Source organism: Halopseudomonas pachastrellae (assembly GCF_900114765.1).
In the GTDB taxonomy this organism is placed as follows: Bacteria; Pseudomonadota; Gammaproteobacteria; order Pseudomonadales; family Pseudomonadaceae; genus Halopseudomonas; species Halopseudomonas pachastrellae.
This window is the reverse complement of record NZ_FOUD01000021.1, coordinates 1-57,308: the sequence shown is the minus strand read 5'-3', so window position 1 is coordinate 57,308 and position 57,308 is coordinate 1. Positions and strand designations below refer to the sequence as shown.

Here is a 57,308-nt window from a genome sequence, read left to right as displayed (position 1 = left end):
ACCAGGGCGCGTAGGGCGGCAACGCCAGGGCCAGCAGCCAGGCGGTAACCAAGGCGCTGCCATCACGCAGGAAGAAGCCGATCGGGCGTTTGCGAACCCACAGGATCAGCGCTTCGACAGCCAGAGCGACGGCGCTGGCGTAGAGAATGTTGATCAGGGTGCCAAAGCCGAAGAACCAGGTCAGGGTCAGTACGCCGGGCAGGGTGGCGCCCAGCACCCAAAGCATGATGGTCTGGGTATGGTTGTTTCCCTTGGCGTGGGGTGAGGTCATGCGAACCAGCGCCATCAGTTGGTCTCCTTGCTGGCCATGTAGTCGGCGAAGGCCTTGGCGGCAACGTCGAGTGCGGCGCGGGCAGTGTCGAGGTTCTGTTGCGCGGTGGTGGTATCCGCGCCGGCCTCGCTGGCTTCTTTCAACTCCCGTTCGGCCCGTTTGAAGTCAGCCTTGCAGGTGGCCATGGTGGTCTTCAGGGCGCGCAGCTGCTCATCAACCGGCTTCTTGTCCACGAGTTGGCGCTGCGGCGGCGGAATCGGGCTGCTGTTTTCTGCTTCATGCAGGGCCTTTTCAGCGCTCTGATAGGTCTGTTGCTGAGTTGCCAGTTGGGCCTGCAGGTCGGCATCGTCCGGGTTTTCACCCAGGGCGCGTTCGGTTTTCTTCAGGGCCGCGCGGGCCATGGCCAGGTCCAGCTTGGCCTGCTTGAGCTTCTCATCAACCGGCTTCTTGGCTGTGGCGCTGGCCGGGATGCGGGCGTCGGCGGCCTCGACCTGCTCGCGCAGCTTGGCGATTTCGGCCTGTTGCTCTTCGCTTGGGCTGTCGGCGGCGTTGCGTTCTGCTTTTTTCAGGGCAGCACGCAGCATGGCTGCCTCTATCTTCAGCTTTTTGGCCTCATCGTCGCCGCCGGCCTGGGGCGCGGGTGCAGCGGGTTGGCTGCTGGTATCGCCCTGGGCCTGGTCGAAGGCGTCCTGCGCCTCACGGGCGGCTTGTTCAAGCTGCGGGATCTGCGCCTGCAGGTCGGCGTTATCCGGGTTGGCAACGAGCTGCTTCTGGGCCTTTTTCAGTGCCATCTGCGCGGTGGCTGCGGCGATCTTCAGCTGCTTCTGTTCGGGCGACAGGGCACCTGCCTTTGGCGCTGGAGCATCGCTCGCCGGCGCACTGGCACCGGATTCGCTTTGCTTGGCGGCCTCTGCCTCTTTGGCAGCTTTGATACGCGCCGCCTTTTCGGCGCGGGCTATGCGATCGCGCTCTTTCTGTTCGGCTTCACGCTGCAGGCGCTCCTGACGGTGCTCAAAGCGCTGGCGGGAGTGGTCGGCCTTGTGTTGCTGCAGATCCAGCGCGCGTATCTCGGACTTGGCGGCGCGGTAGTACTGCACCAGCGGGATGCTGCTGGGGCAGACGTAGGAGCAGGCGCCGCACTCGATGCAGTCGAACAGGTGCTGACGCTTGAGCTGATCGTAGTCTTTGCCCAGCGCAAAGAAGTGCAGCTGCTGCGGCAAGAGGCTGGCCGGGCAGGCTTCTGCGCACAGGCCGCAGCGGATGCACGGCTGCGCCGGTGGTGGTGGCGGCAGCTCATCACGGGTGCCGGCGAGCAGGCAGTTGGTGGTCTTGACGATGGGCGCATCCAGGCTCTGCAGGGTAAAGCCCATCATTGGCCCGCCCATGACCAGGCGGAACAGCTTGTCGGGCTGCAGGCCGGCGAAGGCAAGCAGCTCGCGAATCGGCGTGCCGATCAGTGCCTCCACGTTGGTCGGATGGCTCAGGGCTTCGCCGGTCAGGGTGGTGATGCGCTTGATCAGCGGCTGGCCGAGCACAACGGCATCGTGAATCGCCAGCAGTGTGCCGACGTTCTGGCAGACCATGCCAAGGTCGGCGGGCAGGCCGCCGCTGGGCACTTCCTTGCCGGTCAGAATCTGGATCAGCTGCTTTTCACCGCCGGAGGGGTACTTGGTCGGAAAGGCAACAACCTGCATGGCGCGCTCGCCAACCGCAGCGCGCATGGCGGCGATGGCTTCGGGCTTGTTGTCCTCAATGCCGATCAGCACCCGCTCGGGCTGCAGCACATGCATCAAAATTTCGATGCCGGTGATGATCTCGGGCGCGCGGTAGCGCATGGCACTGTCGTCGGCGGTGATATAGGGCTCGCACTCGGTACCGTTTATGATCAGCGTGTGCAGCTTCTGCTCCGGCCGTGCCTTGAGCTTGACCGCGGTCGGGAATCCGGCGCCGCCGAGCCCGCTGATACCGGCCTGGCGGATCAGCTCCAGCAGGGTGACCGGCTCCAGTGCGCGGAAATCGGAAACGGGCTGCAGATCGCACCAGCGGTCCTGGCCGTCAGCCTCGATGTGGATAGCCCACTCCTCAAGACCCGATGCGTGCGGGTAGGGCGCAGGGCCAATGGCCGTGACCGTGCCGGACGTTGGCGCGTGCACGGGGCAACTGACCATGCTGCTGGCCTCGGCGATCATCTGGCCTTTGAGTACCGCGTCGCCAACTGCCACGCAGGGCTCGGCACGACCGCCCAGGTGTTGCTGCAGTGGCACGATCAAGCGGCTAGGAATCGGCACAGACTCAATGCCGTGGCCAAGGGACTGGGCCTTGTTCTCGGCCGGGTGAATGCCACCGGGAATGTCCCAGATGCGGATAGGGGTAGCGGCAGTCATCAGGCGGCTCCCCGGCTGGCGTCAGTGGCGATCAGGGCAGCGTTGGGCAGCGGGAAATCCCACTTCCAGCTTTGCGGCGTTGTGGGTAGCGGCAGCATGTCGATACAGTCGACCGGGCAGGGCTCGACGCACAGGTCACAGCCGGTGCACTCGTCGGTGATGACCGTGTGCATTTGCTTGGCTGCGCCCAGGATGGCGTCAACCGGGCAGGCCTGGATGCATTTGGTGCAGCCGATGCATTCGGCCTCGCGAATGTAGGCAACCATGCGCGGCTTTTCTTCGCCGTGCTCGGCATCCAGCGGCAGCGCTTCAACGTCCAGCAGGTCAGCCAGCGCCTGAATGGTGGATTCACCACCGGGCGGGCATTTATTGATCGGCTCGCCGTTGGCGATGCCTTCGGCGTAGGGGCGGCAGCCGGGGTGGCCGCATTGACCGCACTGGGTTTGCGGCAGCAGGTCGTTGATCTGGTCGACGATGGGGTCGCCATCAACCTTGAAGCGAACGGCGGCAAAGCCGAGTACTGCGCCAAAGATCAGCGCCAGCCCCAGCAGAACGAGTACGGCAGTAATGATCATCGACATGCTTACAACCTTATCAGGCCGGTGAAGCCCATAAAGGCCAGCGACATCAGGCCTGCCGTGATCATGCCGATGGCCGCGCCACGGAACGGTGTGGGTACGTCGGCAATGGCGATACGCTCACGCAGGCCGGCAAACAGGATCAGGATCATCGAGAAGCCAATCGCGGCACCAAGGCCATAGGTGGCGGACTTCATGAAGGTCTGCTCGGCGCGGTTGGTGTTCAGCAGCGCCACACCCAGCACCGCGCAGTTGGTGGTGATCAGCGGCAGAAAGATACCCAGTACCCGGTAGAGCAGCGGGCTGGTTTTGTGCACCACCATCTCGGTGAACTGCACCACAACCGCGATGACCAGAATGAAGGAAATGGTACGCAGGAACTCGAGGTCCAGCGGCACCAGGATGTATTGAAAAGTCAGGTAGCTGAGGATAGACGCCAGCGTCAGCACAAAGGTGGTAGCGGCAGACATGCCAATGGCGGTTTCCAGCTTGCCGGACACGCCCATGAAGGGACACAACCCGAGAAACTGCACCAATACGAAATTGTTGACCAGTATGGTACTGACCAGAATAAGGGCAAATTCAGCCATTGACCCAACCCCATGTGTGGCCGGGCAGCGCGACTCTTGCGGTCGCTGCGCCCGGTCCGGCTAATCAGGGCGGCCCGCGCCGCCCCATCACTGCACTTCTGTCGTTATTTGACGCGCTGGCCCGGCTTGGCACCCTGATCCGGGCTCAGCAGGAAAATATCTTCGCCACCGGGGCCGGCTGCCAGCACCATGCCTTCGGATACGCCGAACTTCATCTTGCGCGGCGCCAGGTTGGCAACGTACAAGGTCAGTCGGCCTTCGAGCTTGCTCGGGTCCGGGTAGGCGCTCTTGATGCCGGAAAAGACGTTACGCTTGGCGTCGCCAATATCCAGGCTCAGGCGCAGCAGCTTGTCGGCACCTTCAACAAATTCACATTTCTCGATCAGCGCGACACGCAGGTCAACGGCGGCAAAGGCATCAAAGTTGATCTCATCGGCCAGCGGCTCCTTGACCAGCTCACCGTTGCCTGTGGGCGCGGTGCTGTTGGCGGCGGCCAGATCTTCCTTGGATGCTTCGACCATGGCGTCGATCTTGGCCGGCTCGATGCGTGCGAGCAGCGGTTTGAAGGCGTTGAGCTGGTGGTTGGCCAGCAGCTGGGTGTGGTCGTTCCAGCGCAGCGGCGCAACGTTCAGAAAGGCCTCGGCGTCGGCGGCCAGCGTTGGCAGCACCGGCTTGAGGAAAATTACCAGCTGACGGAACAGGTTCACGCCCAGTGCGCAGATCGCCTGAACTTCGTCCTGCTTGCCTTCCTGCTTGTTCAGCGCCCAGGGTGCCTTGTCGGCGATCCAGGCATTGGCCTTGTCGGCCAGCGCCATGATTTCACGCATGGCGCGGGAGAAGTCGCGCTTCTCGTAGGCGTCGGCAATGCTCGGGGCTGCGGCGGTGAAGGCGCTGCTAAGCTCCGGCGCCGGGTTGGCCTCGACCATGACGCCGCCGTTGCCCTTGTGAATAAAGCCCGCGCAGCGGCTGGCGATATTGACCACCTTGCCGACCAGGTCGGAGTTGACCTTCTGCACGAAGTCTTCGAGGTTCAGGTCCAGATCTTCCACGCCACGGCCCAGCTTGGCTGCGTAGTAGTAGCGCAGGTACTCGGGGTTGAGGTGATCCAGGTAGGTACGCGCCTTGATGAAGGTGCCGCGTGACTTGGACATCTTCTGGCCGTTGACGGTCAGGTAGCCATGCACGTTGACCGCAGTCGGCTTGCGGAAGCCTGCACCTTCGAGCATGGCCGGCCAGAACAGGGTGTGGAAGTTGACGATATCCTTGCCGATGAAGTGATACAGCTCGGCGCTGGAGTCCGCGTTCCAGAAGGCGTCAAAGCTCAGTTCGGGGCGGCGGCTGCAGAGGTTCTTGAAGCTGGCCATGTAGCCGATAGGCGCGTCCAGCCAGACGTAGAAGTACTTGCCGGGCTCGCCTGGAATCTCAAAGCCGAAGTAGGGCGCATCACGGCTGATGTCCCACTCCTGCAGGCCGCTGTCCAGCCATTCGGCAATCTTGTTGGCCACGGCGTCCTGCAGGGCGCCGCTGCGGGTCCACTGCTGCAGCATGTCGGCAAAATCCTGCAGACGGAAGAAGAAGTGCTTGGAGTCCTTGAGCACCGGTGTGGCGCCGGAAATGGCCGAGCGCGGGTCTTTCAGCTCGGTGGGCTCGTAGGTGGCGCCGCATTTTTCGCAGTTGTCGCCGTACTGATCTTCAGCTGCGCACTTCGGGCAGGTGCCCTTGATGAAACGGTCGGCCAGGAACATGCCCTTTTCCGGGTCAAAGTACTGGGTAACCGAGCGGGTGCTGATGTGACCCGCGTCTTTCAGACGGGTGTAGATCAGCTCGGAGAGCTCACGGTTTTCTTCCGAGTGCGTGGAGTAGAAGTTGTCGAAGTTGACAAGAAAATCGGCAAAATCGCTGGAATGCTCGGCATGCACGTTGGCAATCAGCTGTTCCGAGGTGAGGCCTTCCTTCTCGGCGCGCAGCATGATGGCTGAGCCATGGGCGTCGTCAGCGCAGACATACACGGCCTGATGGCCGCGCAGCTGTTGAAAGCGGACCCAGATATCGGTCTGGATGTACTCCAGCATGTGCCCAAGGTGGATTGAACCGTTGGCATAGGGCAGGGCGCTGGTAACGAGGATCTGGCGAGTCGCGGCTATATCGGACATGGGCTTCCGGGGTACTTTGCGGTTGAACGTGAAAGGGCAGGGATGATAGCAGATGGGGCGCGTTGGGGGGAGGCTTGAACACGCCTGGGCTGGCGGCTGTACCGACATTCGCGGTCACAACTGTACCTTGCCGGGGCTTGGTGCCGGGCGTATAAGAGCCTGCCCAAGGAGCCTTCATGTCTGATCACGCCACTTCAACCGCCACTTTGACTCCCCGTTCCGGCCGCCGCGAATGGCTCGGCCTGGCCGTTCTGGTGCTGCCGACATTGCTGCTCGCGCTGGACATGACAGTGCTGCACCTGGCGGCGCCGCGCCTGAGCGCCGACCTTGAGCCATCCAGTGCAGAGCTGTTGTGGATACTGGATATCTACGGGTTTATGGTCGCGGGCTTTCTCATCACCATGGGCACTCTGGGTGACCGTATTGGTCGCCGGCGCCTGCTGCTGATCGGTGCCTGCGCCTTTGGCCTGGCCTCTTTCGCGGCGGCGTTTGCCAACTCGGCTCTCATGTTGATTTTTACCCGGGCGTTGCTTGGGATAGCCGGCGCAACCCTGATGCCCTCGACCCTGGCGCTGATTCGCAACCTGTTCCACGTCGAGCATGAGCGCACGCTCGCCATCACCATCTGGATGACCGGGTTTATCGTCGGCAGCGCCATTGGCCCGCTGGTTGGTGGTGTGATGCTTGAGCTGTTCTGGTGGGGCTCGGTATTTCTGCTGGCGGTGCCGGTCATGGTATTGCTGTTGCTAGTGGGGCCGTGGCTGTTGCCTGAATCCCGTGACTCGAATGCCGGCAAACTCGATATGGCCAGTGCGCTGTTGTGTATCAGCGCTGTGCTGCTGCTGATTTTCGCGATCAAAGACGGCGCGCGGGATGGCATCAACGCACTCGCGGTGGTCAGCCTGATTGCGGCGCTGGTTACCGGTGCGCTGTTTGTTCGCCGACAGCGGCGCCTGGCCGAACCGATGTTTGACCTGACCCTGTTTAACAAGCCCAGCTTCAGCGTCTCGGTGGCGGCGATGATGCTGTGCATCCTGACGCTTTCCGGCAGCTGGTTGATGATTTTCCAGTTTTTGCAGGGCGTGTCCGGCCTCAGCGCCTTGCATGCCGGGCTGGTGATGGTGCCAGCGGCGCTGTTGCAAACGGCGGCGTCATTGCTGGTGCCGAGATTCTCGCGCTGGCTGGCGCCGACAAAGCTGATCAGCGGTGGACTGGTGCTGGCGGCGGGCGGGCTGGCATTGATGCTGCTCATTCACGCCGACAGCAATCTGGCGCTGATGGTGGCAGCCAGTGTGCTGCTGGGGGTTGGCATCATGCCGATGATGATCTTGGGTACCGATCTGGTGATCGGGTCCGCGCCACCAGAGAAAACCGGCGCCGCCGCCGCCACCTCTGAAACCGCCACCGAACTGGGTATGGCGATGGGTATCGCGGTGATCGGCAGCGTCGGTGCCACCCTGTACCGCAGCAGCATGGAGCAACAGTTAAGCGGCGTGCTCGACAGTCATCAGCTGGCTGTGGCCAGCGATACCATTGGCGGTGCCATGGGCGTGCTGTCGCATCTGCCGCAGGCGCAGCTGCAGCAGGTCCATGCGGCGGTTAACAGCAGCTTTACGCTGGCGCTGCACGCCAACGCTCTGATTGGCGTGGTGATCATGCTGGGCGCAGCCTTGCTGGTGGCGCTCTGCCTGCGGCAGGTGCGCAGCGTCGGTGGTGGGCACTGAGGCAGCGCTCCGGCGGCAAAGACTTGCGCAAAGACCGGTGAAAGCTGCGCTATTTGCGCGTGCTGCAGGTTGAGTAATGCTGGCTTTTTTTCCAGGTATTGTTTCTACTTGATTGTTTTAAAAGAAAAATGGTTTTTTGGCATGGGCCTTGTAACAGCTGGGGACCGGACTTACCCGGCAACCCACGCTAGCAAGGAGCAAGCATGCCAACTCCCGCCTATCTCACCATTGAGGGCACCAAACAGGGCCTGATTACCGCCGGCACCTTCACCGAGGACTCGGTCGGCAACATCTTTCAGGAAGGTCACGAAGATCAGGTACTGGTGCAGGGCTTTGATCATCAGGTGATCATTCCCCGTGACCCGCAATCCGGTCAGCCGACCGGTCAGCGCGTTCACAAGCCGTTAATGATTACCAAGGTATTCGACAAATCCTCTCCGCTGATCTTCAACGCCTTGACCTCGGGCGAGCGGCTGTCACGTTGCCGCCTGGAGTGGTATCGCACCTCGGCCACGGGCACCCAGGAGCACTACTTCACCATTGAGCTGCAGGACGCCATCATCGTGGATGTGCAATCGCACATGCCCAACTGTCAGGACCCGGGCATGGCGCACTTCACCCACCTGGAAGACGTGTACTTTACCTACCGCAAGATTGTCTGGACCCATGAGGTTTCGGGCACCTCCGGCTCCGACGACTGGCGCAGCCCGATTGCCGCCTGATTAGGCGTGCGGCATCCCGGGCACCGCCTGGGATGCTGCAACCGAGACAGGAGTGAAGCTTGTCTAGGCAGCCGCGCGGCTGGCAGTATCTAGCCCCTCGATAACAATAACGCCGGGGCTCTTGATGACCGCTACACCCTATTGCCTGTATGGCGCCTCCCACTCCCTGTATACCGGCAAGGTTCGCTGCTACCTGCGTAACCAGGGCATCGACTATGTAGAAGTGCCCACCTGGCACCCTGATTTTGCCGAGCGCATCCTGCCGCAAATCGGCCGCGGAATCATCCCGGTACTGGAAACGCCTGAAGGGCAGGTAATCCAGGACAGCATCGATATCATCGACCATCTCGAAGCGCAGGGTGTGCGCTGGCCGGTGTATCCATCAACGCCGCTGCAGCGCATTGTTGCGGTCATTATCGAATACTACGGCTGTCAGGCGATGCTCAAGCATGCCATGCATTATCGTTGGTCCTACCGGGCCGAGCAGGAGGCGTTTTTGCGCTGCGCCTTTACGTTAGGTTCTGGCGCTGAGATGGCCGACAAGATCATGGGGCGTATGAGCAGCTACTTGCCACGCCTGGGGGTTAATCAGGCGAGCATTCCCTTGATTGAAAGCTCCTACCACGAGTTGCTCGCCTTGCTCGAAGCACACTTTAGGGAGATGCCGTACCTGCTGGGCTGGCGGCCATCGATTGCCGATTACGGCCTGATCGCGCCGATGTTTGCGCACCTGGGGCGCGACCCGGTTCCGCTGGCAGTCATGCAGCAACGGGCTCCCCGGGTGCACCGTTGGGTTGAGCGCATGACTGCTCCGGGGCTGGATGTTGTCGAATATCCGCAGCACGACCCTGGCTTTGTTGCCGATGACGCGCTACCAGCAACGCTGGAAGCGGTGTTGCAGCACATCGCTGGCGAGATTTTCCCGGAACTGACCGACAAGCTGGCGTTTCTGCAGAGCTGGCTTGATGAGCATCAGCCTGCAGATAGGGCGCCCGTCAGTGAGCGGCCGCAGATACGGCAGGTCGGCATGGTGCAGACCCAGTTTCGCGGTGCTGATATTGAGGTGGGCGTTGAACCCTATCTGCTGTACGTGCTGCAGCGCGCCAGCGCGGTAATGCAGGCACAGCCCGCTGAACGTCAGCAAGCTCTGAGTGCCAGGCTCGCGCGCCTTGGTTTGGCTGATGCCCTGCCTAAGCCAGGCGCCTATCGAGTAGGCCGGCGCGATAACCTGGAGTGCTGGCTCAAGGTGTAATGGCGAAGCTCTGCGGATTGCCGCGCAGCGGCTGCGGTGCTGCATCAGGCTGACGGTAGACCTGAAATGCCTGATCAAACTGCTCGGCAATCTGGCGGGCGTGCGGGTTCTTGCGTGAGAACACGTACACCAGTGGCCACTCATCCAGCTTGTGACAGCGCGTACCGTGCAAGGCGTAGTCGCCCATGGCTTCCTGCATGGGGTGGCCGTAGCTGATCAGATAGTCGGCGCGTCCACGCAGCATTAATTGCATGGCTGCCTGGTTGTTGGGCGCGACGATGGGGGCTCGAGTGTTGCTCGAGAACAAGGCTCTGAGCTGCTCACGGTAGGTGTAGCCGCGTATGGTGATGAGCGAACGGTCCTGCAGGTCGGCCAGAGAATGAACCGCAGGCGAGCTATTGAGCGCAAAGGCGCAGAGTTTGACGCTGATACCGAGCGGCTGGCTTTCCACCGTGAAGCCTTCGAGCGCAGGCACATTGGGTGAGCCGGGCCAGAAGTCGATATCGCCAGTGTTCAGCGTGCGGTAGATACGATTGATCGGATAGTTGACCCACTTGACGCGGTAACCGTTCATAGCCGCCAGTTCGTTGGTCAGGTCGATGATTGTACCCTGCGCCTTGCCGTTTTCATCGGTGTAGGCCATGGGCGGGAAGTGGATATATCCGGCGCGCAGCTCCCGCGATGTCTGTTCCGCACAGACAACAGGCGCAGCCAGCAGGGTGATCGCAGCGCAGAGCGCTGGCCAAAGCCGGCGCTGGCGCAGTAGCCGTCGACGTATCATTTTTATTTTTCTTTATGATTACAGGTTGCTCGCTTAGAGTAGCCCTGCCAGCGACTGGCGTCGAGCGTGGCCACCCATATGGGTGGCCGCTGGCTATTTTGGCGTTACGACCGAATCCAGTATCGGGCTGAGATAGGGCTTGTGGCTGTCGATTTCGCTGCGGGTGAGGCCGTTCATTTCATAGGGAAAGACCAGCCAGTCTTCGGTGGTATGCAGGCAGAAGTCAGGCTGCAGTGCCGTTTTGGCGGCCCCCGCGCGCTTGTACAGGGTGGCGATACGGGTATCGAGCGGCATGTTGCGCTTGAGCTGTGCATTCAGCTTGCCGAGCACCGCCTGCACGCTATGGCCGGTACCAAAGGCATCGTCAACGATCAGCAGACGATCATCCTGGTTGAGGTTGTCCAGCAGGTAGTGGGTGCCGTGTACACGGATTTCAGCCTCTGGAGCTGCGACCATCGCATCATAGTGCTCCATGCCGCGGTAAGAGGTCCGCAGGGCAATATGGTCGGTCTTGACGCCAAGGGTTTGCAGGCATTCCTGCACGTAAATGCCGATAGTGCTGCCGCCGCGCCACAGGCCAACAATGAAATTAGGGCGAAAGCCGCTTTCGAAAATCTGCACGCCGAGCCGGAAGGCGTCTTCGATCAGCTGGTTCTCGTCCAGGAAGCGGCGATTGCGCGGGCGTTGCTGGGATGTGTCTGCTTGGGTCATGGGTTGCCAGGCTACTCCGTCTGGTGTGATCATTGCGTGCTTTGGTAACGCATCTGGAGAAGCTTACGGGCTTATGGCTGAGAAACAATACCTGAGTGCACAAAGCTTGCTGGAAGATGCTTTCAAGCTGGCCGCACAAATACTAAATTCCGACTTTCGCCCGACCTTCATGATCGCGGTGTGGCGGGGCGGTGTACCCATGGGTATCGCCGTGCAGGAATTTCTCGATTACCACGGCGTGCACACCGACAACATAGCCATTCGCACCTCGTCGTACCATGGTATCGACCAGCAGGAAAAGGAAGTGCGGGTACACGGCCTTAACTACCTGGTCAAGCACATCACCCATGAAGACTCGCTGCTGATTGTTGATGATGTGTTCGACACCGGCCGCTCGGTGGAAGCGATCATCCAGGAATTGAAGAACAAGGCCCGCCTGAACACGCCGCACGACATTCGTGTCGCCGTGCCGTACTACAAGCCCAGCCGTAACGAGCTGGACTGGGAGCCGCACTTCTATCTGCACAGCACCGATGCCTGGCTCAAATACCCTCACTCCCTAGAAGGCCTCAGCGCTGAAGAGATCAAGGCCAACCGCCCGGCGCTGTACGAGATCCTCAAGCCGCACTTGGCAGCGCACTGATCATTCCCTCACGCCCTCCGGCGGTGGCCGGGGGGCGTACTCTGCTCCGCAATCTGCCGGCAGGTCGCTCAGGCTTTTGCAAGCGCGGCTCAAGGGGACGCTCTGGCGAGCAATCTGCTATTACTTATGAGCTTGCAGCCACAACGGCGTAACTGCCGGGGTGCATGTCGGCCCCCAAGCGGTCCTGACGGCTGTCCGTAATTGCCATTTTTATAGGGGTTAAGCACTGTGATCGCGCTTTGAGATAAAGCAGGTTGTGCGCCCCAGGATTGGAAACAAATACGCCTTTAGTACTGTATCCGGTGAAATATGGCGGCCGTATGGTGGCGCCGTGTCTTCATCACTACTAGTGAGCGCGCTACCAACCTGCGGGCTCTCAACGCGGCTATCGAGGCGGCGCGGGCCGGCGATCAGGGCTGAGGCTTTGCCGTGGTGGCGGATGAGGTAGGTCACCTGGCGGCGCGTACCAGCAAATCGACCTCACAGATTGCCGAGGTCGTGCAGCGCAATCGCGAGTTGACGCGCAAAGTAACCGAGACCATTGACTCGGTCAGCGTCACGGCAGAGGAAGGCAGCGAGCGCACGCGGCAGGTCAGCTCGATCATGGAAGAGATTCATCAGCGGGCCGAGAACCTGTGCCGAACCACGTCCGGGCTGCTAAACGCCAGGTAACCCGCAGGCCGGCAGCCCTTGTCAGGCTGCCGGCTGTTTTACTGCATCAGTTGCCAGCGCGGCGCAGCGCCTGTGGGGAGAAGTCCCGCGGGGTAAGGTTGGCGTCGAAGTTGTACATCGGCTCGTTGTTATCCAGCCCGTCGACAAAGTAGTTGTTGTCCTGCAGGTGATACAGCGTTTCCAGCGTGCTGCTGAACATGGGCACCTCGTAGTAGCTGATCGGGTGGCTCTCCTGCAGGCCAATCAGCTCGCCGTTCTTGTCTCGCAGGTCAACAGCCAGAATCTGCCAGCTGTCCTCATCCACGTAGAAACGACGCGCGGCGTAGGGATGGTTGTAGCCGGTGCGCAAGGTTGCATCGACCACCCAGACGCGATGACGCTCGTAGCGCAGTAGCTCAGGGTTGAGCGTGCGCGGCAATACGATGCGCTCGTAGGCAATGCCCTTTTGATGAACGGCGTAGCTGTTGTAAGGCACCAGCATTTCCTGCTTGCCGACCAGATCCCACTCATAGCGGTCGGGTGCGCCGTTGAACGAGTCCAGCACATCGGCGGTAGCCAGGTCGCTGGTATCTGGTTGTACCGAGTCATAGGCCAACAGCGGCAGACGACGCACGCGGCGGCTGTCGGGGCTGTAACGCCAGGCGCGGCGAGTGGTCAGCACCTGGTCCAGCGGGTCCTGCACTACCAGAGCGGTGCCGGCCAGTTTGGCAGGCGCAGTCACCACGTACTTGTAATAGAGCAGCGTGTTGTCGAGCCCTGCGGTGGTCATGCCTTCGCGGTTGTAGACGTAGTAGATCGCGCGATCTCGCTTGATCAGGTTGCTGTTGCCGTTGATGACCACGGCCTGATTATTGATGAAGTGATTCTGCTCACCCTTGTAATGCAGAATGTGGTTCCAGATGGCTTCCATGCCTTCCTGCGGGATAGGGAAGGGGATGCCCGCTGCAGCACCGCGAATACCGTTGCCGTTGGCGATCAATTCGGCGCGGGTGGCGTTCTCGCGGGTGGCGCGATAAATGCGTTCAGGCACGGCGGCACTGCGGCGGCTTGGGAAAACGCGCATATGGTAGTCGGCATGACGGGTCAGCAGGTCGGCCAGACCTGCGGGCAGCTGGTCCTGATATTGCGCCAGGTTGCTCGCATCAACGCGGTAGAGTTCCCGGTCCTGAGCGTAGGGGTCTGGGTGATGCATGCCAGGCTGATAGCCCGCAGGCGGGGTAACGCCGCCGGTCCATGCCGGAATACTGCCGTCGGCGTTGGCTGCCTGTTCTGCGCCGAGTGGGGTGAGATCGCGCCCGAGGCGCTCGGCTTGAGCGGCATCGACCTTGGCCTGCGCCTGGGTCGCAGCGAGGGCAAGTGCAACGGTGGCAAACATCCTGTACATGAACTGACTCCTTGCAAGCGGGTCGGAGCGCTACAGCGTCGGACCGGATTGCGGCAGGGATATGAGTGAGCGAAACCCGGATAAACGGGCGCGCGGATTGTATCGCCATTCGGCGAATTGCCGTGAGTCGAGTACAAAAAGTTACGTTAAATGTGCCAATGTGCGACCTTTGTCACACGCATGGGGCTAGTCGCCTGCGCTTCACCAGACTGTCACGGGCGCTGGGTGAGGCTTGCTGGGTGGTACTCTCATTACTCAGATGGAGCCTGACATGACACCTTCTGCATTGACCTTGTCGTTGTTACTCGCCGGGGCGGCGAGCGCCCTGACTCTTCCTGCCTTTGCTGGTGGGCCCGAGCGCGGATATGAGGGCGATGAGCGTCGCGGCGAACATCGCCATGAGCGAGGACACCAACCGGTTCAGCTTGGCCCGCGGCCGCAGTGGCTGGTTGATGACATGGACGACAGCCCCCTCAAACGCCGCCTGCAGCGCTGTGAGGTACAAAAGCCACGTTCTTCGCGCTTCTCCATCGGCCATCGTGGTGCACCGCTGCAGTTTCCGGAACACACCCGTGAGTCCTACGTCGCAGCGGCGCGTATGGGGGCCGGGATCCTGGAGTGTGACGTCGCCTTTACCAAGGATCGGCAACTGGTGTGCCGTCATGCCCAGAACGATCTGCACACCACCACCAATATCGTGACCATCCCTGAGCTCAACGCCAAGTGCACCCAGCCTTTCGTGCCGGCTGACCCGGCGGCCGGCACCCAGGCGCAGGCCGAATGCCGGACCAGTGACATCACTCTGGCCGAATTCAAACAACTGGAAGGCAAGATGGATGCTTTCAACCCGGATGCGACAACCCCTGAACAATATGTACAGGGCACGGCTGATTGGCGCACGGACCTGTACGCCAGCCGCGGCACGCTAATGACCCAACAGGAAAGCATCGACCTGTTCAAAAGCCTTGGCGTTCAGATGACGCCTGAGTTGAAGACGCCGGTAGTAGAGATGCCTTTTGAGGGCGATTACAGCCAGCAGGATTACGCGCGTCAGATGCTGCAGGAATACCTGGATGCAGGGGTCAACCCACGGAAAGTCTGGCCGCAATCCTTTCAGCTGGATGATGTGCTGTTCTGGATTAACGACATGCCGGACTTTGCCGATCAGGCGGTCTTTCTCGATGAATCCCCCATTACTCCGGACACCGCCTCGCTGGCCTATATGGAGTCGCTCCGGGCGCAGGGCGTGAAGGTGCTGGCGCCGGCGATCTGGAAAATGCTGACCCTGAACGGGCGCGGGGACATTGTGCCCTCGGACTACGCCGAGAATGCACGCGCTGCCGGTCTCGACATGATCGCCTGGTCGCTGGAGCGCTCCGGGCCCCTGGCCAACGGCGGTGGCTGGTACTACCAAAGCATCACTGAGGCCATCAACAACGACGGCGACATGTATGAGGTGGTTGATGTGCTGGCCCGTGATGTCGGCGTGATTGGTATTTTTTCCGACTGGCCGGCTACGGTCACCTGGTATGCCAACTGTATGGGAATACGCTGATATATCCGCCCGGTCTTTGCGGCCGGGCACCTTGCCTGTAGTGGCAAAGTCATGGCTATACTGTGTCCTGATTCAAATAGGAGGCAGGGAGTAACTGTGTGACGGTAAGGTCGCTGGGGCTGATCATGGGTTTGATCTGTGCTGTTGCTGCATCAGCAGCTGAGCCTGAGCGCGAGGTTACCTGGCTAAAGAATAACGCGCCGCCGTTCTATCTGATTGATGCGCCGGATGGCGAGACGGGCTTCGGTGATCGTATTCAGAGCATGCTTGAACGCGCATTGCCTCAATACCGCCATCGCACGGTACAAATGCCGCTCAGTCGGCTTGAGCAGAGTTGGGGGCGCTATGCTCCGTTGTGTTTCGCAACCATGATTCATGAGCCTCCTTTAAATCATCACTACCAGTTGTCAGCTCCGTACGTGATGTATCTGCCGCATGGACTGATCACTACCCGCGCTTTCGCTCGTACCCTGCAAATGGAATCTGACGGTGCTGTGTCGCTTAGCACATTGCTGGATCAGCAGGTTGTCAGCCTGGGCCACATAGCCGGGCGTACCTACGGCAGCGCGTTGGATGGCATCTTGAACGCCAATCGAGACCAGTTGGATGTTGTGCAGCGGGTGGGCGCAAACGAAACCACTGGCGCGTTGGCGATGCTCCAGCACCGTCGGTTTGACGTGATCATCGAGTACGGCTTTGTCTTAAACCATATGCCGACAGAGATGGTGAATCAGCCGCCACTGACCTTCGTGCCGATCAGCGAGACACGCGGCCAAGTTATCCTGGGCGCCGTTGGCTGCAGCAATAGTCCGGCAGGTCATGAGGTCCTGGCTGCAATAAATGAGGCTCTGCCGCCGCTGATGCGAAGCGAGGAGTATTTGCGAGCAGTGTCACGCTGGCTGGTGCCAGCAACGATGCAGGCGGAGTACTGGCGCCGGTATGACGAAGCGCTATATCCGCCAGCATTGCAGTAATGAGGCGATGTTGCTCGCGATTCACGATGCAAGTTTTTGCCAATCGCAACGATAAGCGCATTCGATTTCACGCCAGCATCTGAGCGGGTGATTATCTCCCTGTGCCAAACACCACCACAGGGAGTATCACCATGAGCATGATCAAACGCATTATTCGTCGTAAACATCAGGAAGCGAGCGAGCAGCCGATCCAGGCGCACCCTAACTTCTGGATGTACGAGTAATGGCGATCAGGCCTCGCCGGGCTCTTCGAGCTCGGCGAGCGCCTCTGCATTGCTCTTGAACGCTTTGGCAAAAATCTCTCGATTGCGAGCCATATAGATACTGACTTCCTCTGCCAGCTGCTCTCCGAGTTGCGGCACCGCTTTTTGCAGCACCTCACCCAGGCCTTCGGCCAGCTCCAGCATCTTGTCATGACGGTCGGCTTGGGCTTTATCCATGAACAGTTGCTCCGGGTCTCTGCTGCTGCGGTAAACAATTTCAACGGCCATGCGCACCTCTGGCTTGTTGGCTTTGAAGAACGAGCGCTAGAGGCGCTCAGCTGCAGCTATAATACTGTATGAAAATACAGTGTAAACCCCGAGGTATATTAAAGATCATCGTTGGCGAGCGGTGAGAACCTCCCTTAATACACGGTTGACCAGTTTGAACGGGACCGACATGTGGTCTTCGCCGGGTTCGACGTAAAAGCTGGTGCGTAGCCCGTGCGACGAGAGTGGGGCGAGACGCTGCTGCAATGCCTGGCTGTCTTGAATCTCCTGTGGCGAATCTCGTTCGCCAAGCATCAGCGCAAGGCTGGTGTGAGTCAGGTTGAGGTCGCCGCTGTTTGCCTGTTCCACAAATGCTCGTTCTTCTACCAACAGGAAGCGATCGTTCCACCAGATGCTGGGGCTGGCGGCCACCAAGTGATTGAACAGCTCAGGCCGTTGGTACAGCGTATGGATGGCAAACATGCCGCCAAAGGAGTGGCCAAAAAGGCTCTGCTGATCAGCATCGACCGGAAAACGTTCGGCTATCGCTGGCATGAGTTTGTCAGCCAGAAAATTGATTAACTCATCCTGGCCGCCCTGCGGCGGGGTGTTGCGCTCTTCAGGCACGGGGGGCGAAAAGTCCCAGGCCCTGCGTAAAAAGTTCAGGGGCTCTTCGCCGGGGTAGGCGAGCCCAACAACGATGGCGTGGCGATAAGCACGTTGGGCGCGTTTGGCTTCGTGGAAGCTGGCGAAATACGCGTTGGCGTCCAACACGTAGAGTACTGGGTAGCCGCCGGTGTAGGGCACGTCGCCCTCTGGCAGGCTGATCAGAATCCGGTAGGGCTGGCCGCGTTCGCTGTTCATTTGCCACTCTACGGTACCGGTCAAGGTGACCGGCGTCTCGGACGCGAGGCAAACAGATGTAAAGGTGAGGCACAGGGCGCCAAGCAGCGCCTTCGTCCTGGAGCGTAGGTGAAGGAAGGGCATCGTATTCTCCAACTGCCCCCGCTTTCGACGGGGGCAGGTTTAGTTACCAGCGGTAGCTGACGCTGCCGATCAGCGAGCGGCCGGCGCCCCGATAGCAGTAGCTCCCCTCACAGGACAGATACTTTTTGTCGGTGAGGTTCTTGGCGTTGACCGCCAACCGAATGCCATCCAGCGATCCGCGCAGGTCGTAGTGGGCGCCCAGATCTACCAGCGTGTAAGCCTCGTTCTTGCTGGTGTTGGCTGCATCGGCGTAACTGCTGCCGGAGTAGCGCACACCGCCGGAAACCCCGAGGCCTTGCAACATACCCGAGGGCAGGGTGTAGTCGAGCCACAAGCTGGCGAGGTGCTCCGGTGTCAGGATTGGGGTATTGCCTTCGTCGCCGTCGTTGCTTTCGGTGACCTCAGCTCGGTTGTAGCTATAGCTGGCGAGCATCCGCAGATCGTTGGTCAGATCAGACACCGCTTCGAGTTCAAGACCCTGAGAGGTTTCTTCACCGCTCTGTGTGCTGAAGCTCCCGGTGCTGTCGGTCAGGTCGCGGGTCAGGCTGTTGCTCTGGACCAGATGGTAGAGTGAGGCGGTTAGCAAGGTACTGGTGCCCGGTGGCTGGTACTTCACCCCCAGCTCGAACTGTTCACCTTCGGTTGGTTTGAAATCATTACCAAAACGGTCGCTGCCGGTTTGTGGCAGGAACGATTGGGCGTAGCTGAAGTAGGGAGCGATACCGGAGTCAAACAGGTAGAGCACGCCAATTTGACCTGTCGTTTGATCATCGTGGGTCTTGGTTTTGACTCCCGTCAGATTGTTGGTCTTCTCCGTATTGGCCCAGTCCTGCCGTAGACCTGCGGACAGACGCCAGTTGTCGAGTGCGATCTGATCCTGCACGTATACGCCGCTCCGATGGCTGGTGCCGCTCTGGTCTACCAGAACCGTGCTTGGGCGTGGGATGGATTGGCTGTGATCCGGATTGCTCATGTCGATGCTTGGGGCACTGCCCAAAGTGTATTCAACGTCGAAGTCCAGCCAGGCGTAGTCCAGCCCGGTCAGCAAGGTGTGATCCATTGCGCCGGTGCTGAAGCGAGAGGTGAGGCGAGTGTCGGTGGTCACCGTATTCATTTGCTCGTACACGCCGTACGCAGTGCGATCCAGTATCGTGGTACTGCCCGATTGCAGGCTGGAGCCGGTGTACTGATTGGTGGTGTCGGTATGCCCGTAACGGACATTCTGCTGCACGCTGAACGTCTCGTTGAAGCGGTGCTCGAACTCGTAGCCCAGTTGCGCCTGCTCCTGCTCCAGTTTGTCGAAGTCCTCGTCGCCGGGCCAGAAGTCAGTGAGCACGTCACCATTTTGATAGGGCCGCGGTGAGCCTGCGGTTTCGCGGTCTTGATATTGGGCGAGCAGAGTCAGGTCAGTCTGCTCGTTTATACGCCAGGTGAGCGAGGGTGCCAGCAGGGCGATGTCGTTCGGCACTTGTTCAATATCGGTGTCGGCTTCGCGGGCGACGCCAACCAGTCGATAGAGTACGTTGCCTTCTGCGTCCAGCCGGCCGCCGATGTCGAACTGGCCTTGCAGGTGACTGTTGCTGCCGGCCTGTAATTCAACTTGCTGAACCGCGTCTTCACTGGGGCGTTTGCTTACCCGGTTGACCATGCCGCCGGGGCTGATTTGGCCATACAGTACCGATGCTGGGCCTTTGAGGATTTCGATTCGCTCAAGGCTGAATGGCTCGCTGCTGAAGTAGGAGAGCCAGCCGCTGTTGGCCTGACGCAGTCCGTCCAGATAGTCCGCGTTGGTGGTCGCGGCATAGCCCCGAATCCGGACCTGATCAAAGCGAGGGTCAAGCCCGGCAGCGCCAACGCTGACGCCCGCGGTGTAAGCGACTGCTTCTTCGATGCTGACTGGTTTTCGGTCCGATATCTGCTCGGCGGTGACCACGCTCACGCCTTGCGCGGTCTCCAGCAGCGGCGTATCGGTTTTGGTCGCGGTGCGGCTGACGCTGGCGTGGTAGCCAGCAACCGGCGCCACCCCGGTCTGATTTGGCGCAACACCCTCAACGTCAATCGGGGCTAGCAGGGCGCTGCCATCGTCGGTCGCATCGACGATTACGTAGCCTGCGTTACCACGACGGGCGGTGAGCCCAGTACCGCCAAGCAGGCTGTCCAACGCCGCTTCTACGCTAATGGCGCCTTGCAACCCATTGCTGCGCAGCCCTTGCACCAGTTGCGGCGAATAAGACAGCGTAATGCCGCTGGCCTGAGCAAATGCGCTCAGGCTTTGACTCAAGGGGCCGGCAGGAATATTCAGTCCGGAGAGAACGGTGCTGGTGGGCTCCGCCGCACTGGTTGGCAGCGCGAGGCTGGCGCTGGCGATCGCAAGGCACAGTGCTGTTGCGCAGCGAAGGGAAGAGGGGCGTTGTTGCATGGTAAGGGCTCCAGTGCAGGGTTGTTTTACTGGATACCGAACGAGACTCCAAACCCCGACAAAAAAATTTGATGACGGCCGCTCTCTTACGCAGGCACCACACGGACCCACCAGCGGGCGCGACGGATGACGCGCACGGGAAGTATTCCGGTAAGGTCATCGAGCAGCAGCTCTGGCTGGTCGAGCTGGAACACGGCGGATAACCGCAGCGACGCGATCGCAGGATCGCAGCCCAGCAGGCCTTGGCGATAACGTGCCAGCTCGTCAACGAAGTCGCTCAGCGCAATGTTGTCGACTACCAACATGCCTCGGGTCCAGCTGTCCGGGCTAATCGCTGAGTGCACTTCGTGAATGCCTTTTGCGCTCAACAACACCGTTTCCCCAGCGCTGGCACGACGTTGCTGGTTTACCGCAGCTATCTCGACATCACCCTGCAGTACGCTGACCAGGGTGCCGCCTTGCTGCTCGCGGACGCTGAAACGGGCGCCCTCGCTTTGACAGACTCCAAGTGCGCAGTACAACCGCAGTGGCTGGCGACTTTGCAGGCTGTCTATGAGTACCTCTCCGCGACGCAGGTATAGATTGGTCATCCCCTGAAGCTGCTCGACGTCGAGCGCTGAATCGGTGTTGAGCTTTACCCGTGTGCCGTCTGTAAGCAGTTGCTCGGCCTGCTCGCCAGTGGCCGTCGTCATATCCGCTTGCTTACCTAGGTGCTGGCTGGCGAGCCAACTGGCAGGGGTGCCAACCGCGATTGCAACTGCCAGCATCTTGATGGTGCGCCTGCGATCGACATCGCAATGGGCGTCGTGCAGCAACGAGATGCTGACGTCTGCAGAGGGCAGGTGCTGGCGCAATCCTCCGAGTTCCTGTTGCATTCGGCACAAGCGTTGCCAGGCGAGCGCGTGGTCCGGGTGTTCAGCGCACCATTGATCTATGCGTTCGGCCAACTTGCGCGGCTCGGCGGCGGCGCTCAGCTGCAAATGCCAGGCAATGGCGTGTTTTACCGTCTCATCGCCGAGCGGGCGCATGGTCAGCGTTCCTCGTAGCAGGCGCGGTAACACTGCAATAGGGCGGCCGCGACATCACGTTCAATGGTGCGAGTAGACACCTGCAGGCGCGCTGCGATCTCCGGATAACTGAGCCCTGCCAGTTGGTGCAGCAAGAAGGCATTACGGCTACGCGGCTTGAGACCGTCGAGCAAGCGAGCGATGCGTTCAAGACTCTGCATCGTGATCTGCTGTTGCTCTGCCGATGGATAGTACGCCTCAGGGATTTGCGCCAGCGCTTCCAGCCATGCTCGTTCCAGTGCGCTGCGGCGCCAGTGGTCGATGACCAGTCCGCGAGCGATGGTGGACAGCAGGGCGCGGGGTGCCGAGTTCGTAATCGGATCCCGGCGCAGCAGAACCCGCACGAAGGTGTCCTGCGCCAAATCCGCAGCTTGCTGAGGGCAGCCCAGCTTCTGGCGCAGCCAGGTCCGCAGCCAGTTGTTATGGCGAGTGTAGAGCGCTTCAACGCTGACGAACGATGAGGAATCGGGGTATGACATGGCAACCGCTTGCTGAGTGGAACAGTGCGGTGTCAGAAATTAAACGAGAATTATTATCATTGCAACGGATGATTGCATACCACGCCAAAATTCAGCCTGGCATTCGAAACTTGCCTGCCACTCAGGGCTGATGCTGGAAGACTTCTACGCCCTCGGGGATCGGGTACCACTCCTGCTTTTAACTCACCCAGACGTGCCGCGTGGGATTAATGATGCGGGTGTCATCCAGGTTGGATGGTTTGAGTTTGATGATGCCGGGCTGGGCTTTACTGTAATGGTAGATTCGATTGCCACAGGTCGGGCAGAACGCGGCGTCATTGACGTTTCCGCTGTCCGCGACACGACTCCAGCTTGCCAACGGGCCGTTGAAACGGATGTTCTCTTCTTCTACGAACGCGGTGATGCTGAATGCGCTGGTGGAGAGTTTCTGACATTCGCGGCAGTGACAGGCAACAACCGCCTTTGGAGCAGCAAGAAGCTGATAGCTTACGCCGCCACACTGGCAGGAGCCGGAAATGGGGTATTTAACGTCAGCCATGGTCTTATCCTTCAGGCGGATTGGAGGGTCGGTTTTGAGCTGTCGGCATCATGCCTTAATGATCCGGTAGCCTCAGTCAGTGTGCAGATAGCGATTTTTGCGCGCATTGATTGTCACCAACGCAACCCAATACAGCGTCGTTAAACCGGCAGGCAGATAGAACCAGCGTACGTCGTTGATATGCAGCAGAGACAGCACATCAAGCGCCATCGCAATAAGCGTGACCAGATGCAGCGGCCCGGGTACGAACAGGCTGCTGTTGATAATGCGATTTTCCAGCGCGGTGAGGTTGTCGCAATTATTGGCGATGCCGCACGCGGCGAAAAACAGCACCATACAGCCGAACAGCATGAACAAATTGACCAGCAAGGGAATCAGCATAAATGCTCCGTGCGTGCTGAAGGGAAAGGCTAACCATAGGCTACCAGTGCCTTCAGGTTAAGCGCCGAGGTCCTGAAACATGACTCAGACCGCAGCCGGCCACGTTGTGTGCAGCTGTGCTGTTGGGCAGTGCTGCAGGTCAACGAGTGTGCTTTGCGTCGCGACCCTGCCTGCGGAGCTGGTGGTCATCTGCATCAGGTTTTTCAGTGACGACAAGGCCAGCAACAGGAACGCGATGGCGCAAAGGCGATACGTCAGCTTTGTCCAACGCTGACCCGCATTGCGGAATACCCGGTCCACAATGGCTGCGCAGATAACTGACCAGAGCAGGGAAGAGGCCATGAAGCCAGCAAAGAACATCCCGTAATCAGTGAGACTCGGTTCTGCCACGCCAACGGCGCCCATCGCACTGCCGAGCGCAGCCCAGTAAGCGACGTTTTGCGGGTTGGTAATGGACAGCAGCACGCCGGCGCGCAAGGCACGATGCGTATCGGTCGCGCCGTCAGTGGCGCTCACTGTGAATTCTTGGCTGGCCGCGGACCATGAGTCCCAGGATAGCCAGAGCAGATAGGCGACACCGGCTATACCGATGGGCAGTTGCAGCGCCTGCATCTGCAGCAACAGGCCAACACCTGCCAGGCCCAATATGGCTCAGGTTGCATCCCCCACCAAAGAGCCAATCTGAACAGCCAGCGCCGAGCGAAAGCCACCACGAACGCCTTCGCGTACGGTTTCGGCAAAGACGGCGCCGGGCGCTGCGTTGAAGATCAGGCCAAGGGCGGCGGCGGTGAGAAAAAGTGTGAGCATGGAACCCTCCCGGAACAGGAGGGCGCATCATGACATTCGCGGGCGTCGTGCCCAAGGAGGATTTTGCAAAGCAGTATTAACCGGCCGGTGTAGCTGAGGGCAGTCGCGGTGCATACGACTGCCCACCAACGCGCGGTCAGTAGAAATCGTATTTCTGCTCAATCTCGCGCTTGCTGAGGATGTAGGCAGCGCTGTCTATTTCGCCGACGGTGAGCTTGTCGTCGAGCGCTGAGAGTTCGGCATCCATCTCTCTTTTCAGCTTGTGCTTGGTGATGTCGTAGTTGATCGTTTTGGAGCCATCGTAGCCGCTGACCGGGTCCCAAAGAATAGAGAGGGGCCAGAACAGCAGATTGACGAAGCCGTAACCCGGCTCACGGGCGTAAAACGAACCGAAGCCCGGCAGAATCCCCAGAACAGCTCCCGTCGTCGGATTCTTCTCTTCAACCAATACGCCTTGTGCCTGCATGGCGTTGTATTCACGCTCCTGGATGGAGCTGAGACCGGTGGCGCAGCCAGTCATCAGTGATAGTGCGGCGGCAGCTGCCGCAATCTTTCCGTATTTCTTCACGTATGTATCCTTATTGTAGTGCGGCTTCCTTCAAGCCTTATTTCGCCCGACAGGAAGGCATACGTGATGGCACCGTGCCTTCCATGGCGGCGGCGAGATTTTGCGTGTGAGACGTGAGAATGTCCAGCAGGTTGCGCGCTGCCAGGTATTGAAACAGGCGGCGCGCTAGCGCCGCCTGTGGGCCTTAGCGTCGGCCCGTCCCGGTCAGTTGAATGATGTTGTTGGGGAATTCCAGCGATTCGACCTCTGCAGTGAAGTCGCGAGCCACCTTGAGGATGGTGTCGCTGACGTGCGCATATTGCTTGGAGAAGGGCGGCCAGTAGTCGCCTAGTCCGAGCGCGTCATTGATGACCAGCACCTGGCCGTCGCAGTCGGGGCCGGCACCAATGCCGATGGTGGGAATGCTCAGCGCCCGGGTAATCACATCGGCAAGGGCATAGGGGATATGCTCCAGCACGACCATAAACGCGCCTGCGCTCTCAATGCGTTTGGCTTCTTCGAGAATACGCTGGGCGTCGGCGTCGTTGGTGCCGACCTTCTTGAACGATGTCGCGGTCTGCGGCGTCAGGCCGGTGTGGCCGACAACAGGGATGCCATTGGCGACCAGGTGGCGAATGACCTCGTCCTTCGGGCCTTCCAGCTTGATGCTGTTGGCGCCGGCCGCGATCAGGCGTCGGGCGCTGGTCAGGGCGATATGCGGTTCGGCGTCCGTCAGATAGGGTAAGTCGCCAATGATGTGCGTGTTGGGCGCACCTCGGCGAACCGCGCCAATGTGATACTCCATGTGCTCCAGGGTCACATCACGGGTGCTTTCAAACCCCATCTCGACCATACCCACGGTATCGCCGACGAGAATCACCGGAACGCCAGCGGCCTCGATGCCACGGGCGACCGGGCAGGTGTAGGCGGTCAGCATGGTGATTGGCTTTTTGCCTTTGCGGGCAAGAAAATCAGCTTCGTGCAGCGTCATGGTGATGTCTCCCATTTGGGTGGTATCGGGCGCGGGGACATAATGCTGCCGGTACAGCGGGCAGGGCAGCAGGCCGCGCCGAGTGATGGGATACCAGCAAAGGCGAGGGGAGCTCAAGCATCATTTGGCTCAATGATTTATCGTGGCCAGCTTAATATGCCTGCGCTATCCCCACTGACAGGGAGCAACGCGCCATGCCGGTTGAGCCGGCCATGCACTGCGGTCTGGTTGTCGCCGCACGCCTCAGCGCATTTCGAACAACTCCTGATGCACCCGCTGCGCAGGCAAACCCTGCTGAACAAAATCTGCCCGGATAGCCTGCCCGAACGGGGTGGGCCCGCAAAACCAGATGCTCGCCTGCTGCCAGCCGGGCACGGTGCTGCGAATCAGTTCGGGCGTAAGGCGACCGTCGCGCGGGGAGACGCGGATGTGCAGACGAATCCCCGCTGCTGCGGCATCAGCGCTCAACTTGTCGATCGCGGCCTGATCAACCTCGGTCGTGATATGGAAAAAGTCGACATTATGCTCACCACCCTGCTGGGCGAGGTGCTTCATCCGCGCGATAAAGGGTGTGACACCGATGCCTGCGCCAACCCAGATCTGCTGAGGTGTCGGGTCAGAGAAGTCGAAGCGGCCGTAAGGCCCCTCAACCTGCACCTGCATGCCGACCTTGAGCCAATCCTTTAGCTGACGCGTCCAGTCACCCAAGGCTTTGACAACGAAGGTGATCTCCGGGTTGTCGGCAGACCAGGCAGAGGCAATGGTGTAGGGGTGAGCACCTTCGCCCGGCTTGGAGGTGACAAAGGCAAATTGCCCCGGCGCATGGCCGGGCCAGCGAGCGTCCATCGCGATACGGGCTTCGACGACATTTATACCGGGGTAGTGGGTTAGCTCTTCAATCTGGCCTGGATGACGGCGACGGCGCCCAACGCGGCCAAGCAGCACCAGTACCGCCGAGGCGCTGCCTGCCACTACCAATACGGCCATCAGCCAAGCGATGGGTTGGATCCAGTACTCGTACTTGATGAGGATCAGGCTGTGCCAGGCAAGTACCAGATAGGCGATGGCCAGCCAGTTATGGGTTTTGCGGAACCAGCGGTAGGGGACAGCCTTGACCAAGGCTAATACGATCATCGCGGCGGCAGCGTAAAACGCCCATTCGCCCATGGATTCGGCAAGGCCGCGTTGACTGCGAAACCACTGTTCAATGACTGGGAGCACCTGTTCGCTGCCGCCCTGGCGCCGCTCCGGGCGGCTCAGCCAGCCCCAGCCAACCATCCATTTAGTGCCTTGGGCAAACCACCAGGGCAGTGTGCTGACAATCAGCGCACCGATACCCAGCCATTTGTGCAGACGGTACATCTTATCCAGCCCGTCGAGGTGCCCCTCCAGCCAGAGTGGCCGCGTTGCCAGGATCATCGCGGCGCTCATCATTGCCATGGCAATGACCCCCGAGTATTGGACAAATACCGTACGGAAGGCGAAATACGTCAGCGGCTGCGGCAGCAGGGTGTCGGCTGCCAGCCAGGCAGCGGTCACCACCAGAAGCAGCAGCCAAAGTGCAAGCTTGATGCGATTCATGGGAACTCGTTTACATCCTGTAGAGCGCATGGCCCTGAGGGCCTGAGATAGGGCAGTTGATGCTGCGCGATGATCTCACGCAGCAGATCTTGGACGGTTGCACCGACTGCGCGTCAAGCCGCCGCAGCCGCCTCGGAGATGGCAACCCGATTACGCCCGTCTTGCTTGGCTGTGTAGAGCGCCTGATCGGCACGGTCCAATGCAGATTGAATGCTGTCGTGCTCAACGTCGACCAGTGCGACACCGATGCTCAGGGACACATGCGCCGTGTCGCCGTCGCCCATCTGAAAGGCGGTTGTCGCCACTGTCGCACGAATCCGTTCCGCACAGAGCGCCGCCTGCTGCAGATCTGCATCGGGCAAGAGGATAACGAACTCTTCGCCGCCGAAGCGCGCGAGCAGATCGCGACTGCGGCAACAGCTTTTCAGGGTTTGCGCGATACGCACAATGACTCTGTCACCAACCGGATGTCCCCAGGTGTCGTTGACGCGTTTGAAGTGATCGATATCCGCGATCATGACGGCCATGGGGCGCTTTTGCTCACGGCACAAGGCGAGGAGAAACTCCGCCTCGGTAGAGAAGTAACGCCGGTTGTGCAGACTTGTCAGTGGATCAGTGGAGGCCTGCTCCTTCAGCTCCTCCTGCGACGCCCTGATGTCCTCCAGAATCTTGATGCGGTGGGAGATGATAAAGGCCAGCATCAATGCTTCCAGCATGATGCCCAGCCCGGTGCCATGGCTGGCGAGATAGCTGGGCTCGATCAGTCCCTTGTAAAACAGCACTGCCAACGCATTGAAAATAACGAAAAGGGTATGGCCAACCAGAAAATACTTGGCCAGCGGGTGCCCTTTGCGCAGCAGCGATACGCTGACCGACAGGGTAACCGTCATCATGATAAGGGCCATGCTGCTGGCAGGCTTGAGCGCGGCGGATATATCGAACAGCCCCCACACGAACATTGCACACAAGGGGATCAAGACTGCCTGCAGAAAACGATGCTCAATCGGATAGTGCTGACGGGTCTCGAAAATCGCCATCATGAACAGCAGCAGGAATATAGGCATGGTAATCAGCGAGATATTCAGCATGAATAGCTCGTGCCCATAGGCATCGAACAGGCTTGCCACCAGCCCGTAGGACAGGGCAATCCAGACCAGCCCGGAGATCAGGTAGAACGAGTAATAGATGTTCTCGATCTTGCTGGTCGCCAGATACAGCAGCAGGTTATAGAACACCAGTGCGACCATCATGCCGACCAGCAGCGCTATGTCGTTGGCAACCCCAACCAGGGCTTGCCTTGAATGCTCCTGATCAAAAATCTCCAGCGCGAACCATTGGTGCGAGTAGGCGTCACTGCGCACGTACAGTGTGGTGCTGGACTGGGCGGGCAGGGTGATGGGGTAAACCGCACTGCCACGGAACATCAGGCCGCTGGCGTCCACGTCCTCCAGGTCCAGGATGTCGCTGTGCACCAGTTGGCCGTCACGCTCCTGGTAAAACGCGACTGAGCGTACGTGATAGGCATGGGGCAGGTGGACATTGAGCGCCAGCTCCTGGTCAGTTTGATTGTCCAGCGGGATGCGAAACCAGGTGACCCGGGCGTTGGTGCCCAGTGTCGTGGTACTGCTAGTCTCTTTGAAGGATTGCTGGCGTACGTCGTCAAAGCCAAGCGTTTGGCTGTCGTCGATGTAATAGCCGACCTGGAAAGAGGTTAGATTGACCACTGGCGACTGCAGCGCGATGCGCGGTTCGGCCAGGGTCGCACCGCTGAACAAGAGCAGCACAAACATGAATATCGGCAAGGTACGGCTTAGCCCCATTGGTGATCATCCCTGTCTGTCCGGGTAGCCCTTCATGGGCGTTTCACAGACCAGTTTAATGTAGCTGAAAATCTGGACCAAATGTTCAGTTTTTATCGGTATCCTGCCTGTGCGGGATGTCCGGACTGGGCCCCAGCCACGCAAACGCGCGTCGCAAAAAGGCATCGCAGCCCGCCGCGACCAGCATGCCGTGCGCCATGACGATTCGCTCCGGTCGCCAGCAAAGAATCTGCTCCAGGTTGGCCCTGGCTTGCGCACGGTGACGGCGAAAACTGAGGCGCCAATCCAGCGGCATGCCACCCTTGGGCGCAACAATCCCGGCCAGACGCGCCATCACGCGCTTTATCGGTGTGAGCTGCGCCGGATCAAAATTCTCGATCAGGTCAGTGACAATCAGGGTTGCTGAACGGCGATGGAAAAACACGCACTCTGTCATGGCAGGTGAGCCACTGAACAGGCATTGGTCAATCTCTTCGCGCCATGGACCTGCGGTGTCGTCCAGAGTGCCGCGGAAATGCAGGTCGGGGCGTTTGTTCTGCACCTCCTGGGTGCCCCAAAGATCAGCCTCCGGCCAGGCCTGCTGCCAGTCGGCAACAAAGAGGTGGTGCAGATGGTTGGGCGCGATCAGCCAGCGAACATTCCCCAGGGCGTTGACCTGTGTGCGCAGGTCAGCGGTCAGCCTAACCGGGCTATGCACCCAGAGGTCGCAATTTGCCAGACGAATGATGGTCATTCGGGTGCTGTAGGGCAGCGTAAAAAAGAACACAGTGTCGCCGTCTGCCAGCCACAGGTTCGAGCACACTTGCTTCAATGCTCGCCACCACTCTGAGCGTGAATCTCTGGTGTGCAGATCGGCTGGTTTCCGGTAAAGAAGGGGTTGGGCCGGGACTGGCCGGTTAGCTTCCATTGCAGGATCTTGAACAGCAGCTTGCGCACATAGCCCTTGGCGGGTGCAGAGCGCACCAGCTCGCGGGGAATCTCTCCGGTTGCGCCTCCCAAGTTTACCCTGGCACGTATCGGCCCGGTCTTGCCCTCCGCGCCGGGGTCACTGATGAAAGTGTGGATCAGCCCGATCAGGGGCATGCGTGGCGCGAGCGTATTGGCGATGGGCGTGTTGCAGCAGCCCGCGTACCAGCGATACAGCCCCTTTTCACTGAGTCGCAGGCAGCGAACCTGCTCCTGACCACGGTGAATCTGCACTCGTGCTGCCGGCAGCTGGTATATGTCTGTACCGCCATAGGCGTCGAGCGTGGTCTCCGCAACCCCAAGGGCCTGCGCAAAAGCTTGGCAGTCCTTGCAGTAGCACACAACGCGGGTGCCGTGATGAGGGTAAACCTTGATTGCACGGCCGCTGATGGTGCCGCAGCGACAGGCCAGAGCCAGATTGTCCATGTTTATCTCTCCAGCGCCGCTAGCGCAGTAGGTGCCCCCGCAGCGCTATGTCGGGTGGCCCCCGGTTGATTGTCAGCTGATTGCAGCGCCGCGCGGAGCGCTGAGGTACTCGGTAGCCGCAGCAACCTGCATCGGCTTGCTGAACAGGTACCCTTGAAACACGTCGCACTCCATGCCGGTCAGAATCTGCTGCTGTTCTTGCGTTTCTACACCCTCGGCCACGACCCCCAAACCCAGCTTGTGGGCCAATGCAATGATGCCCGCACAGAGGTCCGCTTCGCGCGGATCGCTGGCAATCTGCTGAATGAAGCTGCGGTCCAGCTTGATTTTGTTGACCGGCAAGCGCTTGAGGTAGGCCATTGATGAATAACCGGTACCAAAGTCATCAATCGACAGTGTTACGCCTAAGTCTCGCAGCGCCTGCAGATGCTTGATTGCCTCTTCCGGATCGTTAAGCATCATCGACTCGGTCACCTCCATGTGCAGCATGCCCGGACGTATGCTGTACGCCTTGATCAGCGTAGCAACCCGATCTATCAGCGATGGATGAGATAGCTGCGCCGGCGAGAGATTTACGGCAATCGAGACCAGCATGCCTTCACTGGCCCAGGCCGCCATCTGCCGGCAGGCCTGTTCAATGACCCAGTCGCCCATCTCCACAATCAGCCCCAGCTGCTCGGCGAGCGGAATAAAGCGGTCAGGCGGTATCAGGCCGTGATCCGGCCGGTTCCAACGAATCAGGGCCTCGACACCGGTGATGCGCCCGTCACTGGCGGCGACCTTGGGTTGGTAGTAAAGCTCGAACTGCTGCGCCGTTAATGCGGCACGCAGGTCGTGCTCCAAATCGAGTCGCTCCGTGGCCGCCTTACTAAGCGAGTGGGAATAAAAACTCCAACGATTTCGTCCCTGCTCCTTGGCGTGATACATGGCCGATTCGGCATTGGCGAGCAGGGTCTGCGCCGTGCACCCGTTATCGGAATACAGTCCGATACCCAGGCTGGCGGTAAGATGAAAGGGCTGGTCATTCAGTCGATACGGCTCGTTGAGCAACAGCCTGATACGCTCGGCGAAAACCGCCGCTTCCTCCGGCTCTTTGATTTGCGTGAGCAGCACCACGAAGGTATTGCCGCCGACCCGTGCCAGCTGTCCTTGCAGCCAACTGGCCGTCTCCAGGCGCTGAGCCGCCTGGCGCAGTACGTCATCACCTGCGCTTTGGCCCAGGCTGTTGTTCAGGTACTTGAACTGATCCAGGTTAATAGTGACAAGTGCAGCCTGGTGCTCCGTGTTCGTCGCTATGTACCTGGAAAGCGCCTCTTCGAGCCCGGTGCGATTGAGCAAACCGGTAAGCACGTCCACAGTGCGCGCCTGCTCTGCGTCGCGGCGCAAGGCAAGCAGCTCGGTTATGTCAGACGAAAAACCGATCAGCGCGCGGGGGTGGCCCGGCAGTCGAATAGGCATCTTGATTGACCAAAAGTGGCGCTGCGCACCCGAGCTGTCCACCAGAAGCTCTTCGCACGCGCGGCGCTGCTGAGAATCGAGTACGTCCCGGTCCAGCGTCATAATCCGCCGTGAGACGTCAGGGCCATGCACATCAAGGTCAGTTAAGCCGACAACGTCATCCTGGGTGCGCCCAAAAAGGGATATCACCTGCTGGTTGGCATAGAGGTAGGTGCCGTCGAAGTCTTTCACATAAATGTAAGCATCAACGTTAGCCAGAATGGTGTTGAGCAACTGGTTGTGACGGATCGCGTCCGAGGTGTGGCGAAAGTCGTCACCAAGCTGGGAGGAAATGCCGGTTAAGCCGATGATTTCGTTATGTGGTCCCAGGATCGGCACCTTGATGGTCCAGAACAGACGGGGCTCACTCTCGTGCAGCAACAGAATCTGCTCTTCTTCGTGCAGCTCGGCGCCATGCTCAAGCACTTCGCGGTCGTTGCGAATCAGCGAGTCCGAATGGGCCATATCCATGAAGTCGGCGTCAGTCTTGCCGAGGATATAGTCGAGCGGGCGGCTATAGAGCTCACATATTGCCTTGTTGGCATACAGGTAGGCCCCGTTGCGATCCTTTGCGTAAACATAGGCTCCTACTGAGTCAAACAGGGATCGCAGGGTGGTGCTGGTTGATTCGGTGATACTGCGGTCTACCGCCATTGGCTGTTCCCTACAATTGCCTGGGCCGCGGATTAACTTATGGAATATGACAAAGATCGGCTGCGCGAGCAAAGCCGACTGCAATGATACCGTTTAATTCACGCACTCAATGGGCAGTAAATGTCATTAGATGGTGCGCGCTGGGTGTTTCAGGCAGGCTAATTTTTGATTAGGCACAAGTCGGCGCTGAGGTATGCTGAGAGAAGAACATGATGCTGCTGGCAGGGGGCTATATTGCAGAACAAGGACTGGCAGAATCGCTGCGCCCATGCGCTGGCGACTATTGATCGCAAGGCTTTTATTCTCAGTCACGGACAACGGCGCGTGGCCGGTCGCGGTATCCCTCCGCGCAAGACGGTAGAGCAGATTCTGCAAGCCTGCCGGATCGGTCCCGAATCACGGGTGTTACACCTGGGCTCGGGGTCGGGCTATTTGACCGCGGTATTGGCGGTGCTGGCCAAAGAGGTCATCGCCGTGGAGCGTCTGCAGCCACTGGCCGAATTCTCGCGTACCGCGCTGGCTGCGCAGGGGCTGCACAACGTGACGGTGCGCTGCGGTGATGCTGCAGCGGGCGCCGCCGACCTGGCACCCTTTGACCTGATTGTGGTGTCCACCCCCAAGATCAAGACGCGCGAGCCGCTGTGGGATCAACTGGTCCTGCGCGGGGAGTTTCTGTGCGTCGACATTGGCGAGGCGTCGCGCCAATTGCTGGTCAAGTACATCAACCGGGGCAACAAACGCATTGCGCGCAGCGAGCACGGGTATATCGAGTTTGTTCCGGCTGGCGATGAGATCTACGTTGAGCTGGGCTTTGTCTCGCCAGATATGCTAACGGAGGCCCGCGCCAGAGCAGGCCGCAACCGTACCCTGGTGGTCGATGAAATCGCGCGACTGCAGAACATCGATGCACAAAAGCTGTATCGCGCGCTGGCAGACCAATACGGTTTGCCGCTGCTCAGCGCCAACGAGGTCATGGCGCAGATTGACCCGACGCTGCACGGCAATCTGTCTCGCGCTTATCTGAGTCACGAGCACATCATCCCCATCCATGCCGATAAAACCAGCGTCACCGTCGCCTGCCGGGACCCGAACGCCCCGATGGATGAGGTGCAGCAGTTGTTTCCGGGCCTGAAGATCAACCGTGTACTGGTCACGCCGGTTGATTATCGGCGCATCTGGGGTGCGCTGGAGCGGGGTGAAAAGGGCCTGCAGAGCGCCGACGAGAAAACGAACGCCAAGGCTGCGGATCTGCTGTCGTCTGAAGCGCCGCACAGTGATGCGCGGCTGGTCAACCTGTATGAAGCCTTGCTGCTGGATGCCGTGGCCGATCGCGCCAGTGATATTCACCTGGAGCGCTACGGGGCCAATGTTCGCGTGCGGCTGCGGGTGGATGGCGAACTGCGCGACCTTGATCATTACTACATCACGCCGGCCGAATACGCCGGCCTGATCAACGTCGTTAAGCTGCGTTCCGAGCTGAATATCGCCGAACGTCGCCTGCCCCAGGGCGGCCGCTCGCAGGCCCGCGTGGGTAACACCCGCTATGACCTGCGCGTTCAGGTACAGCCCTCGCTGCATGGCGAGCACGTGGTCATCCGCCTGCTGCCGCAAAACTCGTCGCTGATCAGTATCAAAAAGCTCGGCATGCAGGATCACATTGCCAGCGCCTATCGCCGTTTGCTGCGCAACCCGGCGGGGTTGGTGTTGGTGGTCGGGCCAACGGGCTCTGGCAAAACCACCACGCTGAATGCCGGGCTGCAGCTGCTGGCCGAAGACACCACGCGTAAGGTGATCACGGTCGAAGATCCGATCGAATACTCCATCGACAACATCCAACAGACCCGCGTACGACCCGACATCGGCTTCAGCTTTGCCGATGCCATGCGCTCGTTTGTGCGCCAGGATCCGGATGTGATTCTGGTTGGCGAGATCCGCGATCACGAAACCGCGCAGGAAGCGATCCGTGCTTCCCAGACTGGTCATGTGGTGCTGTCCACCTTGCACTGCAACGATGCGGTTGATGCGGTGCAGCGCCTGTTCGACCTCAACGTTCACCCCAATTCGTTGGCCAGCGAGCTGCTGGCCGTGATCGCCCAGCGCCTGGCCAAGCGCATTTGTGAGCACTGCAAGGTCGAAGACGAGCCCGATCCGGAGATACTCAAAGAGGTATTTCCCAAGGCGCTTCCAAAGGGCTTTCGCTGTTTCCGCGGCAAAGGCTGCGCCCAGTGCAACGGCACCGGCACCAAAGGCCGAGTCGGGGTTATCGAGTATCTGCAGTTCAACGGAGAGCTGCGCAACGCAGTGTCGCGCCATACCCCGGTCGGTGAGCTGCGGGCGTTGGCATTGGATTCGGGCCTGTACACCATGCGCGACAGCGCGTTGGATCATGTCATTCAGGGCAATATCCCGCTCAGCGAGCTGCCGCGGATTCTGCCGCAAGAACGCATGGCGCCGGAGAAACGCGGTCAATGGAAGGCTTGAGGAGCATGGACATGAAAGACAAGGCCATCCAGCGGCCAGCCGCAGAAGATCGCTTTCACGAGCAGTTGGTAAAACTTCAACAGTGGGATGAGGGGCCGGTGCCACCGGGTTGGCTGCTGTCACCCACGGCCATCGAGCACTTTGTGCTGGGTAACGAGGCGCTCGGTATCGAACGCAAGTTTGTCGCGCCGCGTGAGCTGGTCAGCCGGGTCATCGTTTCATTGGCGACCAACCGTGGTGCCATGCTCATCGGCGAGCCCGGTACCGCCAAGTCGTGGTTATCCGAGCTGATTGCCTGTGGTGTGTCAGGGCAATCGCGGCTGACCATTCAGGGCGGAACCATTTCGCACTACCGCCAACTGATCTATGACTGGAACACCAGCCTGCTCGAAAAACTGGGACCATGCCGCGAGGCGCTGATTCCGGGAGCGTTGTTCATCGGGATGGAGCTGGGCAAGCTGGTACGCTTCGAGGAACTGGCCCGCTGCCCGCAGCTGGTACAGGACGCGCTGTTGTCGATTCTGTCCGAGCGTCAACTGCAGATACCTGAACTGCAGGGCGAGGACGGCGTGCTCTATGCCCGCGAAGGCTTCAACGTCATCGCTACGTCCAACTCGCTCGACCGTGGCCTGTTCGACATGAGCGCGGCGCTGAAACGCCGGCTTAACTTTGAAACCATCGAGCCTATCGACGATCTGGATGCCGAACTGGACATTGTGCTGCGCGAATCCAGCCTGTTGGCGCAGCAGTCAGGTGTGGAGATGGCGGCTGATCCGGTGATTCTGGACATGCTGGTGACGGTGTTTCACGAATTGCGTAACGGCCAAACGCTCAGCGGCCGCAGCACCGACCGGCTGGCCGCCGCCGTGATGTCGACTGCAGAAGCGGTCGCGGTGGCTCATGCGCTGATGGTGTACGCCTGGTATTACCGCGGCGGCAAGATGGCGCCGGAGGACCTGCTGCATTTCATCATCGGCGCAGCGCTGAAAGACAACCCGCAAGACCGCCGCCGGGTACGTCATTACTTCGATACCGAAGTCAGCGGCAAGCAGGGCGCGCACTGGCAGCAACTGTATGAACAGCGGCATTTGCTGGATTGAGGCTGATCAGGGCTGACGGGTACCCAGTTTGCGTAGCAGCAACGGGCGCCCGAACAGCGCGATCAGTACCAGTACGCCCAGAAACACTAGTGCCAGCGGGTCGCTTTGCAGTAGTTGAACGACCAGCGCAACGCAGGCGAGGGCGCCCGTCGCTGCGCCGAAACCAGTGATCAATCGGTGTCCTGCACGCAGGCGAAATGCCAAGGTGCAGACGACGGCGAAGGTAAACAGGAAGGTCAGGCTGGCCGCTTCAACCAGCGCAATCAGCGAGCCGGTGGCGACCAGCACGGCGGCGATCACGCCCAAACCGATAACGGCTCGATCCGGCGCGCCTTGCCGGTTGTGATGATCAACCGCAGCAGGGAGTTCGCCATCCAGCGCGACGCGGTGTGTTAACCGCGCAGTGGCAAATAGCGTGGCGTTGATCGCCGACCCGGTCGAGAAGGCAGCCGCAATGGTAACTAGCACGAGCCCGACGGTGCCAAAGGCCTTTTCACCGGCGATGGCCAACGCGACTTCTTTGTGCAGGATGACATGATCTGCACCAATCAGCATGGTGGTGCCGAGCGCCACCATCACGTAAATCAGAATAACCACGATGATCGCCGACAGCACCGCACGTGGCAGGGTGCGTTTGGGGTTGTCGATGTCTTCGTAGTCGTAGGTGAGCAGCTGAAACCCCTCGTACGCCATGAACACCGAGGCCGCGCCGAACAGGGCCGCAATTAGACTGGCGTCGGGTACGCCTTGACTCAAGGCAGGTGGGTTCCAGTGAATCAGCCCCCAACTAGCCAGCCCAAGCAACGCCACAACCTTGAACCACACCAGCAAAATCTCGACGCCACCAGTCACCCCAACGCCACGCAGATTAGGCAGGATGAACAGCGCGATAATGGCGATGCCGGTGACACGCGGCACCCACGGGCCAAGCCCGATGACGTGGCCGAGGTATTCGCCAAAGGTCACCGCGTACACGGCATTGGTCAGCACGTAGCCAACGATCAACACCCACGCCAGGGTACCGGCAAAGTTGCGCTGGTTTACTGCTAACAGGAAGGTAAACGCGCCGCCACCGCGATTGCAATGGGCAGCCAGTTTGACGTAGCTGTACCCGGCGGCCAGGGCGATCAGCCCGGCAGCGACAAAACTCAACCACGCCAACGATCCGGCGATGCCGACCACAACACCCAGCGTTGAGAAAATACCCCCGCCAATCATGCCGCCGACCGCCATTGCCCAGGTTGCGTTGAAACCGAGTTTTCCGGGTGTCGTGCTCATGACTGCCTCCGTGTCGGCATGAGAAGGGAGAAAAGAGGGAGAAACGGTCACCGCGCAGCGCGAGGTGATCGTTCAGGGCCGGCTCAGGCCAGCTGGGCCCAGAGGTCGTACTCGTCGGCGTCGGTCACGACGACGGTGACGATATCGCCCGGTTTGAGGTCTTCGTCGGTATCGAGGTAGACGTTGCCGTCGATTTCCGGCGCGTCGGCCATTGAGCGGCCGATCGGGCCTTCTTCGTCCACTTCGTCGATGATGACCTGGATGGTCTTGCCGATTTTCTGCTGCAGGCGCGCAGTGGAAATCGCTTGCTGGTGCGCCATAAAGCGCTCCCAACGGTCCTGCTGGACGTCTTCCGGAATCGGCTCAAGACCGAGATCGTTGGCAGGCGCGCCCTCGACTGGCGAGTACTTGAAGCAGCCCACGCGGTCGAGCTGCGCTTCAGTCAGCCAATCGAGCAGGTACTGGAAGTCTTCTTCGGTTTCGCCCGGGAAGCCGACGATAAAGGTCGAGCGAATGGTCAGCTCTGGGCAGATCTCGCGCCACTTCTTGATGCGTGCGAGGGTCTTGTCTTCAAACGCCGGGCGCTTCATGGCCTTGAGCACGGTCGGGCTGGCGTGCTGGAAGGGGATATCCAGGTACGGCAGGATTTTGCCTTCGGCCATCAGCGGGATGAGTTGGTCCACGTGCGGGTAGGGGTAGACGTAGTGCAGGCGAACCCACACGCCCAGCTCGCTCAGTGCCTCGCACATTTCGGTCATGCGCGACTTCACCGGACGGCCGTTCCAGAAGCCAGTGCGGTACTTGATGTCGACGCCGTAGGCGCTGGTGTCCTGGGAGATGACCAGTACTTCCTTCACGCCAGCCTTGGCCAGGCGCTCGGCTTCGCTCAGCACGTCACCGACCGGGCGGCTGACCAGCTTGCCGCGCATGGACGGAATGATGCAGAAGCTGCAGCTGTGGTTGCAGCCTTCGGAAATCTTCAGGTAAGCGTAGTGGCGCGGCGTGAGCTTGACGCCCTGCGGCGGCACCAGATCGATAAGCGGGTTGTGGTCCTGCTTCGGCGGGACAACTTCGTGCACTGCGTTAACCACCTGCTCGTACTGCTGCGGACCGGTCACGGCCAACACGCTTGGGTGTACGTCACGGATCGCGCTTTCTTCAACGCCCATGCAGCCGGTGACGATGACGCGGCCGTTCTCGGCGATGGCTTCGCCAATGGCGTCCAGCGATTCAGCCTTGGCGGTATCGATAAAACCGCAGGTATTGACCACCACCACGTCAGCGTCTTCGTAGGTGGGTACCACCTGATAACCTTCGGTGCGCAGCTGAGTCAGAATGCGCTCGGAATCGACCAATGCCTTCGGGCAGCCGAGTGAAACAAAGCCAACTTTTGGGGCGTTGGACGGGGTGGACATCAGGAACCTCACGGAGAGCGGTGGCATGGACTGCCATTCTTTGGAAGCCGCGTATTTTATCCGCCAGCCGGGCGAGCTGCCAGCTCTGCGCAGCGTATCAGCCGTAGTAACCGACGGATTGCACAACCAGCCGTTGCATCCGTTTGCAAGCACCCCTACAATGAGAATTATTCGCATCTATACCAAAGGGATGAAGTGGCATGACGGTGGGAGATCAGGCAAGGGAGGAGTGCGGCGCACTCTACGCAGAGCACCACCGCTGGCTGCTCGGCTGGCTGCGTCAGCGCCTGGGTTGCCTGCATGATGCGGCGGACCTGGCACAGGATACCTTTATCCGCGTGCTAACCGCGCGTGACGCCGTCAGTGTTGAGCCGATTCACGAGCCCAGAGCGTTTTTGCGTACCGTAGCCGGGCGCTTGCTGTCCAATCACTTGCGCCGGCGATCCCTTGAGCTGGCCTGGCAGCAAACCCTGGCGAACCTGCCCGAGCCAGAGGTGCCGTCACCGGAAGTACAGGCGGTGCTGCTGCAAACCCTGCATGAAATTGATGCGCTGCTGGACGGGTTGCCTGCCCGCGCGCGCCGGGTGTTCCTGCTCGCCCAACTCGAAGGATTGACCTATGCACAGATCGCCGAGCAATTCGGCGTCAGTGTGCGCACCATCAAACGCGACATGGCGGAGGCCTTTGAGCAATGCATACTGCTGACCCCCTGACATCCGTCCACCAGCGCGAGACACTGGACCGCGCTGTTATTCGCGAAGCGGCCCAATGGCTGGTGCGCTGGCATGAGTCCGCACAGGACCCGCACTTGGCCGAACAACTGGCCCACTGGCGGGCTCGCAGCGAGCAACACGAACAGGCCTGGCGCCGCGCGTTGCAGGTGAACGACAAGTTTGGCCTCGTGCCGCCGCAGTTAGGGATGTCGGTGCTGAACGAGCGTACCGAGCTGTCGCGCCGCCGTGCGATCAAGTCGCTTGTACTGCTGATGACAGTAATACCGGCCGGCGTGGCGGGTTACCAGGTGATGCCCTGGCGCGAATGGCAGGCCGATTACGCCACCCGCACCGGCCAGCAACGCAGCCTGACCCTGAACGACGGCACTGAACTGACCCTCAATACCGATACCGCACTGGATGTGCGATACGACCGTAGCCAGCGGCTGATTCGTCTGCATCGCGGCGAATTGCTGATCGATACCGGCGCCGATCCGGCGCAGTCTCCCGGTCAGCACCGGCCGCTGCGGGTACTGACTCGGCACGGTGGCGTTCAGGCCCCGGGCACCCGCTTTGTCGTACGCCAGCAACGCGAGCACACGCTGGTGCAGGTATTTGCCGGCGCGGTCGAGATCGAGCCGCGCAGCAGTGCGCGCAGGCCGCTGATCCAGGCTGGTCAGCAATTGCGCTTCGACAGCCATGGAGCGGGCTTGCCACAACCGGTGGATCCACGCGGCGCTGACTGGGCAGACGGTGTGCTGGTGGCAGATCGTTTGCCGCTTGGTCGCTTTCTGGCGGAGTTGGGGCGCTATCGCACAGGGCTGGTGCGCTGCGACGAGCATATTGCGAGCCTGCCGGTCAGTGGTGCCTTCCAGCTGAACAACACCGATCAGGTCCTGGCCAGCCTTGCTTACAGCCTGCCGGTCAAGGTGGTCTATCGCACGCGTTACTGGGTGTCCGTCACCGCGGTCTGAGTTTTTTCATCCGGGCTGTCCCCTTTGGGCGGCTCGCGTGTCTTCTACAGGGACAATCATTCGCTTCGCTTGAAAGGAGTCCTTGAGATGGCAGGCTTTTCCTTATCCGCCGCTCGCATGCAGCGCGCCCGAATTGCACCGCTGGCTCTGGCCATTGGCCTGAGCAGCGTCGCTGCGCCTCTGGTACAGGCGGCTGACGCTGGTGCACCGATTACACAGCATTACCAGGTGCCAGCCGGTGATCTCGCTGGCGCGTTGACCGGCTTCGCCCGCCAGGCCGGCGTCAGCGTGCAGTTTGATGCCGCGCAACTGGCCAATCTGCGCGCGCCGCAGATTGCCGGCGAGTACAGCGTTGCCGCTGGTTTTGCCCTGCTACTTAGCGGCACCGGCCTGCAGGCCGTCGAGCAGGGGCAGGGTGTGTATATCGTTGTTCCGGCTGATAGCGGCGCTGACAGCGCCATGCTTGGCGTACTGCTGGTGACGGGTGAACGGGTAGCTGCAGACCCCACCGCCCCGGTCGGTGGCGTAGTGGCGCGCAGCAGCCTGAGCGCGACCAAAACCGGAACCGACCTGCTGGCCACGCCGCAGGCTGTCAGTGTGGTGACCCGCGAAGAGATTGAGGCGCGCGGCGCCGGTGATCTGGCCCAAGCCCTGCAATACACGCCGGGAGTGGTCAGCCAGTATGGCAATACCGACATGCGCCACGACTGGTTTATGGTGCGTGGCTTCAACCCGGGGCGTTTCATGGACGGCCTGCGCCTGCCCTTTGGTGTGCTGGGCTACGCTCAGCCTCGTATCGACCCTTTTCTGCTTGAGCGGGTAGAGGTGCTCAAGGGGCCGGGCTCGGTGCTTTATGGCCAGTCCACGCCGGGCGGCCTGCTGAACATGGTCAGTAAACGCCCGACCGAGCGCACGCAAGGCGAAGTGCACGTTGAGTACGGCAGTCATGAGCACCGCGAGGCTGGACTGGACCTGGGCGGCCCACTGGATGAGCAGGGGCGGGTGCGCTATCGCATGGTCGCGCTGCTGCGTAATGCCGACTCTCAGGTCGACCATGTCGGTGAAGAACGTCAGCTGCTGGCTCCCTCGCTATCCCTGCAGCTGGGTGAGAATACCGAGCTGACCCTGCTGGCGCACTATCAAAAGATCGATGCCGACGGTGGTGGAGCACCGCCCGCGTTGCCGGCCCAAGGCACCCTCTACGGCGGCGCGCCCTGGGGCAAGCTGGGCCCTGATACCTTTATCGGCGAGCCCGGTTACGACCAATTCACCAACGAACAGATGTTTCTGGGCTATGAACTTGAACACCGCCTGAACGAGGTGTGGACGCTGCGGCAGAATCTGCGTCTGGCCCGGGTCGATACCGACACTCAGCGGGTGCAGGGCGCCGCGCTGGCGGGCAACGACTTGGTGCGCTATGCCTGGGCCTTCCCGGAAGACTCTGACTCGCTGACACTGGATAACCAGGCGCTGGCCAGCTTCAGGCTGGGGCAGGCCGACCACAAGGTACTGCTGGGGCTGGACTACCAACTGGAGCGGGGCACCTATGATGAGCACTTTGATGGACTCAACGTCAGCCCCATCGATCTCGGCACGCTTGCCTATACCGGCGATGCGGTAAAACCGCCGCTAACCACACGGCGCGAACAGGACCGCTACCAGGTCGGCGCCTACCTGCAGGATGAGATTGCCATCAACGGCTTTACCCTGCACCTGGCCGGCCGCTATGACCTGGCGGACGCCGACAATACAACCCGCAATATCGTTGCCGGCAGCAAAACCAGTGTTGATCAGCGCGACGAAGCGTTCAGCGGGCGTATTGGTCTGGTGTACGAGTTTGATAACGGGCTGGCACCCTACGTCAGCTACAGCGAGTCATTTCTGCCAACCAGTGGCACCGATGCCGGCGGCAACGCACTGGAGCCGACCGAGGGCAAACAGTATGAGCTTGGCCTGCGCTTTCAGCCGCTGGATGGCAACAGTCTGTGGACACTCTCTGCCTATGAGCTGACCCAGCAGAATGTGTTGACCCGCGACCTGCTGACCAACGAGCGCTCACAGACCGGCGAGGTACGCATGCGCGGCGTGGAGCTGGAGGCCAAGGTGGAGCTGACCCAGGGTTTGCAGGCGTTGGCCTCCTATACCCTTGCCGACAGCGAGATCACCCGTGACGGCAACCCCGCCATTAAAGGTAACGAGCAACCCTTCGTGCCCAACAAGCAAGGCAGCCTCTGGTTGGCCTACGGCGTAGAGCAGGGTCTGCTGCGTGGCCTTGGCCTGGGTGGCGGCGCGCGTTACATCGGCGAGTCTTACGGCGAAACCGCCAATCTCTATGAGACCGACAGCGTGACGCTGTTTGATGCCAGTGTGAGCTACGATGTGGCCAAAGCGATGGGCTCAGACAATGGCGTGACACTGCAGCTGAGCGCCAACAACCTGACTGACCGGGAATACATCTCAACCTGCATCTCGGCGTTGGGCTGTTATTGGGGGGAGGGGCGTAGCGTGACCGGCTCGGTGACCTATAACTGGTAAGCCTGAACTCAGGCCTCAGCCGTAAAAAAGGCCGCGTTGGCGGCCTTTTCTTGTTTGATTAACGCTCAATGATTTCCTTAACCTCATCCTGCGGAATCTGACGGTCGCGATCTGTCGCGTCCTCGTATTCCATCATGCCGGTTTCCTCATCAATTTCCGGCTTGTCCTCGGCCTCCATGATCTGACCATCAGTGGTGCGAACCAGATAGTCGTTGCCGCACGCGGTAAGGGCAAACAGGGCGAGAATGGCGATAGAGATCAGTTTCAACTGTTTCATGTGACTACTCCTTGCACATAGTTGTGTTTACCAAATACACAGCTTGTGACAGAAGTATGTCGCCAAAGGTTCACTGACGGGGCGGCGAGCGTGATCTGCATCACACTCGCCAAGAGCCTCAAGCCGCGGCGGGGATGGCTTGCAGGCGCGCACGGATAAACGTCAGACACGCCTCTGGCTGGGTAATCGGCAGCATATGCCCACCCTCGATCAGCGTCAGCTCCACATTGTCCAGGCGGTCTGCCAGCGTCTGGCCTTGTTCCTGCGGGTCGAGGATACGGTCGTCACGCCCATACAGAATACCAATGGGCAACTGCAGATCGTCGTAGCGCTGTTGCATCTGTGGCAGCACCTCCTCCAGAGCGGTGAGATCCCGAGAGGCAGCAATGAAGTGGCTTGGACGCAAGCCCAACAGCCCGCCACCGCGAATGGGGAAGTCCTTGGGCGCCTGCTCCGGGCCAAAGACTACCCCGAGCACCTGTTCGCGTTTGCGGATGGACAGCGGCACTGCCAGTGTCCAGCCAACCAGTTTGCGCAGCCAGTTGTAGCGAATGGTCAGCGCGGCGAAGGCGTCGGATACGTGCGAGGGCATATGTGTCAGCGGTGCAATGAGCGCCAGGCCACGCACCTTGTCAGGGTGCCGTAGCCCTGTGGCCAGGGACACGGCTCCGCCCAGCGAGTGCCCAACCAGCAGAGGCTTGCCAAGATGCAAGGCATCAATGACACCGGCAACCACGTCTGCCTGGACGGTCAGGGATGCAGATGCGGAGTCAGGTCGTACCGAGTAGCCGCTGCCCGGCCGGTCGATAGCAATTACCCGGTGAGTTTTGGCCAGCTCGTCGATCAGGCCGTAGCCAAAATTCTGCACAACGCCGGTCAGACCATGAATCAGTAGTATCGTATCCGGCCCAGAACCTTGCTCCACGTAGTGGATACGGTTGCCCATGATGGTGATGAAGCTGCCCTCAGGGGGCATGCCCAATTCAATCCGCTTGGCGACGAAAAGGGTGTAGAGAAACAGACCAAGCAGCGTGAGCCCGATCAGCACCAACAGTGTCATAAACAGAGTGTTCACGTTCAGTTGCCTTTTGCGTGGAGCCGTTAGTCGTTGTTTGAAGCCAGGCCGGGCAGCAAACGCCAGTAGCTCACCGGCATCAGCCGTTCTAGCCAGGACAGAATCAGTGCGTCGTTGCCCACGATCACTCGGGATTTGTTACGCTCAATGCCCCTGAGAATAATCTCGGCTGCACGGGCCGGTGGCATACGCAACAGGCGTTTGGCTCGTGCCAGCTTGCGGGCCTGGCCGGCCTCGCTGCTGCCTTCGGCAGGACGCGCGCTGGTTGCAATGGCTGTGGCGACACCGCCGGGGTGCACCACGGTAACGCCAACATTGCTGTCGTTGAGTTCAAGGCGCAAGGCATTCGAAAAGCCCCGCACGGCGAATTTGCTCGCACAGTAGGCCGTCTGGCCTGCAGGCGTGATCAAGCCAAACAGGCTGGACAGGTTCACGATACGAGCTTCCGGGCGCTGACGCAGCAGCGGTAGAAAAGCCCGGCACATGGTTACAACGGCGTCAAAGTTGATACGCATCAGCCAGTCAAAGTTCTCAACGCTGACCTGGTCGAACGTGCCGCCCAAGGCAACGCCTGCATTATTGATCAAGAGATCGACCTGACCGTGGGCTGCGATGACAGCGTCGGGCAGGGCGGCTACAGCGCTGCGGTCGGCAACGTCGAGAGTATGCTCGCTGACTCTGACGCCCAGCGCCCTTACTTGTGCTGCCGTTTCAGCCAGCGCGACGGCATTCACGTCCGCCAGCGCCAGGTGACATCCCGATTGCGCCAGCGCGCTCGCCAACGCACGACCAATACCGCTCCCTGCCCCTGTCAGTACTGCTACACACTCTTTGGTCTGCATGGATTCTTATCCTTGTTATTGAAACTGCATGACGCCGTCATCGATACGGCCATACTGAATGGCCAGCTTGTCCTTCAGGTAGTTCTGATGAACCTGCCACGGCGCGCGGTCGCCTTGCTTGGGCAATACATTCGCCGCGCGCTGAACGTAGCCAGAGGTAAAGTCTAGGAAGGGCTGCTCCTGAACGGACGCGTCGCGTCTGACTACTGCCTCGCGGTAGTTGTGCTTGTCCATGTAGCGCAGCAGGCGGCAGGCGTAGTCGGCAGTCAGCTCGGCCTTGAGCGTCCAGGACGCGTTGGTATAGCCGAAGGTGACGAGCATGTTGGGCACATCACTGAGCATCATGCCCTTGTAGGACATGCGCTCATTGAACAGCATCGGCGTGCCATCGACGGTCAGGACAACATCGCCCAGTGCGTTTACTTTCAAGCCTGTCGCCGTGACGATGATATCGGCTTCCAGCTCTTGGCCTGAGTTCAGGCGAATTCCATTTTCAATAAACGTCTCAATGGTATCGGTCACGACGCTGGCACGGCCGGCCCGCACATCCCTGAACAGGTCGCCATCCGGAACAGCGCATACGCGCTGGTCCCACGGCTTGTAGTCCGGGGTGAAGTGTTTCATGTCAACGTCGCCGACTTGAGTTTTGACCATGTGCAAAACACGCTGCTTGAACTGGTCCGGCCGGTTGCGTGCGATTTTGTAGAAGAACTGGGTGAGAAAGATGTTTTTCCAGCGCGTCAGCGAGTGTGCCGCTTGCAGTGGCAGCCACTTCTGCAGCGACTGAGCTATACCATCTCGCTGGGGCCGGGCGACCACGTAGCTGGGTGAACGTTGCAGCATAGTCACGTGGGCCGCCGTCTTGGCCATGGCTGGAATCAGCGTCACAGCGGTGGCACCACTGCCGATCACTACGACACGCTTGCCCGCGTAATCCAGATCTTCTGGCCAGAATTGCGGGTGAATGATTTGCCCCTTGAAGTTTTGCTCGTTGGGGAAGTCCGGGCGGTAGCCTTCGTCGTAACTGTAATAACCAGAGCAGGAGAACAGAAAACGCGCCTCGTAGTGCTCTTCGTGCTCGGCCCCAGAGCCGTCGGTCGCCTTGGCAACAACTTCCCAGCGCGAGCGCTGACTCGACCAGTTGGCAGACACTACTCGTCGCTGGAAGCGAATGTTGTGAATCGCGCCGGAGTCTTCGGCAATTTCTTCGATATAGCGTTTGATGTCCGGCCCGTCCGCAATCGCCTTGCGGTTGCTCCAGGGTTTGTAGCTGTAGCTGAGGGTATACATGTCAGAATCTGAGCGAATACCGGGATAGCGAAACAGGTCCCAGGTGCCGCCAATGGCTTGCCGGCGCTCCAAAATGAGGTAGCGCTTGTCCGGACACTTGTCGCTCAGCGCGTGTGCGGCACCGATGCCGGAAAGGCCCGCACCGATGATCAGTACGTCCAGTGGTACAGGTTCAAATGCTTGTTGTTCTTGTGTCATTGTGGTTTCCCGTCACGTGGGCAGTGGTGACAATCTAGATTGTCATATACTCTTTGGCAATTCCTGTTGTCAGAATTCATTGCATGAATACAGCCACCTCAGTCAAACGTCGCTATCGCGGCTCCTCAACCGAAGAGCGCCGTGCTGTGCGCCGCCAGCAGCTTATCGATGCTGCAATCCAGGTTTACGGCGAATACGGTTACCGTCATTCGGGAGTGAAGCAGGTCTGCGATGCGGCAGGGCTAACTCAGCGCTACTTCTACGAATCCTTCGGCCACAGCGACGAGTTGCTGATTGCGTGCTACGAGCAGGCCGCTCGCAAGGTGCGCGAACGCAATATGGCTGCGGCCCAGGCTGCGGGTGAGGACCGGATGGAGCGCAGCAGGGCGATGCTGCATGCGTATTTCAGCTACCTGCGTGACAACCCCAAGCTGGCTCGACTGTTGTTTGTCGACATTCGGGGTATCAGCCCTGCGGTCGACGAGGCGATCGACCAGGCACTGAAGGCAAGCAGTGAGGACATGACCCGCGCGCTTGCGCATCCGGGCGAGCACTTCGACGAAATGCTCCAAGCCGGCATTCTTGGCGGGGTTATCCATATCGCCCTGCACTGGATGGCGAGCGGATATGTGCATTCGGTGGAGACGGTGACCGAAACGGCGCTCAAGCTTGGCGCTTCGCTGCTGGAGTAAGGGCTTAGCCCTTGCCTGACAATGGCGCGCTGACAAAAAGCCAAAAAAAACCCCGCTAATGCGGGGCTTTTTTCGGGTCAGCTATCAGAGCTGTGCGACCGGGATGGACGCAGCGGCTTTCTGGTAGGACTCGATTTCGTTGAAGTTCATGTAGCGATAGACATCGCTCGCCATGCTGTCGATCTGCGCGGCGTATTCCATGTACTCGTCAACGGTCGGCAGCTTGCCCAGGATGGACGCAACCGAGGCCAGCTCAGCGGAAGCCAGGAAGACGTCAGCGCCATCACCCAGACGGTTCGGGAAGTTCCGGGTGGAGGTGGAGACAACGGTCGACTTGGCAGCAACACGTGCCTGGTTACCCATGCACAGGGAGCAGCCCGGCATTTCCATGCGCGCACCGGCTTTGCCGTAGATGCCGTAGTAGCCTTCTTCGGTCAGCTGGTACTGGTCCATCTTGGTCGGCGGAGCCAGCCACAGACGGGTCGGGATAGCGCCTTTGTTCTTCTCGAGCAGCTTACCGGCAGCGCGGAAGTGGCCGATGTTGGTCATGCAGGAACCGATGAAGACTTCATCGATGGTCTGACCAGCAACAGCAGACAGCAGGCGAGCATCATCCGGGTCGTTCGGCGCACACAGTACCGGCTCCTTGACGTCAGCCAGATCGATTTCGATCACAGCAGCGTACTCGGCGTCAGCATCGGCAGCCATCAGGCTCGGGTTGGCCAGCCACTCTTCCATGGCCTTGGCGCGGCGCTCCAGAGTGCGCGGATCCTGGTAGCCGTTGGCGATCATCCAGCGCAGCAGGACGATGTTGGACTTCAGGTATTCAGCAACAGACTCTTCGCTCAGCTTGATGGTACAGCCGGCAGCGGAACGCTCAGCAGAAGCATCGGACAGCTCGAACGCTTGCTCGGCAGTCAGGTGATCCAGACCTTCGATCTCGAGAATACGGCCGGAGAAGATGTTCTTCTTGCCTTTCTTCTCGACAGTCAGCAGGCCTTGCTGAATGGCGTAGTAGGGGATGGCATGTACCAGGTCACGCAGGGTGATACCGGGCTGCATCTTGCCTTTGAAGCGAACCAGAACGGATTCCGGCATGTCCAGCGGCATAACGCCGGTGGCTGCTGCGAAGGCAACCAGGCCAGAACCGGCCGGGAAGGAGATGCCCATCGGGAAACGGGTGTGCGAGTCACCACCGGTACCCACGGTATCAGGCAGCAGCATGCGGTTCAGCCAGCTGTGGATGATGCCGTCACCCGGACGCAGCGCAACACCACCACGGTTGTGGATGAAGTCGGGCAGGGTGTGGTGAGTGGTCACGTCGATCGGCTTCGGATACGCTGCAGTGTGACAGAAGGACTGCATGACCAGATCAGCGGAGAAGCCCAGGCACGCCAGGTCTTTCAGCTCGTCGCGGGTCATTGGGCCAGTGGTGTCCTGAGAGCCGACGGTGGTCATTTTCGGCTCGCAGTAGGTGCCGGGGCGAATACCTTCGACGCCACAGGCTTTACCAACCATCTTCTGGGCCAGGGTATAACCCTTGCCAGTATCAGCCGGTTGCTCGGGCTTGCGGAACAGGTCGGAAGCGCCCAGACCCAGTTCAGCACGGGCCTTCTCGGTCAGGCCACGACCGATGATCAGCGGAATACGGCCTCCGGCGCGTACTTCGTCCAGCAGCACCTGAGTTTTCAGCTCGAAGGTGGTGATGACGTCGTCAGTACCGTGCTTGCAGACTTTGCCTTCGTAGGGGTAAACGTCGATGACGTCGCCCATGTTCAGGTCGGTGCAGTCGAATTCGATCGGCAGCGCGCCAGCGTCTTCCATGGTGTTGTAGAAGATAGGAGCGATCTTGGTGCCGAAACAGAAGCCACCGCCACGCTTGTTCGGGACGTAAGGAATGTCGTCGCCGAAGAACCACAGAACGGAGTTGGTAGCAGACTTACGGGAAGAACCGGTACCGACAACGTCACCAACGTAGGCAACCGGGAAGCCCTGGCTCTTGACGTCTTCGATTTGCTTCAGCGGGCCAACGACGCCCGGCTCGGACGGCTCGATGCCGTCACGGGCCATTTTCAGCATGGCCTGAGCGTGCAGCGGGATGTCCGGGCGGGACCAGGCATCAGGTGCCGGAGACAGGTCGTCGGTGTTGGTCTCACCAGGAACCTTGAATACGGTCAGGGAGATTTTTTCAGCAACAGCAGGCTTGTTGACGAACCATTCGCCGTCAGCCCAGGACTGCAGGACTGCTTTGGCGTGGGCGTTGCCGGCCTTGGCTTTCTCGGCAACGTCGTGGAAGGCGTCAAACATCAGCAGGGTGTGCTTCAGTTGCTCGGCAGCGGTGGCAGCCAGCGCAGCGTCGTCCAGCAGCTCAACCAGAGTGGCGATGTTGTAGCCGCCCTGCATGGTGCCCAGCAGCTCAACAGCGCGCTCTTTGGTCAGCAGCGGGGAGGTTGCTTCGCCCTTGGCGACAGCGGAAAGGAAACCAGCCTTGACGTAGGCCGCTTCGTCAACGCCCGGCGGGACGCGATTGGTGAGCAGGTCGAGCAGAAACTCTTCTTCACCTGCCGGCGGGTTTTTCAGCAGATCAACCAGACCTGCAGTTTGTTCGGCGTTCAGCGGCTGGGGCACGACGCCCTGAGCGGCGCGCTCTTCAACGTGTTTGCGATAGGCTTCAAGCACAGTTATTACCCTCATCAGTCTGTTCCGCTCATGGCGGAACGGTAATCCTCTCGGACTCCGGGAAGCACTGAATAATCATCTTGGATAAGGGAGCTATTCAGTGCTTCCCTGGCGTGCCGGCAATAAGACTGTGTGCAAGCGCAGACCCGTTCTGGTGGGGGGCAACCTGGGTAACTGGTGTTGGCAGATACGTAACGGGTTGCGGGCAAACGCCTGAAGCACAGCCCTAACGGCGGGCTGATTCTACAGGATGGTGAACCCAAAGTTAAGCTGTATCCCCGATGAGGCAGGTGTGCGTTGGTCGTCTTGGGATAAGGCCGCGACTGGTCTATCATGGTGCATTTTCCGTTGAGCACCGCCGCATGCCCCCCGATTCCGACGCCTACACCAGTAAAACGCCCTGTATCGGCCTGTGCTCCACCGTATTTGGCGACCTGGTGTGCCGTGGTTGCAAGCGTTTCAGTCACGAAATCATTGACTGGAACCGCTACGACAACGGCCAGCGTGCGGCGGTCTGGAGTCGCCTGGAGCAGTTGCTGGAACAACTGATCTGGAACCGCTTTGAACTGGTGTCGGTCTGGGCGCTGGAGGGCGAACTAAAACGCCTGAAGGTACCGGCAGACCCGAACATGCCGGTGTGTATCAAGGTCTGGCGTCTGCTGCCGCGTCTGGCCGAGGGTGGCCTGGCCAGCGCCGGGTTGCGCCTGCAGCCGCTCTGGCATGGCTCAACCTTGAAACAGGTAAGGGACAACCTGGATCAGGCCTTCTTTGACCTTTCTACTGCCTATTACGACCGACGAGTGCCCTGAGTTCAGGGAGCTCGCCGGCCTGTCACGCCTATTTTTCCAACAGCGCTTCAAGGTGCGCGAGGGTGTCTTCCGGCTTGAGCACCAGAATGTCGCTGTTGACCTGATCCAGCACCACCTCGGCGGTGTTGCCGATCAGCGCGCCGGCGATGCCCTTGCGGCCCACAGTCCCGATGATGGTGACGCTGGCACCGATGCGGTTGGCAACCTGCGGCACCAGGGTGTCCGCCGGGCCTTCATCGATATGCAGGCGCTGCGCGTCGATGCCGTACAGTTTGACGTAAGGCTCGGCGCGGGCGCGGTACTCGGCAGCGATGCTGTCCTTGAGCTGAAAGGCCGGATCGGCTGCTGACAGCATGGGGGCAGGGTGGGCCGAGACCAAGTGCAGGTCGCCATCGATCATTTCAACGATGTCGGCGGCGTGGCTGACAATGGTGTCGTGCAGCACATGGTGCTGATCGTCGTGGTTGCCCACGTCCACAGCCGCCACGACAGAGCCCTTGATCCAGCTGTCGCTGTTCTTGACCATCAGCACCGGCGCCGGGCAGTAGCGCAGCAGTTTCCAGTCATCAGGGGTGAGTAATGCCTTGCGCAGCGGGTTATCGGGGCGGTGCTGCTTGATGACCAGGTCGCAGCCTTCACGGGCCACGGCGCGGCAAATGGTGTCGGTGGCGTTATGGTGCCAGTCCTGGGTCACGCTGCAGCGGATACCCTTGGCGTCTTGTTCGACACGCAGACGTGCCAGCAGGTCGCTGTAGTCTTCGCGGTTCTCACACACCAGCAGGTGCAGTTCGCATTCGATAAAGCCCGCGATGAGGCTGGCACGATTCAGCGCAACCTGCTCCTCCTGGCTGGGATCGATAACAACTAGAATGCGTTTCACGGCTTGCATGGCTTTCTCCCTGTTGTGCAAAAGGCAATCTCGCCCGATGACTTCAATGTAGTTGTTTTTTACCCACTTTGTGTTGATCCACGTCTATTCGGGCTGTGGATGGAGGGTTCAGCAGGTATACTCTGCGGCGTTGCTGTTACCACCTGTGAAAAGACCCATGCTGCCCGACGAACTCCTCGCCTTTCTGCCTTGCCGCACCCCTGATGCCTGGATTGAACAGGCAATGGCGCACCCGCAAGAGCTGCTGATAGATCACGCCAACTGCGAAAAGAAAGCCGCTTCAACCGCGCTCATGCTGATGTTTCGCTACGTTGATAAGCCAGATCTACTGCAAAAGATGTCGCGCCTGGCACGCGAGGAGCTCAGGCATTTCGAGCAGGTCACCGCGATAATGCAAAAGCGCGGCATCACCTATCGCGGGCTGTCTGCCAGTCAATATGCACAGCGCCTGCGTCAGCATGTGCGCACCACAGAACCGGGTCGGCTGGTCGACACGCTGATCGTCGGGGCGTTCATCGAAGCGCGCTCATGCGAGCGTTTTGCCAAACTGGCACCGCACCTGGATGAGGAGCTGGGCGACTTCTACCGTTCGCTGCTCAAATCCGAGGCGCGGCATTACCAGGACTACCTGCGGCTGGCCAAGGCGTACGCCGAGGCGCCCATCGACGAGCACATTGCCCGTTTTGCCGAGGCAGAGCAGCAGGCCATTGTGGCCGACGATGCGGAGTTTCGTTTTCATAGCGGCGTTGCGGCCTGAACACTGAACCCGTCACGCTGCCCGAGGTCTGTTTGCGCTATAGCCCACCAACCAGGGATTGATCATGTTCACACCAGGCTCCAATCGACTTCTTGCCCTGACAGCTGCGCTGGCCTTGGGTGGTGCGTTTACCGCAGCACCGGCCAGAGCGGAACTCACCAACTGTGAACGGGTGGTGGTCACCGGCAACCCGGCATACCCGCCACTGACCTGGGCGCCGGAAGATGGCGAGGCGGCGCTGACCGGTGTAACCATCGAGATGCTGAGCAATGCACTGCAGGGCTCGGGCATCGAGGTAGAAGTGCTGAACCTCGGCTCCCGCGCCAAGGCCCTGGAAGCGGTTGAGGCCGGGCAGGTGGACATCATGGCGGGCCTGTTCCTGACCCGCGAGCTGCTGGGCTCGCTCGATTTTGTCTATCCGCCAGTGGTGGATGTGCCCAGTGTGTTCTTCGTCCGCCGCGGCGCCGCCTTCCCCTATACCGGCTGGCAGGATCTGCGCGGCAAGCGGGGCGCAGCGCAGCAGGGCAGCCGCTTTGGCCTGTCGTTCGATACCTACGCTGCAGACCATCTGGACCTGCAGCGTGAAGACTCCGGCGAGCGCGCTCTGCGCAAGCTGCTGGCAGGTGAGCTGGATTACGTCGTGCTGGAGCGTTATCAGGGGCTGGCCCTGGCCGAGCAAATGGGCGTTGATGCGCAGCTCGACACCCTGGAAGGCTCGTTCATCAACGCACCGCTGTATCTGGCCATTTCACACGATTCGGTGTGCAACACGCCCGCACTGCGGTCTGCCCTGGCTCTGGGCATGCTCGAACAACAGCAGCGCAATGAGGGCTCGCGCCTGCTCGACAAGTATCGCGGTATCTGGGCCGCGCCTTTCCGCCCGGTCAGTGAGCCGGCGGCGGATGTGCCGCTGGCAGAATAGCCGCCACTGGTCGGCAGCCAACTGGACAACTGGCCGCAGCATAAACTGTACTGGTTAACTGTGATGCATCTGTCACTGTGCTGCTGCAACTGTACCGGGTAGGCTCTGTGGTCGGTCTGCTCCAGGAGGTTTGTCATGACCAGTCTGCTGTACCAGCGTATTGCCCAGCAATTGGCGGAAGATATTCAGAACGGCGTCTATCGCCCGGGCGAGCGGGTACCCTCGGTACGCAAGCTAAGCACCCAAAAGGGCGTTAGCCATGCAACCGTGCTGCAGGCCTACGCCACGCTTGAGGATCAGGGGCTGATTCATGCGCGTCCGCAGTCTGGCTACTATGTCCATCAAACCCCGGCACTGACCGCACCCAAGCCGCAGATCGCCAAGGTTGAGGCGCCCTGTGCGGTTACTCGCAGCAGCATCATCAGCGAGATTCTCTCCCAGGCGCGGCGCGAAGGCGTGATCCCGTTGGGCGCTGCGGTGCCTGCCAGCGAATACTTGCCGCTGCGCGCCCTGCATCAACAGATGAGCAAGGTTACCCGCTTCCATAGCCACAAAGCGTTCAGCTACACCTTTAGCCCCGGCTATGAGCCGCTGCGCCGTCAGGTGGCCATTCGCATGCGCGACGCGGGCGCCGCGGTAGACCCGAGCAACGTAGTCATCACCAATGGCTGCGTGGAAGCGTTGCAGCTGGCTCTGCGCGCGGTAACCCGGCCTGGCGACCTGATTGCGACCGAGTCACCGAGCTATTACGGCACGGTACAGTTGTGCCAGTTGCTGGATCTGCAGGTGATTGAAATCCCCACCGACCCGGATACCGGTCTCAGCCTGGAGGCGCTTCAGCGTGCGCTGGACAAGTGGCCCATCAAGGCCCTGGTGCTGACGGCACGAGCCGGCAACCCGATGGGGGCGACCATGCCAGAGGCGCGGCAGCGCAAGCTGGTCAGCATGATGGCGCAGCGCAAGCTGACGATCATCGAAGACGACATCTATGGCGAGCTGGTGTTTGACCAGGGCCAGTCGCGCGCGCTCAAGGCCTTTGACTGCTCCGATACCGTGATCTACTGCTCCAGCTTCTCCAAGACCATCTCACCCGGTGTGCGCACCGGCTGGCTGATCACGCGGCGGTATCAGGAGACCATTGAGCAGCTGCAGACTTTCACCACGCTGTCGGCCTGCAGTGTCAGCCAGATGGCCGTGGCAGCCTACCTGGAGAACGGCGGTTACGATCGGCACTTGCGCCATATCCGCCAGGAGTACTGCAAAAACCTCAGCCAGTTTCAGTTGGCGGTGCAGCAGTACTTTCCTGAGGGCACGCAAATATCCCGGCCACGCGGCGGCTACATCCTCTGGATCAGCCTGCCTGGCGGTGCAGATACGCTGACGCTGTTCAACTGGGCACTGGCGCAAAACATCAGCATCGCGCCGGGTATCGTGTTCAGCAACTCTGACCAGTTCAACCATTGCTTGCGTCTGAACTGCGGTATTCCCTGGAACCGTGCAACCGAGCAGGCAGTCATGACGCTGGGCGTGTTGGCCCGGCAACTGGTCGCAGAGTCGGCCCGCAATGCGGACGGACTGAAAATTGAGATGGCTTATGAATCAGCAAGTTAAGCCAATTATTTAAAGCAAAACAAAAGGCCCGCACTGTGTGCGGGCCTTTTGTTTGAACTGCAGCGCTATCAGCTGGCGGCTGCATCCTTGCTCTTCTGGTAGTCACGTACCAGTTTCTGCGACAGCTCGATGATCTGCTCGCGCATCCAGCGGTTGGCCGGGTCCTGGTCGGTACTCTCGTGCCAGAACAGGTGGGTTTCGATCGGCGGCACATCGTCAATCGGCAGGGCAACGGCATGCAGGTTATGGCGCTGGGCAAAGCGCTCATGCACGGTCATCACCATGTCGGTGGACTCCATCACCAGTGGCGCCATCTGGTAGTGCTGTGAACGCAGTACCACCCGGCGCTGCAGCCCCATCTTGCCGAGCGCCAGGTCAACGTGGCCAAGGCCGTTGCGGCGGCTCGAGATATGGATGTGCGACTGGGCCAGATAATCATCCAGCGTGATGCGCTCTTTTTTCGCCAGCGGGTGGCCCGGGCGCATGACGCAGACGTGGTGGTCTTCGAACAATTTGACGTGACGCACCTGGGTATCGGTGTTCAATGGCGCGTCAATGGCAAAGTCCAGGCGTCCGGCAGCCAGCTCTTTGGTTGTTTCGCGGCGCTTGATCAGGAAGCTGTCGATGTTGATGTTCGGCGCCATGCGGCGGATGCGCGACGCCAGGTGCGGCAGAATGACCGCTTCTGTGAGGTCGGTCATGCTGATACGGTAGGTCTTGGTCGCCTGCTCGGGTACAAAGCTGCGGCTCTCCTGCACCGAGACGCGCAGCAGCTGCAGGGCAGAACGCACCGGCGTAATGATGTTCTGCGCCATGGGGGTGGGCACCATGCCTTGGGCGGTGCGCACAAACAGCGGGTCGTTGAACGTCTCGCGCAGGCGGGCGAGGGCGTTGCTAACGGCGGGCTGAGTGATGCCGACAATCTGGCCTGCGCGGGTCAGGTTTGCCTCTGTATAGATGGCATCAAAGACAATGAACAGGTTCAGATCTACCTTACTGAGGTTCATCGCATCATCCTTTCGTCAAATGGCTCATATCGAGACATGCAGTTCAGCGGAGTCGGCAAGTATATATCGCTTATGAATGTTAATACACGGCAAAAATAGGTTAGATAAATCCAAGTTGGTCATCTAGCATTTTCCTCGTCGAACTCACTAAACGAAGGCAACCACTATGGATTTCGGATACTCCCCCAAGGTTAAAGAACTACGCGAGCGCGTTGATGCGTTCATGCAGGAACATGTTTTCCCGGCTGAAGCCACCTTTCACCAGCAAGTAGCCGAAGGGGATCGGTGGCAGCCCACCGCCATCGTCGAAGAGCTCAAGGTCAAGGCCCGCGCTGCCGGCCTGTGGAACCTGTTTCTGCCCGAATCCGACCTGGGTGCTGGCCTGACCAACCTGGAATACGCTCCGCTGGCCGAGCTGATGGGCCGCTCCGGCCTGGCGTCCGAGGCGTTCAACTGCAGCGCGCCAGACACCGGCAACATGGAAACCATCGTTCGCTACGGCAACGACGAACACAAAGAAAAATGGCTCAAGCCGCTGCTGGCTGGCGAGATTCGCTCCTGCTTTGGTATGACCGAGCCGGGCGTTGCTTCCTCTGATGCTACCAACATGCAGGCCAACGCCCGCCGTGAAGGTGATGAGTGGGTGATCAACGGCCGCAAGTGGTGGACTTCCGGTGCTTGCGACCCGCGCTGCAAAATCATGATCTTCATGGGCCTGACCAACCCCGACGCGCCGCGTCACCAGCAACACTCGATGATTCTGGTGCCGATGGACACCCCCGGCGTCAAAGTCATCCGCCCGCTGCCGGTCTTTGGTTATGACGATGCGCCGCACGGCCACGCCGAAGTACTGCTGGAAAACGTACGCGTTCCTTACTCCAACGTTCTGCTAGGCGAAGGTCGTGGTTTCGAAATCGCTCAAGGTCGCCTTGGCCCGGGCCGCATCCACCACTGCATGCGCTCCATCGGTGCCGCCGAGCGCGCACTGGAACTGATGTGCAAACGTTCTGTTGAGCGTGAAGCCTTCGGCAAGCGCCTGGCTCAGCTGGGTGGCAACATCGACCTGATCGCTCAGTCGCGCATCGAGATCAACCAGGCTCGCCTGCTGACCCTGAACGCCGCCTACATGATGGACACCGTGGGCAACAAGGTCGCCAAGAGCGAGATTGCACAGATCAAGGTTGTCGCACCTAACGTTGCTCTGAACGTGCTGGATCGCGCAATTCAGATGCACGGTGGTGCCGGTGTATCCGATGACTACCCGCTGGCTCACATGTACGCCATGCAGCGTACTCTGCGCCTGGCTGACGGTCCGGACGAAGTGCACCGTGCCGCTATCGGCAAGCACGAGCTGGGCCGCTACATGCCCCGCTGATCGCTTGGCGACCAAGAAGAACCCGCTCACATGAGCGGGTCAGACTGCTGACGAACCCCGCGTTTTCGCGGGGTTTCGTTTTTCTGGGGTGTTTGTAATGATTTTGCAGGTGTCGGGTAATTTAGCCTGCTAACCGCTAAAAACCGTCCGAGCAGCTCCATTTCCAGCCTGGCAGGCAAGTGCCGCGTCTTATCCCGGATTGCAGGCGTAAAAGTATCGCCAGCAGGCGGGCAATCTTCTTCATGTTTTGGCAGGCGGCTGCCAGCAGGCACTGTTTCATTACCTTGCGCAGTCCACGGAATCGGGCATAACGGTGCCCGTGCAGCTCCTTGGCGTCCGCAAAGCTGCGCTCGACGGTTTCCTTG

At 60.2% G+C, this 57,308-nt stretch carries 51 protein-coding genes and 1 pseudogene (1 of these 52 running past the window's edge); 18 read left to right on the top strand and 34 right to left on the bottom strand.

Features of this window, described 5'->3' with window-relative positions; translation table 11 throughout:
• From rsxD to metG, 5 genes are all read right to left on the bottom strand, one after another.
• Positions 1-286 carry the 5' end (the start) of an electron transport complex subunit RsxD gene (gene rsxD, locus BM116_RS15840; RefSeq protein ID WP_083726302.1) on the bottom strand. 782 nt of this gene lie to the left of the window's left edge, so 286 of the gene's 1,068 nt are visible here — the first part of the coding sequence; the start codon lies at positions 284-286; its stop codon lies beyond the left edge, outside the window.
• Positions 286-2,655 (bottom strand): electron transport complex subunit RsxC, encoded by a 2,370-nt coding sequence (gene rsxC / locus BM116_RS15835; protein ID WP_083726304.1) that lies wholly within the window; start codon positions 2,653-2,655, stop codon positions 286-288. Before rsxC ends, rsxD begins: the two co-directional genes overlap by 1 nt.
• Positions 2,655-3,236 carry an electron transport complex subunit RsxB gene (gene rsxB, locus BM116_RS15830; protein ID WP_083726306.1) on the bottom strand — a complete coding sequence of 194 codons (582 nt, stop codon included), beginning with the start codon at positions 3,234-3,236 and terminating at the stop codon, positions 2,655-2,657. Before rsxB ends, rsxC begins: the two co-directional genes overlap by 1 nt.
• A gap of 2 nt (positions 3,237-3,238) precedes the next feature.
• Positions 3,239-3,823: an electron transport complex subunit RsxA gene (gene rsxA / locus BM116_RS15825; RefSeq protein ID WP_083726308.1), complete on the bottom strand. Its 585-nt coding sequence runs from the start codon at positions 3,821-3,823 to the stop codon at positions 3,239-3,241.
• A 104-nt stretch (positions 3,824-3,927) separates the two neighbouring features.
• Positions 3,928-5,967 (bottom strand): methionine--tRNA ligase, encoded by a 2,040-nt coding sequence (gene metG / locus BM116_RS15820; RefSeq protein WP_083726394.1) that lies wholly within the window; start codon positions 5,965-5,967, stop codon positions 3,928-3,930.
• Positions 5,968-6,152: 185 nt separating this feature from the next.
• Here metG and BM116_RS15815 point away from each other — a divergent pair, with 185 nt between their 5' ends.
• The 3 genes from BM116_RS15815 to BM116_RS15805 all read left to right on the top strand — a co-directional run bounded on the left by BM116_RS15815 (position 6,153) and on the right by BM116_RS15805 (position 9,674).
• Positions 6,153-7,700 carry an MFS transporter gene (locus tag BM116_RS15815; RefSeq protein WP_083726310.1) on the top strand — a complete coding sequence of 516 codons (1,548 nt, stop codon included), beginning with the start codon at positions 6,153-6,155 and terminating at the stop codon, positions 7,698-7,700.
• A gap of 203 nt (positions 7,701-7,903) precedes the next feature.
• Positions 7,904-8,422, top strand: a complete 519-nt coding sequence (locus tag BM116_RS15810) for an Hcp family type VI secretion system effector (RefSeq protein ID WP_083726312.1) — start codon at positions 7,904-7,906, stop codon at positions 8,420-8,422.
• A gap of 124 nt (positions 8,423-8,546) precedes the next feature.
• Entirely contained in the window at positions 8,547-9,674 is a 1,128-nt protein-coding gene (locus BM116_RS15805) for a glutathione S-transferase family protein (protein WP_083726314.1), read from the top strand.
• Here BM116_RS15805 and BM116_RS15800 read toward each other — a convergent pair.
• Together BM116_RS15800 and BM116_RS15795 are read right to left on the bottom strand one after the other, a co-directional pair.
• Positions 9,664-10,455: a substrate-binding periplasmic protein gene (locus tag BM116_RS15800; RefSeq protein WP_083726316.1), complete on the bottom strand. Its 792-nt coding sequence runs from the start codon at positions 10,453-10,455 to the stop codon at positions 9,664-9,666. The two genes, BM116_RS15805 and BM116_RS15800, sit on opposite strands and share 11 nt — an antisense overlap.
• A gap of 93 nt (positions 10,456-10,548) precedes the next feature.
• A complete protein-coding gene (locus tag BM116_RS15795; RefSeq protein ID WP_083726318.1) occupies positions 10,549-11,166 on the bottom strand; it encodes a phosphoribosyltransferase in 618 nt (205 codons plus the stop codon).
• Positions 11,167-11,239: 73 nt separating this feature from the next.
• On the opposite strand from BM116_RS15795, the gene BM116_RS15790 reads away from it, so the two are divergent.
• Both BM116_RS15790 and BM116_RS15785 read left to right on the top strand, forming a co-directional pair.
• Positions 11,240-11,809, top strand: a complete 570-nt coding sequence (locus BM116_RS15790; RefSeq protein WP_083726320.1) for a phosphoribosyltransferase — start codon at positions 11,240-11,242, stop codon at positions 11,807-11,809.
• A gap of 357 nt (positions 11,810-12,166) precedes the next feature.
• Positions 12,167-12,481 (top strand): annotated as a pseudogene (locus BM116_RS15785) (methyl-accepting chemotaxis protein); the annotation flags it as partial.
• Positions 12,482-12,527: 46 nt separating this feature from the next.
• Here the strand turns inward: BM116_RS15785 and BM116_RS15780 are convergent.
• Positions 12,528-13,865 (bottom strand): DUF1329 domain-containing protein, encoded by a 1,338-nt coding sequence (locus BM116_RS15780; protein WP_083726322.1) that lies wholly within the window; start codon positions 13,863-13,865, stop codon positions 12,528-12,530.
• A 271-nt stretch (positions 13,866-14,136) separates the two neighbouring features.
• On the opposite strand from BM116_RS15780, the gene BM116_RS15775 reads away from it, so the two are divergent.
• Positions 14,137-15,420, top strand: coding sequence for a glycerophosphodiester phosphodiesterase family protein (locus tag BM116_RS15775; RefSeq protein ID WP_211276263.1), 1,284 nt, complete (start codon positions 14,137-14,139; stop codon positions 15,418-15,420).
• A gap of 125 nt (positions 15,421-15,545) precedes the next feature.
• Positions 15,546-16,394, top strand: a complete 849-nt coding sequence (locus BM116_RS15770; protein ID WP_083726326.1) for a TIGR02285 family protein — start codon at positions 15,546-15,548, stop codon at positions 16,392-16,394.
• 230 nt (positions 16,395-16,624) lie between these two features.
• Here BM116_RS15770 and BM116_RS15765 read toward each other — a convergent pair whose 3' ends face one another.
• From BM116_RS15765 to BM116_RS15695, 16 genes are all read right to left on the bottom strand, one after another.
• Positions 16,625-16,885, bottom strand: coding sequence for a YebG family protein (locus tag BM116_RS15765; protein WP_083726328.1), 261 nt, complete (start codon positions 16,883-16,885; stop codon positions 16,625-16,627).
• A 105-nt stretch (positions 16,886-16,990) separates the two neighbouring features.
• Positions 16,991-17,728 carry an alpha/beta hydrolase gene (locus tag BM116_RS15760; RefSeq protein ID WP_235846778.1) on the bottom strand — a complete coding sequence of 246 codons (738 nt, stop codon included), beginning with the start codon at positions 17,726-17,728 and terminating at the stop codon, positions 16,991-16,993.
• Positions 17,729-17,894: 166 nt separating this feature from the next.
• On the bottom strand, positions 17,895-20,270 hold the full coding sequence (locus BM116_RS15755) for a TonB-dependent siderophore receptor (RefSeq protein ID WP_083726332.1): 2,376 nt from the start codon (positions 20,268-20,270) through the stop codon (positions 17,895-17,897).
• An 86-nt stretch (positions 20,271-20,356) separates the two neighbouring features.
• Positions 20,357-21,298, bottom strand: coding sequence for a FecR domain-containing protein (locus BM116_RS15750; protein WP_083726334.1), 942 nt, complete (start codon positions 21,296-21,298; stop codon positions 20,357-20,359).
• A 2-nt stretch (positions 21,299-21,300) separates the two neighbouring features.
• Positions 21,301-21,816: a sigma-70 family RNA polymerase sigma factor gene (locus tag BM116_RS15745; RefSeq protein ID WP_083726336.1), complete on the bottom strand. Its 516-nt coding sequence runs from the start codon at positions 21,814-21,816 to the stop codon at positions 21,301-21,303.
• Between the two features lie 178 nt (positions 21,817-21,994).
• Positions 21,995-22,354, bottom strand: a complete 360-nt coding sequence (locus BM116_RS15740; RefSeq protein ID WP_083726338.1) for a GFA family protein — start codon at positions 22,352-22,354, stop codon at positions 21,995-21,997.
• Positions 22,355-22,426: 72 nt separating this feature from the next.
• Positions 22,427-22,735, bottom strand: coding sequence for a hypothetical protein (locus tag BM116_RS15735; RefSeq protein ID WP_083726340.1), 309 nt, complete (start codon positions 22,733-22,735; stop codon positions 22,427-22,429).
• A gap of 84 nt (positions 22,736-22,819) precedes the next feature.
• Positions 22,820-23,380, bottom strand: coding sequence for a LysE family transporter (locus BM116_RS15730; RefSeq protein WP_268874576.1), 561 nt, complete (start codon positions 23,378-23,380; stop codon positions 22,820-22,822).
• Positions 23,381-23,386: 6 nt separating this feature from the next.
• Positions 23,387-23,542: a LysE family transporter gene (locus BM116_RS18995; protein WP_211276265.1), complete on the bottom strand. Its 156-nt coding sequence runs from the start codon at positions 23,540-23,542 to the stop codon at positions 23,387-23,389.
• 136 nt (positions 23,543-23,678) lie between these two features.
• Positions 23,679-24,110 carry a hypothetical protein gene (locus BM116_RS15725; RefSeq protein ID WP_328586212.1) on the bottom strand — a complete coding sequence of 144 codons (432 nt, stop codon included), beginning with the start codon at positions 24,108-24,110 and terminating at the stop codon, positions 23,679-23,681.
• Between the two features lie 184 nt (positions 24,111-24,294).
• Complete coding sequence (gene panB / locus BM116_RS15720; protein ID WP_083726398.1) at positions 24,295-25,080, bottom strand: 3-methyl-2-oxobutanoate hydroxymethyltransferase; 786 nt, start codon at positions 25,078-25,080, stop codon at positions 24,295-24,297.
• 243 nt (positions 25,081-25,323) lie between these two features.
• Positions 25,324-26,661, bottom strand: coding sequence for a ferredoxin reductase family protein (locus BM116_RS15715; RefSeq protein ID WP_083726342.1), 1,338 nt, complete (start codon positions 26,659-26,661; stop codon positions 25,324-25,326).
• Positions 26,662-26,774: 113 nt separating this feature from the next.
• Positions 26,775-28,481 carry a sensor domain-containing diguanylate cyclase gene (locus BM116_RS15710; protein ID WP_083726344.1) on the bottom strand — a complete coding sequence of 569 codons (1,707 nt, stop codon included), beginning with the start codon at positions 28,479-28,481 and terminating at the stop codon, positions 26,775-26,777.
• Positions 28,482-28,566: 85 nt separating this feature from the next.
• On the bottom strand, positions 28,567-29,283 hold the full coding sequence (locus tag BM116_RS15705) for a DUF4336 domain-containing protein (protein WP_235846780.1): 717 nt from the start codon (positions 29,281-29,283) through the stop codon (positions 28,567-28,569).
• Positions 29,284-29,288: 5 nt separating this feature from the next.
• Positions 29,289-29,873: a DUF6151 family protein gene (locus BM116_RS15700; protein WP_083726348.1), complete on the bottom strand. Its 585-nt coding sequence runs from the start codon at positions 29,871-29,873 to the stop codon at positions 29,289-29,291.
• A gap of 72 nt (positions 29,874-29,945) precedes the next feature.
• On the bottom strand, positions 29,946-32,024 hold the full coding sequence (locus tag BM116_RS15695) for a putative bifunctional diguanylate cyclase/phosphodiesterase (RefSeq protein ID WP_083726350.1): 2,079 nt from the start codon (positions 32,022-32,024) through the stop codon (positions 29,946-29,948).
• Positions 32,025-32,258: 234 nt separating this feature from the next.
• On the opposite strand from BM116_RS15695, the gene BM116_RS15690 reads away from it, so the two are divergent.
• On the top strand, positions 32,259-34,505 hold the full coding sequence (locus BM116_RS15690) for an ATPase, T2SS/T4P/T4SS family (protein WP_083726352.1): 2,247 nt from the start codon (positions 32,259-32,261) through the stop codon (positions 34,503-34,505).
• Between the two features lie 11 nt (positions 34,506-34,516).
• Positions 34,517-35,605, top strand: a complete 1,089-nt coding sequence (locus tag BM116_RS15685; protein WP_083726354.1) for an ATP-binding protein — start codon at positions 34,517-34,519, stop codon at positions 35,603-35,605.
• A gap of 6 nt (positions 35,606-35,611) precedes the next feature.
• On the opposite strand, the gene BM116_RS15680 is transcribed toward BM116_RS15685, so the two are convergent.
• Both BM116_RS15680 and rimO read right to left on the bottom strand, forming a co-directional pair.
• A complete protein-coding gene (locus BM116_RS15680) occupies positions 35,612-36,883 on the bottom strand; it encodes an APC family permease (protein ID WP_083726356.1) in 1,272 nt (423 codons plus the stop codon).
• Positions 36,884-36,966: 83 nt separating this feature from the next.
• Positions 36,967-38,298 carry a 30S ribosomal protein S12 methylthiotransferase RimO gene (rimO, locus tag BM116_RS15675; RefSeq protein WP_083726358.1) on the bottom strand — a complete coding sequence of 444 codons (1,332 nt, stop codon included), beginning with the start codon at positions 38,296-38,298 and terminating at the stop codon, positions 36,967-36,969.
• A gap of 200 nt (positions 38,299-38,498) precedes the next feature.
• Here rimO and BM116_RS15670 point away from each other — a divergent pair, with 200 nt between their 5' ends.
• The 3 genes from BM116_RS15670 (at position 38,499) to BM116_RS15660 (ending at position 42,520) form a co-directional block, all read left to right on the top strand.
• Positions 38,499-39,011 (top strand): sigma-70 family RNA polymerase sigma factor, encoded by a 513-nt coding sequence (locus BM116_RS15670; RefSeq protein WP_083726400.1) that lies wholly within the window; start codon positions 38,499-38,501, stop codon positions 39,009-39,011.
• Positions 38,990-39,985 carry a FecR domain-containing protein gene (locus BM116_RS15665; RefSeq protein ID WP_083726360.1) on the top strand — a complete coding sequence of 332 codons (996 nt, stop codon included), beginning with the start codon at positions 38,990-38,992 and terminating at the stop codon, positions 39,983-39,985. The genes BM116_RS15670 and BM116_RS15665 overlap by 22 nt, the downstream gene beginning before the upstream one ends.
• A gap of 87 nt (positions 39,986-40,072) precedes the next feature.
• Positions 40,073-42,520 carry a TonB-dependent siderophore receptor gene (locus tag BM116_RS15660; RefSeq protein WP_090475253.1) on the top strand — a complete coding sequence of 816 codons (2,448 nt, stop codon included), beginning with the start codon at positions 40,073-40,075 and terminating at the stop codon, positions 42,518-42,520.
• Between the two features lie 58 nt (positions 42,521-42,578).
• Here BM116_RS15660 and BM116_RS15655 read toward each other — a convergent pair whose 3' ends face one another.
• The 4 genes from BM116_RS15655 to BM116_RS15640 form a co-directional block, all read right to left on the bottom strand.
• A complete protein-coding gene (locus BM116_RS15655) occupies positions 42,579-42,797 on the bottom strand; it encodes a YgdI/YgdR family lipoprotein (RefSeq protein ID WP_083726364.1) in 219 nt (72 codons plus the stop codon).
• 118 nt (positions 42,798-42,915) lie between these two features.
• On the bottom strand, positions 42,916-43,872 hold the full coding sequence (locus BM116_RS15650) for an alpha/beta fold hydrolase (protein WP_211276266.1): 957 nt from the start codon (positions 43,870-43,872) through the stop codon (positions 42,916-42,918).
• A 26-nt stretch (positions 43,873-43,898) separates the two neighbouring features.
• Positions 43,899-44,714 carry an SDR family NAD(P)-dependent oxidoreductase gene (locus BM116_RS15645; RefSeq protein WP_083726366.1) on the bottom strand — a complete coding sequence of 272 codons (816 nt, stop codon included), beginning with the start codon at positions 44,712-44,714 and terminating at the stop codon, positions 43,899-43,901.
• 15 nt (positions 44,715-44,729) lie between these two features.
• Positions 44,730-46,202 carry a flavin-containing monooxygenase gene (locus BM116_RS15640; protein WP_083726368.1) on the bottom strand — a complete coding sequence of 491 codons (1,473 nt, stop codon included), beginning with the start codon at positions 46,200-46,202 and terminating at the stop codon, positions 44,730-44,732.
• Between the two features lie 83 nt (positions 46,203-46,285).
• Between BM116_RS15640 and BM116_RS15635 the strand changes: the two genes are divergently transcribed.
• Positions 46,286-46,894, top strand: a complete 609-nt coding sequence (locus BM116_RS15635) for a TetR/AcrR family transcriptional regulator (RefSeq protein WP_083726370.1) — start codon at positions 46,286-46,288, stop codon at positions 46,892-46,894.
• 84 nt (positions 46,895-46,978) lie between these two features.
• Here the strand turns inward: BM116_RS15635 and acnB are convergent, their stop codons facing one another.
• Positions 46,979-49,573: a bifunctional aconitate hydratase 2/2-methylisocitrate dehydratase gene (gene acnB / locus BM116_RS15630; protein ID WP_083726372.1), complete on the bottom strand. Its 2,595-nt coding sequence runs from the start codon at positions 49,571-49,573 to the stop codon at positions 46,979-46,981.
• A gap of 362 nt (positions 49,574-49,935) precedes the next feature.
• Here acnB and BM116_RS15625 point away from each other — a divergent pair, with 362 nt between their 5' ends.
• Complete coding sequence (locus tag BM116_RS15625) at positions 49,936-50,382, top strand: DUF1289 domain-containing protein (RefSeq protein ID WP_169847252.1); 447 nt, start codon at positions 49,936-49,938, stop codon at positions 50,380-50,382.
• Between the two features lie 28 nt (positions 50,383-50,410).
• On the opposite strand, the gene BM116_RS15620 is transcribed toward BM116_RS15625, so the two are convergent.
• Complete coding sequence (locus BM116_RS15620) at positions 50,411-51,271, bottom strand: universal stress protein (RefSeq protein WP_083726376.1); 861 nt, start codon at positions 51,269-51,271, stop codon at positions 50,411-50,413.
• Positions 51,272-51,428: 157 nt separating this feature from the next.
• On the opposite strand from BM116_RS15620, the gene miaE reads away from it, so the two are divergent.
• From miaE to BM116_RS15605, 3 genes are all read left to right on the top strand, one after another.
• Positions 51,429-52,028 (top strand): MiaE family protein, encoded by a 600-nt coding sequence (gene miaE / locus BM116_RS15615; protein WP_083726378.1) that lies wholly within the window; start codon positions 51,429-51,431, stop codon positions 52,026-52,028.
• 64 nt (positions 52,029-52,092) lie between these two features.
• Complete coding sequence (locus BM116_RS15610) at positions 52,093-52,950, top strand: substrate-binding periplasmic protein (protein ID WP_083726380.1); 858 nt, start codon at positions 52,093-52,095, stop codon at positions 52,948-52,950.
• Between the two features lie 135 nt (positions 52,951-53,085).
• Entirely contained in the window at positions 53,086-54,561 is a 1,476-nt protein-coding gene (locus BM116_RS15605; protein ID WP_083726382.1) for an aminotransferase-like domain-containing protein, read from the top strand.
• A 68-nt stretch (positions 54,562-54,629) separates the two neighbouring features.
• On the opposite strand, the gene BM116_RS15600 is transcribed toward BM116_RS15605, so the two are convergent.
• Complete coding sequence (locus tag BM116_RS15600) at positions 54,630-55,568, bottom strand: LysR family transcriptional regulator (RefSeq protein ID WP_083726384.1); 939 nt, start codon at positions 55,566-55,568, stop codon at positions 54,630-54,632.
• A gap of 166 nt (positions 55,569-55,734) precedes the next feature.
• On the opposite strand from BM116_RS15600, the gene BM116_RS15595 reads away from it, so the two are divergent.
• Entirely contained in the window at positions 55,735-56,943 is a 1,209-nt protein-coding gene (locus BM116_RS15595; RefSeq protein WP_083726386.1) for an acyl-CoA dehydrogenase, read from the top strand.
• Positions 56,944-57,079: 136 nt separating this feature from the next.
• On the opposite strand, the gene BM116_RS18715 is transcribed toward BM116_RS15595, so the two are convergent.
• A partial coding sequence (locus tag BM116_RS18715) for a transposase (RefSeq protein WP_175494048.1) occupies positions 57,080-57,308 on the bottom strand: 229 nt, incomplete at its 5' end.

What these genes read in the sequence shown, in the direction of transcription:
- BM116_RS15760 (WP_235846778.1), bottom strand. Translation starts at nt 17,728, where the DNA reads ATGAACAGCGAACGCGGCCAGCCCTACCGGATTCTGATCAGCCTGCCA.
- BM116_RS15620 (WP_083726376.1), bottom strand. Translation starts at nt 51,271, where the DNA reads ATGCAAGCCGTGAAACGCATTCTAGTTGTTATCGATCCCAGCCAGGAG.
- rimO (WP_083726358.1), bottom strand. Translation starts at nt 38,298, where the DNA reads ATGTCCACCCCGTCCAACGCCCCAAAAGTTGGCTTTGTTTCACTCGGC.
- BM116_RS15670 (WP_083726400.1), top strand. Translation starts at nt 38,499, where the DNA reads ATGACGGTGGGAGATCAGGCAAGGGAGGAGTGCGGCGCACTCTACGCA.
- BM116_RS15640 (WP_083726368.1), bottom strand. Translation starts at nt 46,202, where the DNA reads ATGACACAAGAACAACAAGCATTTGAACCTGTACCACTGGACGTACTG.
- BM116_RS15715 (WP_083726342.1), bottom strand. Translation starts at nt 26,661, where the DNA reads ATGAATCGCATCAAGCTTGCACTTTGGCTGCTGCTTCTGGTGGTGACC.
- BM116_RS15610 (WP_083726380.1), top strand. Translation starts at nt 52,093, where the DNA reads ATGTTCACACCAGGCTCCAATCGACTTCTTGCCCTGACAGCTGCGCTG.
- BM116_RS15695 (WP_083726350.1), bottom strand. Translation starts at nt 32,024, where the DNA reads ATGGCGGTAGACCGCAGTATCACCGAATCAACCAGCACCACCCTGCGA.
- BM116_RS15595 (WP_083726386.1), top strand. Translation starts at nt 55,735, where the DNA reads ATGGATTTCGGATACTCCCCCAAGGTTAAAGAACTACGCGAGCGCGTT.
- BM116_RS15660 (WP_090475253.1), top strand. Translation starts at nt 40,073, where the DNA reads ATGGCAGGCTTTTCCTTATCCGCCGCTCGCATGCAGCGCGCCCGAATT.
- BM116_RS15810 (WP_083726312.1), top strand. Translation starts at nt 7,904, where the DNA reads ATGCCAACTCCCGCCTATCTCACCATTGAGGGCACCAAACAGGGCCTG.
- panB (WP_083726398.1), bottom strand. Translation starts at nt 25,080, where the DNA reads ATGACGCTGCACGAAGCTGATTTTCTTGCCCGCAAAGGCAAAAAGCCA.
- BM116_RS15805 (WP_083726314.1), top strand. Translation starts at nt 8,547, where the DNA reads ATGACCGCTACACCCTATTGCCTGTATGGCGCCTCCCACTCCCTGTAT.
- BM116_RS15795 (WP_083726318.1), bottom strand. Translation starts at nt 11,166, where the DNA reads ATGACCCAAGCAGACACATCCCAGCAACGCCCGCGCAATCGCCGCTTC.
- BM116_RS15655 (WP_083726364.1), bottom strand. Translation starts at nt 42,797, where the DNA reads ATGAAACAGTTGAAACTGATCTCTATCGCCATTCTCGCCCTGTTTGCC.
- rsxB (WP_083726306.1), bottom strand. Translation starts at nt 3,236, where the DNA reads ATGTCGATGATCATTACTGCCGTACTCGTTCTGCTGGGGCTGGCGCTG.
- BM116_RS15740 (WP_083726338.1), bottom strand. Translation starts at nt 22,354, where the DNA reads ATGGCTGACGTTAAATACCCCATTTCCGGCTCCTGCCAGTGTGGCGGC.
- BM116_RS15775 (WP_211276263.1), top strand. Translation starts at nt 14,137, where the DNA reads ATGACACCTTCTGCATTGACCTTGTCGTTGTTACTCGCCGGGGCGGCG.
- BM116_RS15750 (WP_083726334.1), bottom strand. Translation starts at nt 21,298, where the DNA reads ATGCGCCCGCTCGGCGATGAGACGGTAAAACACGCCATTGCCTGGCAT.
- BM116_RS15605 (WP_083726382.1), top strand. Translation starts at nt 53,086, where the DNA reads ATGACCAGTCTGCTGTACCAGCGTATTGCCCAGCAATTGGCGGAAGAT.
- miaE (WP_083726378.1), top strand. Translation starts at nt 51,429, where the DNA reads ATGCTGCCCGACGAACTCCTCGCCTTTCTGCCTTGCCGCACCCCTGAT.
- BM116_RS15800 (WP_083726316.1), bottom strand. Translation starts at nt 10,455, where the DNA reads ATGATACGTCGACGGCTACTGCGCCAGCGCCGGCTTTGGCCAGCGCTC.
- BM116_RS15790 (WP_083726320.1), top strand. Translation starts at nt 11,240, where the DNA reads ATGGCTGAGAAACAATACCTGAGTGCACAAAGCTTGCTGGAAGATGCT.
- BM116_RS15755 (WP_083726332.1), bottom strand. Translation starts at nt 20,270, where the DNA reads ATGCAACAACGCCCCTCTTCCCTTCGCTGCGCAACAGCACTGTGCCTT.
- BM116_RS15685 (WP_083726354.1), top strand. Translation starts at nt 34,517, where the DNA reads ATGAAAGACAAGGCCATCCAGCGGCCAGCCGCAGAAGATCGCTTTCAC.
- BM116_RS15770 (WP_083726326.1), top strand. Translation starts at nt 15,546, where the DNA reads ATGGGTTTGATCTGTGCTGTTGCTGCATCAGCAGCTGAGCCTGAGCGC.
- BM116_RS15700 (WP_083726348.1), bottom strand. Translation starts at nt 29,873, where the DNA reads ATGGACAATCTGGCTCTGGCCTGTCGCTGCGGCACCATCAGCGGCCGT.
- BM116_RS15765 (WP_083726328.1), bottom strand. Translation starts at nt 16,885, where the DNA reads ATGGCCGTTGAAATTGTTTACCGCAGCAGCAGAGACCCGGAGCAACTG.
- BM116_RS15815 (WP_083726310.1), top strand. Translation starts at nt 6,153, where the DNA reads ATGTCTGATCACGCCACTTCAACCGCCACTTTGACTCCCCGTTCCGGC.
- BM116_RS15780 (WP_083726322.1), bottom strand. Translation starts at nt 13,865, where the DNA reads ATGTACAGGATGTTTGCCACCGTTGCACTTGCCCTCGCTGCGACCCAG.
- BM116_RS15625 (WP_169847252.1), top strand. Translation starts at nt 49,936, where the DNA reads ATGCCCCCCGATTCCGACGCCTACACCAGTAAAACGCCCTGTATCGGC.
- rsxC (WP_083726304.1), bottom strand. Translation starts at nt 2,655, where the DNA reads ATGACTGCCGCTACCCCTATCCGCATCTGGGACATTCCCGGTGGCATT.
- BM116_RS15710 (WP_083726344.1), bottom strand. Translation starts at nt 28,481, where the DNA reads ATGGGGCTAAGCCGTACCTTGCCGATATTCATGTTTGTGCTGCTCTTG.
- BM116_RS15680 (WP_083726356.1), bottom strand. Translation starts at nt 36,883, where the DNA reads ATGAGCACGACACCCGGAAAACTCGGTTTCAACGCAACCTGGGCAATG.
- BM116_RS15600 (WP_083726384.1), bottom strand. Translation starts at nt 55,568, where the DNA reads ATGAACCTCAGTAAGGTAGATCTGAACCTGTTCATTGTCTTTGATGCC.
- BM116_RS15745 (WP_083726336.1), bottom strand. Translation starts at nt 21,816, where the DNA reads ATGTCATACCCCGATTCCTCATCGTTCGTCAGCGTTGAAGCGCTCTAC.
- rsxA (WP_083726308.1), bottom strand. Translation starts at nt 3,823, where the DNA reads ATGGCTGAATTTGCCCTTATTCTGGTCAGTACCATACTGGTCAACAAT.
- BM116_RS15645 (WP_083726366.1), bottom strand. Translation starts at nt 44,714, where the DNA reads ATGCAGACCAAAGAGTGTGTAGCAGTACTGACAGGGGCAGGGAGCGGT.
- BM116_RS15635 (WP_083726370.1), top strand. Translation starts at nt 46,286, where the DNA reads ATGAATACAGCCACCTCAGTCAAACGTCGCTATCGCGGCTCCTCAACC.
- BM116_RS15735 (WP_083726340.1), bottom strand. Translation starts at nt 22,735, where the DNA reads ATGCTGATTCCCTTGCTGGTCAATTTGTTCATGCTGTTCGGCTGTATG.
- BM116_RS15665 (WP_083726360.1), top strand. Translation starts at nt 38,990, where the DNA reads ATGCATACTGCTGACCCCCTGACATCCGTCCACCAGCGCGAGACACTG.
- BM116_RS18995 (WP_211276265.1), bottom strand. Translation starts at nt 23,542, where the DNA reads ATGCTCACACTTTTTCTCACCGCCGCCGCCCTTGGCCTGATCTTCAAC.